Source organism: Kosakonia sp. MUSA4 (assembly GCF_013085925.1).
Taxonomy (GTDB): Bacteria; Pseudomonadota; Gammaproteobacteria; order Enterobacterales; family Enterobacteriaceae; genus Kosakonia; species Kosakonia sacchari_B.
Window position 1 is genome coordinate 5,602,079 of record NZ_CP025697.1, and the last position, 57,671, is coordinate 5,659,749.

Below are 57,671 nucleotides of genomic sequence, written 5' to 3' on the forward strand. Positions count from 1 at the left end.
TACAGATTAGACCGGTGTGCCCTTGGGGCATGGCGGTAAACAGAATTTGCCTGGCGGCACTAGCGCGGTGGTCCCACCTGACCCCATGCCGAACTCAGAAGTGAAACGCCGTAGCGCCGATGGTAGTGTGGGGTCTCCCCATGCGAGAGTAGGGAACTGCCAGGCATCAAATTAGCAAGTCAAACCGGGGCAACAAACCGGTGGTTGTAAAGAAATTCGGTGGAGCGGTAGTTCAGTCGGTTAGAATACCTGCCTGTCACGCAGGGGGTCGCGGGTTCGAGTCCCGTCCGTTCCGCCACCCTAATTAGGGGCGTAGTTCAATTGGTAGAGCACCGGTCTCCAAAACCGGGTGTTGGGGGTTCGAGTCCCTCCGCCCCTGCCAGAAACAATCCTTAGCGTTTGCTAAGGATTTTTTTTGCTTTTTTTTCAGCGGTTTTCATACAGAAGATGCCAGACTGGCATCTTTGCCTCATATTTCAATCAATCACTTTGATCTTTAAAAGATCTTTGATCTGGTTCTGTTTGTCGCTGTTCTGCAGCCAAATAGCGTAAAGCGGACGAGAAAGGGTCGTTGTATCCGCTACAAGATGTAATCCCTCTTTTTGTTCTGCCCACAACACCGGTAGCCAGGTGCAACCATTTAGCTGTGGCAACTGTTGATACGCGACTTCCGCAGAGCTGGTCGTTAATGTGGGTACATCGTCACTGGCGATCAACCCCGCTTCATGCTGCTGAAAATCAGCCCCCCACTCCAGTCGCAAGTAATGCAGTTCCGCTTTACTTTTACCTGGCTCAGCAGAATAAAGTGCGAGCGTAAAATGCCCCAATAGTTGGCTGCTGAATTCATCCATTTTCGGTGTTTCGGTGGTGATCAGCAGATCCAGTTGCCGCTCATGTAACTGTTTAACTAATGACTGACGTTGTGCAATGCGTGCTTCGAATTGCAGATTTCCCTGCAGATCATAGAGTCTGCTCAGCCAGTCACTAAGCATACATTCCCACAATGACGCACTGGCGCCGATAGAAAATTGGTGATGCCGCGAAGTATGTGCTACCTCTTTCCGCGCCGCCTGCCACGTACTCATAAGCGTCTCTGCATAAGGCAGAAGCTTCTCTCCAGCCGCCGTAAGACGGATATTATTACGGTGACGGGTAAAGAGATTAACCCCAAGCTGGTTCTCCAACTGGCGAATACGAAAACTCACTGCGGACTGTGTCAGATAGAGTGATTCAGCCGCCCGGCCGAAGTGACGAGTCCTGCTTACTTCCAGGAAAGTTTTTAGTAATTCCGTATCCACGGTTTTCTCCACAAAAATATTTGTCGTAATGATTTAAATGTTTTGTTTTACACTCTGTCAAGCGTAACTAATACTCCGCGCCATAAATAGCTCGGCCAAAGAATTAGGAGCGTGCAGGATGGCGGAAAGCTTTACGACGACGAATCGTTTTTTCGACAATAAAAATTATCCACGCGGGTTCTCGCGCCACGGTGATTTCACCATCAAAGAGGCTCAACTGCTTGAGCGTCACGGCTATGCGTTTAACGAGCTGGAGCTTGGAAAACGTGAACCAGTGACCGAAGAAGAAACGCAGTTTGTCGCAGTCTGCCGTGGAGAACGTGAACCCTACACGGAAGCAGAACGTGTCTGGCTCAAGTATATGGCCCGCATTAAGCGACCGAAGCGTTTTCACACCTTGTCGGGTGGAAAACCGCAGATGGAAGGCACGGAAGATTACACCGAGTCTGACGATTAAGAGAAAGGGGCTAAGGCCCCTTTTTTTACGTCAGCATATTTTGCAGATGAATGAGTAACCTGTCGATTGCGCGATAACTTAGTGCTTCTTGCAGGTGTGTTCGTTGTATCTCATCCTGCTGTTCCAGATCAGCAATGGTTCTTGCTACCTTCAGTAGACGTTGCCAGGCCCGTATGGAGAAACCCAGACGTGTTAACGTCTCTTCCAGCCACTCCCCATCCTCTTTTGCAAGCAAGCAGAACTGTTTTGTTTCGCTGCTTTCCAGTCGGGCGTTGAGCTTCTTCTGCCGTTGATGCTGACGAGCATGAGCCTGAATAACGCGTGAGCGTACGGCCTCACTGCATTCACCTTTCTGCTGGGGTTGACTCATTAACCCGGGAGCAGGCAGCGGTATTTCCAGCGAGAGATCAAACCGGTCGAGAAAAGGGCCTGATAACCTTCCCAGATATCGCAGTGTCTGTTCAGGCGTGCTGCGATTATGGTTACCCTGATAGTGCCCGGTTGGGCTGGGATTCATGGCCGCAATCAACTGAAAGCGCGCAGGATAAGTGATTTTTGCTCTTGTCCGTGAAATGTGAATCTGGCCTGACTCCAGCGGTTCGCGCAGGGCATCCAGTACACGTCGCTCAAACTCAGGTAGTTCATCCAGAAACAGCACACCGTTGTGTGCCAGCGAAATCTCACCGGGCCCTGGTAATGAACCGCCCCCAACCATTGCTGTCAGGGAAGCGCTGTGATGAGGCGTCCTGAATGGCCTTCGTCGCCAGTGGCGAATGAGGCTATTGCTGTTGAATACACTCATTACTGCTGCGCTTTCCAGCGCTTCCTGATTATTAAGCGGCGGCAATAATCCTCCCAGTCTACTGGCCAGCATGGTTTTTCCAGTTCCTGGCGGCCCTATCAACAATAAATTATGTCCACCTGCCGCAGTGATTTCTAAAGCGCGCTTCCCTTGTTGCTGTCCAATTACATCGCTCAGATCCTCGCTATGCCTCTCCTGGACACCCTCAAAAGGGGATGGAGGTGAGAGGGCATGTTTTCCCTCCAGAAAAGCGCATACCTCCTGCAAATGGGCGGCTATGCGGCAATCTTCTGTTTCAGCGAGGCTGGCCTCCGCTTCATTTTCCTGAGCAATGATGATGCGACGCCTGGCTTTCACTGCTTCCATGACACAAGAGATAGCGCCGGAGACTCCACGCAATGCGCCTGTAAGGGCAAGTTCACCTACGAACTCGTAGTCACTCAGCATTGGTGCTGTTAGTTGCTCTGAGGCCGCCAGAAGCGCAATCGCAATGGGTAAATCGTATCGTCCTCCTTCTTTTGGAAGATCGGCCGGTGCGAGATTGATCGTGATCCGCTTGGCCGGGAATTCATAACCACTATTGATGATCGCGCTGCGTACCCGATCGCGTGCCTCTTTGACGGTCGTCTCTGGTAATCCGACAATAGTCAGCCCAGGAAGTCCGTTGCTGATGTGCACTTCGACCGTCACCAATGGCGCAGTAACGCCAAGAGCCGCCCGGGTATAAATGACTGACAATGCCATAGTTCCTCCTTGCCATGGCCATTATCGGTTCGTTGCTTTTACCTTTCAGTATCGATATTGCGCATTTACGTGGCTGTTTCCGGTAATTTGCTGCAAGTTCATACCATTTTCATTGCGCTGGAAGAACGCTCGCAATATTGATTTCGCTGGGAAACCAGTGAAATATTTTCACTAGCGTTTTTTATTATATAAAACAATGAGTTTTTGCTGTCTTGCGAGCAAGAGCACAAAAGTGGTCATAAATTTTTCTTGTGTCTTGTCTGAAATCTGTGTTACCTCTTTAGGTATTCCTTCGAACATGAAGCAAGAACGAACAAACATGAAAGCCCTTCTACGAGTGATTAGCCTGGTCGTGATTAGCGTGGTGGTGATTATTATCCCACCGTGCGGGGCTGCACTTGGACGAGGAAAGGCTTAAAAAACAAGCCTTAACGAACTAAGACCCCCGCACCGAAAGGTCCGGGGGTTTTTTTATGACTTAAAAATATAAACGAGGAGCAAAGAATGAGTTGTAGCACAAAATTCTGTTTCTCCCGATATACGGCGGGGAACTGACTATGAATGGGGCACAGTGGGTAGTACATGCGTTGCGGGCACAGAAAGTGGATACGGTTTTTGGCTATCCGGGTGGCGCAATCATGCCGGTTTACGATGCATTGTATGACGGCGGCGTGGAACACCTATTGTGCCGGCACGAGCAGGGTGCTGCGATGGCCGCTATTGGCTATGCCCGCGCAACGGGTAAGACAGGCGTATGCATTGCGACATCCGGTCCGGGCGCTACCAATCTGATTACTGGCCTTGCCGATGCGTTGCTGGATTCCGTTCCGGTGGTGGCGATTACGGGCCAGGTTGCGGCTCCGCTGATGGGTACTGACGCTTTTCAGGAAGTGGATGTGTTGGGCTTGTCGCTGGCCTGTACCAAACACAGCTTTCTGGTTGAATCCCTGGAAGAGCTGCCGCGCGTAATGGCTGAAGCCTTCCATGTCGCCAGTTCTGGCCGTCCTGGCCCGGTTCTGGTTGATATCCCGAAAGATATCCAACTGGCGAGTGGCGATCTTGAGCCCTATTTCGCCACCGTTGATGACGTAATCTCCTTCCCACAGGAGCAGGTTGATCAGGCTCGCCAGATGCTGGCGCAGGCTAAAAAACCGATGCTGTATGTTGGCGGCGGCGTTGGCATGGCACAGGCGGTTCCTGCGCTGCGTGAGTTCCTGGCTGCAACACAGATGCCGGTAGTTTGTACGCTGAAAGGCCTGGGCGCAGTGGTACCTGAATATGCTTATTACCTCGGTATGCTGGGGATGCACGGTACTAAAGCGGCGAACTTTGCGGTTCAGGAGTGCGATTTGCTGGTTGCTGTTGGCGCGCGGTTCGACGATCGCGTGACCGGCAAGCTGAATACTTTTGCACCGCATGCAAAAGTAATACATATGGATATCGATCCGGCAGAAATGAGTAAGCTGCGTCAGGCGCATGTCGCGTTGCAGGGTGATTTGAATGCGTTGCTCCCGGCGTTGCAACAGGCGATGTCCATTGATGCATGGCGACAATACGCCGCAGACTTACGCCGCGAGCACGCCTGGCGTTATGACCATCCAGGCGAGGCGATTTATGCGCCGCTGCTGTTAAAGCAACTCTCCGAACGTAAACCGGCGAACAGCGTGGTGACAACCGATGTCGGGCAGCACCAGATGTGGGCTGCGCAACATCTTGAATTTGATCGTCCGGAAAATTTCATCACCTCCAGCGGTTTAGGTACGATGGGTTTTGGCCTGCCTGCGGCGGTTGGCGCGCAGGTCGCCCGCCCGGAGGATACGGTCATCTGTATCTCCGGTGACGGTTCCTTCATGATGAATGTGCAGGAACTGGGCACCGTAAAACGCAAACAGTTGCCGCTGAAGATGGTATTGCTGGACAACCAGCGTTTAGGAATGGTTCGACAATGGCAGCAGTTGTTCTTTAACGAGCGTTATAGCGAAACCACCCTGACTGATAACCCCGATTTCCTCACGCTGGCCAGCGCCTTTGGCATTCCGGGCCAGCACATCACCCGTAAAGACCAGGTTGAAGCGGCACTCGACACCATGCTTTCGAGCTCAGGGCCATACCTGCTTCATGTCTCAATCGACGAACTTGAGAATGTCTGGCCATTGGTGCCGCCCGGCGCCAGTAACTCACAAATGCTGGAGAAATTATCATGATGCAACATCAGGTCGCCGTTGAGGCTCGCTTCAATCCGGAAACGTTAGAGCGCGTGTTGCGCGTGGTGCGCCACCGGGGTTTTCAGGTATGCGCGATGAATATGGAAACCGCCAGCGATGCGCAGAACATAAATATTGAATTGACCGTTGCCAGCCCGCGGCCTGTCGAATTACTGTTTAGCCAACTGAGCAAACTTGTCGACGTTGCCCGGGTTGATATCCGACAACGCGCCACATCATCACAATCACAACAAATCCGCGCGTAAGCGCAAAAGGAAGAACAATGACGACGAAAAAAGCAGACTACATTTGGTTCAATGGCGAGATGGTTCGTTGGGAAGACGCGAAAGTTCACGTGATGTCCCACGCTCTGCACTACGGCACCTCTGTCTTCGAAGGCATCCGTTGCTACGACTCGCACAAAGGCCCGGTAGTCTTCCGCCATCGTGAGCATATGCAGCGTCTGCATGATTCCGCCAAAATCTACCGTTTCCCGGTTTCTCAGAGCATTGATGAACTGATGGAAGCCTGCCGCGAAGTGATCCGCAAAAACAACCTGACCAGCGCGTATATCCGTCCGCTGATCTTTGTTGGCGACGTTGGTATGGGCGTGAACCCACCTGCGGGCTACAGCACTGACGTGATTATCGCTGCGTTCCCGTGGGGCGCTTACCTTGGCGCAGAAGCGCTGGAGCAGGGGATCGATGCGATGGTTTCTTCGTGGAACCGTGCTGCGCCGAATACCATCCCGACAGCCGCAAAAGCGGGCGGCAACTACCTCTCCTCTCTGCTGGTCGGCAGCGAAGCGCGCCGTCACGGTTATCAGGAAGGTATCGCGCTGGATGTGAACGGTTATATCTCTGAAGGTGCGGGCGAAAACCTGTTTGAAGTGAAAGATGGCGTTCTGTTCACTCCGCCGTTCACCTCTTCTGCACTGCCGGGGATCACCCGCGATGCCATCATCAAGCTGGCGAAAGAGCTGAATATTGAAGTTCGCGAGCAGGTGCTGTCCCGCGAATCACTGTACCTGGCGGATGAAGTGTTCATGTCCGGTACCGCTGCTGAGATCACCCCGGTTCGTAGCGTTGATGGTATTCAGGTTGGCGAAGGTCGTTGCGGCCCGGTCACCAAACGTATTCAACAAGCATTCTTTGGCCTCTTCACCGGTGAAACGGAAGATAAGTGGGGCTGGTTGGATCAAGTTAATCCATAAATACCCGTCATACTTCAGGTTGTAGGTGTGTTGGCTGCACTCGTTCACCCCAGTCACTTACTTATGTAAGCTCCTGGGGATTCGCTCGCTTGCCGCCTTCCTACAACCCGAATTATTTAGGGTATAGCAAATAAATATGGGATGGCACGCACCACCCCATCGACAAGACAGACGGGAGTAAAAGAGCATGCCTAAGTACCGTTCCGCCACCACCACACACGGGCGCAATATGGCGGGTGCCCGCGCGCTGTGGCGCGCAACCGGGATGACCGACGCCGATTTCGGCAAGCCGATTATTGCTGTCGTGAACTCGTTTACCCAGTTCGTGCCCGGGCACGTTCATCTGCGCGATCTTGGTAAGCTGGTTGCAGAGCAAATCGAAGCCGCAGGCGGCGTGGCGAAAGAGTTCAACACTATTGCCGTCGATGACGGTATCGCCATGGGCCACGGCGGCATGCTGTATTCACTGCCCTCCCGCGAGCTGATTGCTGATTCTGTTGAATATATGGTGAATGCCCACTGCGCCGATGCGATGGTGTGTATTTCCAACTGCGACAAAATCACCCCGGGGATGTTGATGGCTTCCCTGCGCCTCAATATTCCGGTGATTTTCGTCTCCGGCGGCCCGATGGAAGCCGGGAAGACCAAACTCTCTAACCAGATCATCAAGCTGGATCTGGTTGATGCGATGATTCAGGGCGCAGACCCGAAAGTCTCTGATGACCAGAGTGACCAGGTGGAACGTTCCGCTTGCCCGACCTGCGGCTCCTGTTCCGGCATGTTCACCGCCAACTCGATGAACTGCCTGACTGAAGCGCTGGGGCTGTCGCAGCCGGGCAACGGTTCGTTGCTGGCTACTCACGCCGATCGCAAAGAGTTGTTTATCAACGCTGGCAAACGCATTGTTGAGCTGACTAAACGTTACTACGAGCAGGACGATGCTTCGGCGCTGCCGCGCGCTATCGCCAGCAAAGCGGCGTTCGAAAATGCCATGACGCTGGACATCGCAATGGGCGGTTCGACCAATACCGTTCTGCACCTGCTGGCGGCGGCGCAGGAAGCCGAAATTGATTTCACCATGAGTGACATCGATCAGCTTTCCCGCAAAGTTCCACAACTGTGTAAAGTCGCGCCGAGTACGCAGAAATACCATATGGAAGATGTTCACCGTGCGGGTGGCGTGCTGGGTATTCTGGGTGAACTGGATCGCGCAGGCCTGTTAAACCGTGATGTGAAAAACGTGCTCGGTCTGACGCTGCCGCAAACGCTTGAGCAGTATGATGTCATGCTGACCAAAGACGAAGCGGTGAAAGCCATGTTCCGCGCTGGCCCGGCAGGCATTCGCACCACACAGGCTTTCTCACAGAATTGCCGTTGGGACACGCTGGATGACGATCGCGCCGCAGGTTGTATTCGCTCGCTGGAACATGCATACAGCAAAGATGGCGGTCTGGCCGTACTGTACGGCAACTTTGCCGAAAACGGCTGCATCGTGAAAACCGCAGGCGTGGATGACAGCAACCTGAAATTTACCGGTCCGGCAAAAGTGTATGAAAGCCAGGATGCAGCCGTTGAGGCTATTCTCGGCGGCAAAGTTGTCGCAGGTGATGTGGTGGTGATCCGCTATGAAGGGCCGAAAGGCGGGCCGGGCATGCAGGAGATGCTGTATCCGACCAGCTTCCTGAAGTCGATGGGCCTGGGTAAAGCCTGTGCGCTGATCACCGACGGGCGTTTCTCTGGCGGGACATCCGGCCTTTCCATCGGCCACGTTTCCCCGGAAGCGGCCAGCGGTGGCAACATCGGGTTGATTGAAGATGGCGACATCATCGCTATCGATATCCCGAACCGTGGTATTCAGTTGCAGGTCAGCGACCAGCAACTGGCGGCGCGTCGTGAAGCACAGGAAGCCCGCGGTGATAAAGCCTGGACGCCGGTGGATCGCGAACGTCAGGTCTCCTTCGCGCTGCGCGCTTACGCCAGTCTTGCAACCAGTGCAGACAAAGGTGCGGTGCGCGATAAATCCAAACTTGGGGGTTAATGATGGCCGAATCCCAACCCCTCTCTGCCGCCCCCGAAGGGGCGGAATATTTGAGGGCAGTGCTGCGCGCGCCGGTTTATGAAGTGGCGCAGGTGACGCCGCTGCAAAAAATGGACAAGCTCTCTTCGCGCCTGGATAACGTCATTCTGGTAAAACGCGAAGATCGCCAGCCGGTGCACAGCTTCAAGCTGCGCGGTGCTTACGCGATGATTGCTGGGTTAACCGCCGAGCAGAAATCGCATGGCGTAATCACGGCATCCGCAGGCAATCACGCGCAGGGTGTGGCGATGTCCTCCACGCGCCTCGGCATCAAATCGCTGATTGTGATGCCAGTAGCGACAGCCGACATCAAAGTCGATGCAGTACGCGGTTTTGGCGGAGAAGTGCTGCTGCACGGTGCCAATTTCGATGAAGCGAAAGCCAAAGCCATTGAGCTGTCGCAGCAGCAAGGGTTCACGTTTGTCCCGCCGTTCGATCATCCGATGGTGATTGCCGGGCAGGGAACGCTGGCGCTGGAGTTGTTGCAGCAGGATGCGCATATCGACCGGATCTTTGTACCGGTCGGCGGCGGCGGCCTGGCTGCGGGTGTCGCGGTGCTGGTTAAGCAACTGATGCCGCAAATCAAAGTGATTGCTGTCGAAGCGGAAGATTCCGCCTGCCTGAAAGCCGCACTGGACGCCGGGCATCCGGTCGATCTGCCCCGCGTTGGGTTGTTTGCCGAAGGCGTTGCGGTTAAACGTATCGGTGACGAAACCTTCCGTCTGTGCCAGGAGTACCTCGACGATATCATTACCGTTGATAGCGATGCGATTTGCGCGGCGATGAAAGACCTGTTCGAAGATGTGCGGGCGGTTGCGGAACCGTCCGGCGCGCTGGCGCTGGCGGGGATGAAGAAATATATCGCCAAACACAACATTCACGGTGAACGGCTGGCGCATGTGCTCTCTGGCGCAAACGTCAATTTCCACGGCTTACGCTATGTTTCTGAACGCTGTGAACTGGGCGAGCAACGCGAAGCGCTGCTGGCGGTGACCATTCCGGAAGAGAAGGGCAGCTTCCTGAAGTTCTGCCAGTTGCTGGGCGGGCGTTCTGTTACCGAATTTAACTACCGTTTCGCCGATGCGAAAAATGCCTGCATTTTTGTCGGCGTGCGTTTGAGTCGCGGTCTGGAAGAGCGTCAGGAGATCCTTTCATTGCTGAACGACGGTGGTTACAGCGTGGTGGATCTCTCCGACGATGAGATGGCGAAACTGCACGTGCGCTATATGGTTGGCGGGCGGCCGTCGAAACCGTTGCAGGAGCGTTTGTACAGCTTCGAGTTTCCGGAATCACCGGGCGCGCTGCTGAAATTCCTGCATACGCTCGGCACGCACTGGAATATTTCGCTGTTCCACTATCGCAGCCATGGCACGGATTATGGCCGCGTGCTGGCGGCGTTTGAACTGGGCGATCACGAGCCGGATTTCGAAACCCGGCTCAATGAACTGGGTTATGACTGCCACGATGAAACGCATAACCCGGCATTCCGTTTCTTCCTGGCGGGTTAGTTGTTCGGCAGAATTTTCCAGAAGGCATCGATAAGCGGCTCATAGAGCCGCTTTTTTTGTACGCACACGCCAAGCTCGAACGGCGTTTTTTCATCGCTACGTTCGAGGATCATCACGCGATTACGCACCGGCTCCGGGCTATTCTCCAGCACCACTTCCGGGATCAGCGCCACGCCACACCCCAGCGCGACCATGGAGACCATTGCTTCGTGCCCGCCAACGGTCGCGTAAATGGCGGGATTGCTGATTTTGTGGCGGCGGAACCACAGTTCAATGCGCCGACGCACCGGCCCCTGATCGGCCATGATAAATGGCACTGTTGACCAGTCAGGCTCGGTTTGCGACACCTGGTTACGTACCGGACATGGCAGCGCCGGAGCAATCAGAACCACCGCCAGATTCTCCAGCATTGAAAACGCCACCGCGCCGGGGAGCGTTTCCGGCTTGCCGGCAATCGCCAGATCCGCTTCACCGGTGACCACTTTTTCCATGGCATCGGCAGCATCGCCGGTGGTGAGTTTGATCTCCACTGACGGATGTTCCGCGCGAAAGCGGTCGAGGATTGGCGGTAAATGGCTGTAGGCTGCGGTGACCGAACAGAACAGGTGCAGTTCGCCGGAGAGCGATGGGCCTTGCTGGTCTATCGAGTGGCGGAGTTGCTGATACTGTAATAACGTTTGTTGAGCAAAGGTGCGTAATTCTTCTCCCGCATCGGTCAGCGTGACGGTGCGGTTATCGCGTACAAACAGCGGTTGCCCAAGGTCTTCTTCCAGCCGCTGGATCTGGCGTGAAAGCGTGGAGGGACTGACATGCATGGCGCGCGCGCTACGGCCAAAATGACGGCTTTCCGCCAGATGCAGGAAGGTTTTCAGATCGCGTAAATCCATGAGACAGGCTCCACAAATTTACATTGCAAAAATTGCAATGTGACATTGTTAATATATCAATTTAAGCAACGCATTTCCTGTCATATAGTGGGTTCAATCTCGCGAATAAGCGAACTGAACAATAAGCACGACAACACAACATCATGAGGTCTTACCATGGCTAACTACTTTAATACACTGAACCTGCGCCAGCAGCTGGCGCAGCTGGGCAAATGTCGCTTTATGGCGCGTGAAGAATTTGCCGATGGCGCAAGCTACCTTCAGGGTAAAAAAGTGGTCATTGTCGGCTGCGGCGCTCAGGGTCTGAACCAGGGCCTGAACATGCGCGACTCCGGTCTGGATATCTCTTACGCTCTGCGTAAAGAAGCCATCGCGGAAAAACGCGCCTCCTGGCGTAAAGCGACCGAAAACGGTTTTAAAGTAGGCACCTACGAAGAGCTGATCCCGCAGGCGGATCTGGTTGTTAACCTGACGCCGGACAAACAGCACTCTGACGTTGTGCGCTCCGTACAGCCGCTGATGAAAGATGGCGCTGCGCTGGGTTACTCCCACGGTTTTAACATCGTCGAAGTGGGCGAGCAGATCCGTAAAGACATCACCGTCGTAATGGTAGCGCCGAAATGCCCGGGTACCGAAGTGCGTGAAGAGTACAAACGCGGCTTTGGCGTACCGACGCTTATCGCTGTTCACCCGGAAAACGATCCGAAAGGCGAAGGCATGGCGATTGCCAAAGCGTGGGCTGCGGCGACCGGTGGTCATCGCGCAGGCGTTCTGGAATCCTCTTTCGTAGCGGAAGTGAAATCTGACCTGATGGGCGAGCAGACCATTCTCTGCGGTATGTTACAGGCCGGTTCTCTGCTGTGCTTCGACAAGCTGGTGGCCGAAGGCACTGACCCGGCTTATGCCGAAAAACTGATCCAGTTTGGCTGGGAAACCGTGACCGAAGCCCTGAAGCAGGGCGGTATCACACTGATGATGGATCGTCTGTCTAACCCGGCGAAACTGCGTGCTTATGCGCTGTCCGAACAACTGAAAGGCATCATGGCGCCGCTGTTCCAGAAACATATGGATGACATCATTTCCGGCGAATTCTCTTCCGGCATGATGGCTGACTGGGCCAACGACGATAAAAAACTGCTGACCTGGCGTGAAGAGACCGGTAAAACCGCGTTTGAAACCGCACCGCAGTTTGAAGGCAAAATCAGCGAGCAAGAGTACTTCGACAAAGGCGTGCTGATGATTGCGATGGTGAAAGCGGGCGTTGAGCTGGCGTTCGAAACCATGGTGGCTTCCGGCATTATCGAAGAGTCTGCGTACTATGAGTCTCTGCACGAACTGCCGCTGATCGCTAACACCATCGCGCGTAAGCGTCTGTATGAGATGAACGTCGTGATCTCCGATACCGCTGAGTACGGCAACTATCTGTTCTCTTATGCCTGCGTGCCGCTGCTGAAAGAGTTTATGACCACGTTGCAAACCGGCGATCTGGGCAAAGCGATTGCGGAAGGCGCGGTTGATAACGCGCAGCTGCGCGATGTGAACGAAGCGATTCGCAACCATGCGATTGAGAAAGTGGGCCAGAAACTGCGTGGCTACATGACGGATATGAAACGTATCGCGGTAGCGGGTTAATACCCCGTCGTCTTTCGACCTGCGGATGCGTTGGCGGCGTTCGTACACCCCGGTTACTTCCGGGGATGTGCTTACTTGCCGTCTTCCCGTAATCCGAAATGGAAAGCAGTAACAAACGTAAGCCCGGTAAGCGTTAGCGCCACCGGGCTTTTTACTAGTTGCGGTACAGCACTTTTATGATGTGATAACCGAACTGAGTGCGCAGCGGGCCAGTTGGCTCCAGCACCGGGCAGGAGAACACCACTTTGTCGAACGCCGGTACCATCTGGCCCTGACGGAATTCGCCTAAGTGACCGCCTTTTTTACCTGACGGGCAGATAGAGTGTTTCTTCGCCAGTTTCTCGAAATCGCCGCCGTTTTTAATCTGCTCCAGAAGATCCTGTGCCAGTTTCTCTTCTTTAACAAGGATATGGAGTGCTGCTGCGGTTTTTGCCATGATCGTGCCTTGAGTGTGAGAGTTTACGCTGGCTATACTACCACGCTGTTATACACTTCGATCTCTTTGTTGGCTGCGCCTGTTCACCCCGGTGACTTACTTCTGTAAGCTCCTGAGGATTCAGCTTTGCTGCCTTGATGCAGTCTGAATGGCGTTGTGTACAATTTTCTCCCTCCCGTTTTTCATTGAGTGATCTTTTATGCGTTTGAACCCCGGACAACAACAAGCCGTCGAATTCGTCACCGGACCCTGCCTGGTGCTTGCGGGCGCGGGATCCGGTAAAACACGCGTGATCACCAACAAAATCGCTCATCTGATCCGCGGCTGCGGCTATCAGGCAAAACATATCGCGGCGGTGACTTTTACCAACAAAGCGGCGCGTGAAATGAAAGAGCGTGTGGCACAGACGCTGGGGCGCAAAGAGGCGCGCGGTTTGATGATCTCCACCTTTCACACGCTGGGGCTAACGATCATTAAGCGCGAGTTCGCCGCATTGGGGATGAAATCTAACTTTTCGCTGTTTGATGACACCGATCAGGTCGCGCTGCTGAAAGAGCTGACTGAAGGGCTGATCGACGATGACAAAGTGGTGTTGCAGCAGTTGATCTCTACGATCTCGAACTGGAAAAACGATCTGCTGACGCCGCCGCAGGCTGCCGCACAGGCAAAGGGCGAGCGCGATCGTATTTTTGCTCACTGCTATGGCCTGTACGATAGCCATATGAAATCGTGCAATGTGCTCGATTTCGACGATTTGATTTTGCTGCCGACACTGTTATTGCAACGCAATGAAGAGGTGCGCGAGCGCTGGCAGAACAAGATTCGCTATCTGCTGGTGGATGAATATCAGGATACCAATACCAGCCAGTACGAGCTGGTAAAATTGCTGGTGGGGCAGCGCGCGCGCTTTACCGTGGTGGGCGATGACGATCAGTCGATCTACTCCTGGCGCGGCGCGCGTCCGCAAAACCTGGTGCTGCTGAGTCAGGATTTTCCGGCGCTGCAGGTGATTAAGCTGGAGCAAAACTACCGCTCATCCGGGCGTATTCTGAAGGCGGCAAACATCCTGATCGCCAACAACCCGCACGTATTTGAAAAGCGTCTTTTTTCAGAGCTGGGCTACGGGCCGGAGCTGAAGATCCTTAGCGCTAATCACGAAGAACATGAAGCCGAACGTGTTACCGGGGAGCTGATCGCCCATCACTTCGTCAACAAAACCCAGTACAAAGATTATGCGATTCTTTATCGCGGTAACCATCAGTCGCGGGTGTTTGAAAAATTCCTGATGCAGAACCGCATCCCGTACAAGATTTCCGGCGGCACGTCGTTTTTCTCGCGGCCGGAAATCAAAGATCTGCTGGCTTACTTGCGTGTGCTGACCAATACGGAAGACGACAGCGCTTTTTTGCGGATTGTGAATACGCCGAAGCGTGAGATTGGCTCCGCTACCCTGCAAAAGCTGGGGGAGTGGGCGATGCTGCGTAACAAAAGCCTGTTTGCCGCCAGCTTTGATGTTGGCCTGAACCAGACGCTCACCGGACGTGGCTATGAATCATTGACGCGCTTTACGCAGTGGCTGGGTGATGTGCAGCAGTTGTCCGAGCGTGAGCCGATTGCCGCGGTGCGCGATTTGATCCACGGCATCGACTATGAATCCTGGCTGTTTGAAACCTCGCCCAGCCCGAAAGCCGCCGAGATGCGGATGAAAAACGTCAACACGCTGTTTGGCTGGATGACGGAAATGCTGGAAGGCAATGAACTGGATGAGCCGATGACGCTGGCGGAGGTGGTCACGCGTTTTACCCTGCGCGATATGATGGAGCGCGGTGAGAGTGATGACGAATCTGACCAGGTGCAGCTAATGACGTTGCACGCCTCCAAAGGGCTGGAATTTCCGTATGTCTTCCTGGTCGGTATGGAAGAGGGATTGCTGCCGCATCAAAGCAGCATCGATGAGGATAACGTCGATGAAGAGCGACGCCTTGCCTATGTGGGCATCACCCGGGCGCAGAAGGAACTGATTTTCACCCTCTGTAAGGAGCGCCGTCAGTATGGTGAACTGGTGCGTCCGGAGCCCAGCCGTTTCCTGCTGGAATTACCGCAGGATGACCTGATCTGGGAGCAGGAGCGCAAAGTGGTGAGCGCTGAAGAGCGGATGCACAAAGGCCAGGCCAACGTGGCAAATATTCGCGCCATGCTGGCGAAGGCGAAAGAGAAGTAAAAAGCCCGGCGAATACCGGGCTTCACACTTACTGGATTTCCAGCGGCCAGTGGACGTAGCTTTGCCACTGGCTTTCCTGCTCGATTAACTCGGCGCCCAGCGGGTGACTTTTCAGCCAGCCCTGCGGCAACGACAGCGTCAGTTTTTCTCCTTGCGCGCTGACGATAATTTCCGGCAACAAATCGTCGCGACGGCGGCTGGCAAAAATAATCGCCAGGCGCAGCAGGCGGCAGAGATGTTCCGCAACGCGCGGCGGGACGGCGTTTTGCTGATGCAGGGAAGAGAGATCGACGGCGTTGGTCTGATTCAGTAGCAGCGTGGCGAGCAGTTTTTTCTGCGCTGGCGTAAAGCCCGGCAGATCGAGATTGCGTACCAGCCATGCTGCATGCAGCGGTGCCTGTTTAAATTCAATACTCAGACCAATTTCATGCAGTTCGCAGGCAACTTGCAGTATTTCGATGCTGTAGGCATCAAGTTCCCACTCTTTTTCCACACCCAGCGCAAAGCGTTTTGCCAGCGCAGTCACGCGACGGGCTTGATCGGTATCGATAATAAAACGGCGCTGAATGTTGCGCAGCGTACGGCTGCGAATATCCTGATCGACCGTCAGATGCAGCATGCCGTAGACCAGTCCTTCACGCAGCGCACCGCCGGCCAGCGTCATGCTGGCAATATTCATCTCGGTGAAGATAGCGATCAGAATCGCCAGCCCGCTTGGAAAGACCAGCGCGCGCTCCAGCGTCAGGCCTTCGATCTCCAGCTCTTCAAGCCGCCCGCACTGAATAGCGCGCTGCTTAAGCTGCTGAAGTTTGGCGAGGGTAATGCGTTCATCCATGCCCTGCGCCATCATGATTTCTTGCAGGGCCTGCACGGTGCCGGATGCGCCAACGCACACTTTCCAACCGTGCAAACGAAGCTCATCGGCGACCGGGCGCAGCACTTCACGCGCAGCACGCTCTGCGGCGTCGAAATTTTCCTGCCCGAGATTGCGGTCGGTAAAAAAACGTTCAAGCCAGGTGACGCAGCCCATCGACAGACTGAATAGCGAAGTGGTTTGCGCGCCAGTGCCGGTCACCAGCTCGGTGCTGGCGCCGCCGATATCCACCACCAGGCGCTGATCCGCACCACCGGTAGTATGCGCAACACCCTGATAAATCAGGCGCGCTTCCTCTTCGCCGCTGATGACTTGCACCGGGCAACCGAGGATGGCTTGCGCTTTGTCGAGGAATTCCTGGGCATTGACCGCCAGGCGGAGCGTGGCCGTTGCCACAACGCGGATTTGCTGGGCTGGAATATCCTGAAGACGCTCTGAAAACAGACGCAGACATTGCCAGCCGCGTTCCATCGCTTCCTGGGAAAGCTGATTTTCGCTACTCAGGCCCGCCGCCAGGCGAACCTTGCGTTTGATGCGGGAAAGCGTCTGAATGCTTCCCGCCACCTCGCGCACAACCAGCATATGAAAACTGTTGGAGCCAAGATCAATGGCGGCATAGAGCGAGGCGGAACCAAGCATATTTTTTAACCTGAACGACGGCGATTACGTGGCGCACCACCACTGCGGCGCGGACCGTTACCTGAGCGCGGACGCGTCAGGCGTTTCGGCGGCGGCAATTCGCTGAGCAGCGCATCCGGATTATATTTGCTCACCGGAATTGAGTGCCCGATATACGTTTCAATCGCGGGCAGGTTCAGCGCGTACTCTTCACAAGCAAGGCTGATAGAGTTGCCGCTGGCACCCGCACGACCCGTACGACCGATGCGGTGCACGTAGTCTTCGCAGTCGTCTGGCAGATCGTAGTTAAAGACGTGGGTAACAGCAGGAATATGCAGACCACGTGCAGCAACGTCTGTAGCGACCAGAATATCGAGATCGCCGCGGGTAAATTCATCAAGGATACGCAGGCGTTTTTTCTGCGCTACGTCGCCAGTCAGCAGACCAACGCGATGACCATCGGCAGCCAGATGGCCCCAGATATCTTCACAGCGGTGCTTGGTGTTGGCGAAAATAATGGCGCGATCCGGCTACTCTTCTTCAATCAGCGTTTGCAGCAGACGCATTTTCTCTTCATTAGAAGGATAGAAAAGCTCTTCTTTAATGCGGTGGCCGGTTTTCTGTTCCGGTTCCACTTCGACGTATTCTGCGTTGTTCATCTGCTCGAATGCGAGTTCACGTACCCGATAAGAGAGGGTGGCGGAGAACAGCATGTTCAGACGCTGTGTGGCTACCGGCATGCGGCGGAACAGCCAACGGATATCTTTAATAAAGCCCAGATCGTACATACGATCGGCTTCGTCCAGCACCACGACCTGAACTGCGGCCAGGTTAATATGGTTCTGTTTGGTGTAATCGATCATACGACCGGTGGTGCCGATCAGAATATCGACGCCGCTTTCCAGCACTTTGAGCTGTTTGTCGTAACCATCACCGCCGTAAGCCAGACCCAGTTTCAGACCTGTTGACTGCGCAAGCGGTTCTGCATCGGCATGAATTTGTACCGCAAGTTCACGCGTCGGCGCCATAATAATTGCGCGCGGCTGGTTCACTTTACGGTCTTCGATCGCCGGGTGAGAGAGGAGATAATGAAACGTTGACGTTAAGAACGCCATCGTTTTACCGGTACCGGTTTGCGCCTGACCTGCAACATCACGGCCCGCCAGCGTTAGCGGAAGAGCCAGAGCCTGTATAGGCGTGCAATTATGAAACCCTTTATTTTCAAGGGCTTCGATCACCTTTGGGTGCAGGGCGAAGTCGGAAAACTTCTGTTCAGTTAAATGTGTTTTGCTCATAGTGTGGTAGAATATCAGCTTACTATTGCTTTACGAAAGCGTATCCGGTGAAATAAAGTCAACCTTTAGTTGGTTATTGTGGCATCAATACGTTGCTGTTTTATGCTACACCAACACACCAGGCTTATTCCTGTGGAGTTATATATGAGCGATAAAATTATTCACCTGACTGACGATAGTTTTGACACGGATGTACTCAAAGCGAACGGGCTTGTTCTCGTTGATTTCTGGGCAGAGTGGTGTGGACCGTGCAAAATGATCGCCCCGATTCTGGATGAAGTCGCTAATGAGTACGAAGGCAAACTGACCATTGCGAAACTGAATATCGACCAGAACCCAGGCACCGCGCCGAAGTACGGTATTCGTGGTATCCCAACCCTGCTGCTGTTTAAAAACGGCGAAGTGGCTGCGACCAAAGTGGGCGCCTTATCCAAAGGCCAATTGAAAGAGTTCCTGGACGCCAACCTGGCGTAATATCAGGTTCTGCCGGCGCGCCAGTCGTCCTAATTTTTTAGGATCGCTGGACGCCCGGCTTCTGCCGTGCTAATTTAGTTTTGACTTCGTTTTGAACATACCTTTAGTTGTTTGAACCTTGCATTACCCGATACTTCCCGCAGAGCAATATCGCCGCGACGGAAGTAAACAGATTCCGGGCTTATCACTCATTCCGTCTTGTCGTTTCAGTTCTGCGTACTTTCTTGTGACCAGGCACCGATCAGATATGAGTTGATGGCCGTTAACAGGCATGGATGACCCTGCCATACCATTCACAACATTAAGTTCGAGATTTACCCCGAGTTTAAGAACCCACACCATTATGAATCTTACCGAATTAAAGAATACGCCGGTTTCTGAGCTGATCACTCTCGGCGAAAATATGGGGCTGGAAAACCTGGCCCGTATGCGCAAACAGGACATCATTTTCGCCATCCTGAAGCAGCACGCGAAGAGTGGCGAAGATATCTTTGGCGACGGTGTGCTGGAGATTCTGCAGGATGGATTTGGTTTCCTCCGTTCCGCAGACAGCTCCTACCTCGCCGGCCCTGACGACATCTACGTATCCCCCAGCCAAATTCGCCGTTTCAACCTCCGCACCGGTGACACCATTTCAGGTAAGATTCGCCCGCCTAAAGAAGGTGAACGTTACTTTGCACTGCTGAAAGTTAACGAGGTGAATTTCGATAAGCCGGAAAACGCGCGTAATAAGATTCTGTTCGAAAACTTAACGCCGCTGCACGCAAACTCTCGTCTGCGTATGGAGCGTGGTAATGGTTCGACCGAAGACTTAACCGCTCGCGTACTGGATCTGGCATCGCCGATCGGCCGCGGCCAGCGTGGTCTGATTGTTGCGCCGCCGAAAGCGGGTAAAACCATGCTGCTGCAGAACATCGCGCAGAGCATTGCGTATAACCATCCGGATTGCGTACTGATGGTGCTGCTGATTGACGAACGTCCGGAAGAAGTGACGGAAATGCAGCGTCTGGTAAAAGGCGAAGTGGTTGCTTCTACCTTCGATGAACCGGCTTCCCGCCACGTGCAGGTTGCTGAAATGGTTATCGAAAAAGCCAAACGTCTGGTTGAGCACAAGAAAGACGTTATCATTCTGCTGGATTCCATCACCCGCCTGGCGCGAGCTTACAACACCGTCGTACCGGCTTCCGGTAAAGTGTTGACGGGTGGTGTGGATGCTAACGCCCTGCATCGTCCGAAGCGTTTCTTCGGTGCTGCGCGTAACGTGGAAGAGGGCGGCAGCCTGACCATTATCGCGACTGCGCTGATCGATACCGGTTCGAAGATGGATGAAGTGATTTACGAAGAGTTTAAAGGCACCGGTAACATGGAACTGCATCTCTCTCGTAAAATCGCAGAAAAACGCGTCTTCCCGGCGATCGATTACAACCGTTCCGGTACGCGTAAAGAAGAGCTGCTCACCACTCAGGAAGAGCTGCAGAAGATGTGGATCCTGCGCAAAATCATCCATCCAATGGGTGAAATTGATGCAATGGAGTTCCTCATCAACAAGCTGGCGATGACGAAGACAAATGATGAATTCTTCGACATGATGAAGCGCTCTTAATTCAAATAAACCTCAGAAACGCCACGTTTTTACGTGGCGTTTTTCATTTCTGGGCTATACGCTATATGCACCAGGACAGGTATCGTCCAACACTGGCGACGGCTGGATGGCGTTTCGAAGGTCAAAACCTTCCATTTGGCTGAAAAGCAAACAATAACGCCTGTGATTGACCTGCATTCTCCTTTTATGGAGCGTAGCAACGTCGTTATACTGCCAGGATCAACATTTGCTGAGAGCATGCATTGTGAGTTTATCCACTGCGATTACTGAATTATTCGGTATTTTCTTGTTTACAACGGTTTTCCTGTTTTTCGCCCGGAAAATGGCGAAGCACGTTGGCCTGGTAGACAAACCTAACTCCCGAAAACGACACCAGGGGCTAATCCCATTGGTTGGCGGTATTTCAGTTTACGCGGGGATTTGCTTCACTTTCAGCGTTACAGACTACTACATTCCCCACGTTGGTCTTTACCTTGCTTGCGCAGGCGTGCTGGCGTTTGTCGGGGCGCTGGACGATCGTTTCGATATCAGCGTCAAAACCCGCGCAGCTATTCAGACGGTAATTGCCGTTGTGATGATGTGGGCCGGTAATCTCTACCTGAGCAGCCTCGGCTATATCTTTGGATCGTGGGAGATGGTGCTGGGGCCGTTTGGCTATCTGCTTACGCTGTTTGCCGTCTGGGCGGCAATTAACGCGTTTAATATGGTAGACGGCATTGATGGTCTGCTCGGCGGCCTTTCCTGCGTCTCGTTTGCGGCGATTGGTATTATTTTATGGTTTGATGGCCAGACCAGCCTGGCGCTATGGTGCTTTGCCATGATCGCGGCAATTCTGCCTTATATTCTGCTCAACCTTGGCCTGCTGGGGCGGCGTTATAAAGTGTTTATGGGCGATGCCGGCAGCACGCTGATTGGTTTCACCATCATCTGGATTTTACTGGAAACGACTCAGGGTAAGACCCATCCGATAAGCCCGGTGACGGCGCTATGGATTATTGCTATCCCCTTGATGGACATGGTGGCGATTACCTACCGGCGTCTGCGTAAAGGCATGAGTCCGTTCTCACCCGATCGCCAGCATATTCATCACCTCATCATGCGGGCGGGTTTCAGTTCCCGTCAGGCATTTGTGCTCATTACGTTCGCTGCGGCAATCCTGGCCGGTATTGGCGTCGTGACAGAGTACCTTCATTTTATTCCTGAATGGGTAATGTTGGCATTGTTTTTGCTGGCATTCTTCTTATACGGTTACTGCATCAAACGCGCCTGGAAAGTCGCGCGCTTAATGAAACGAGTTAAACGCAGAATGCGCCGTCACAGCGCGTCTAAATCAACACTAACCAAGTAAATCCGGGAAAGCGATGACTCAACCATTGTCGGGAACACCTTCAGCGGGTACGGAAAATGAGCTGGATATTCGAGGACTGTTTCGTACTTTGTGGGCAGGAAAACTGTGGATTGGGGGGATGGCGCTGCTGTTTGCATTGATTGCGCTGGCCTGGACTTTCTTTGCGCGGCAGGAATGGAGTGCGACGGCCATTACGGATAGCCCCACGGTTAACATGCTTGGCGGATTTTACTCCCAGCAGCAGTTTTTACGTAATCTGGATGTGAAGGCGAATCTGGCGCCCGTTGAACAACCTTCGGTAATGGATGAATCCTATAAAGAGTTCGTTGTGCAACTGGCTTCATGGGACACGCGCCGTGATTTTTGGTTGCAGACGGACTACTACAAGCAGCGTCTGGTGGGTAACAGTAAAGCTGATGCAGCGACGCTGGATGAGTTAATCAACAATATCCAGTACACGCCGGGCGATGCGGCTCGCAATCTGAATGACAGTGTTAAGCTGATTGCTGAGACCGCGCCGGATGCGAACAATTTGTTGCGCCAGTATGTGGCTTTCGCCAGCCAGCGCGCCGCCAGCCATTTAAACGATGAGCTGAAAGGGGCATGGGCCGCGCGTACCATCCAGATGAAAGCCCAAGTTAAGCGTCAGGAAGAGGTAGCGAAAGCGATCTACAACCGTCGCCTGCATAATGTTGAGCAGGCGCTGAAAGTTGCTGAGCAGCATAATATTTCGCGCAATGAAACCGAGGTTCCACCCGACGAGTTACCCGATTCGGAACTGTTTATGCTAGGCCGCCCGATGTTGCAGGCGCGTCTTGAGAACTTACAGGCTGTAGGACCTCAGTTCGATCTGGACTATGATCAAAACCGGGCGATGCTGAATACCCTTAACGTCGGGCCTACACTGGATCCGCGTTTCCAGACTTATCGTTACTTGCGTACACCGGAGGAGCCGGTGAAGCGCGACAGCCCGCGCCGTGTTTTCCTGATGATCATCTGGGGTATCGTTGGGGTGTTAGTCGGCGCCGGGGTGGCATTAACACGTCGCCGTACATATTAAGCGACGCCTGAGATGAAGGCGCGGGGCCTTCATCCCTCTAAAACAAAGAGAATCGTTGTGAAAGTACTCACCGTATTCGGCACACGACCAGAAGCTATCAAAATGGCTCCGCTGGTACATGCGTTGGCAAAAGATCCTGACTTTGAGGCGAAAGTTTGCGTCACTGCACAGCATAGGGAAATGTTGGATCAGGTGTTGAGCCTTTTCTCGATTGTTCCGGATTATGACCTGAATATCATGCGGCCCGGACAGGGGCTGACGGAGATCACCTGCGGTATTCTTGAAGGGCTGAAGCCGATCCTTGAATCGTTCCGCCCGGATGTTGTGCTGGTGCACGGTGATACGACAACCACCATTGCAGCGAGCCTTGCTGCTTTTTACCAGCGAATTCCTGTTGGTCATGTGGAAGCCGGGCTGCGCACTGGCGATCTCTCTTCGCCCTGGCCTGAAGAAGCCAACCGTACTCTGACGGGCCATCTGGCAATGTATCATTTTGCGCCGACAGAAAATTCTCGCCGTAATTTGCTGCGCGAAAACGTGGCCGACAACCATATTTTTGTGACGGGCAATACGGTGATTGATGCCCTGTTCTGGGTGCGCGACAGCGTAATGAACACTTCCGGCCGCCATGAAGAACTGGCGGTGCGCTATCCATTCCTTGATGACAACAAGAAACTGATCCTTGTCACCGGGCATCGTCGCGAGAGTTTTGGTCGTGGGTTTGAACAGATTTGCCATGCGCTGGCGGATATCGCCGCGCAACATGATGATGTGCAGATTGTCTACCCGGTGCACCTGAACCCCAATGTCAGTGAGCCGGTAAACCGAATTCTGGGCCATGTGGAAAACGTGAGCCTGATTGAGCCGCAGGATTACCTGCCGTTTTTGTGGTTGATGAATCGCGCCTGGCTCATCCTCACCGATTCAGGCGGTATTCAGGAAGAAGCGCCTTCATTAGGTAAACCAGTGCTGGTGATGCGGGATACGACCGAGCGTCCGGAAGCCATCGAAGCGGGAACGGTAAAGCTGGTCGGTACGAATCGCCAGCGCATTGTGGAAGAGGTTACGCGCCTGCTTCGCGATAACGATGCGTGGCAAGCGATGAGCCATGCGCACAACCCCTATGGCGATGGACAGGCCTGCGGGCGCATTTTGCACGCACTTAAAAACAATCGGATAACACTATGAGCTTTACAACCATTTCCGTGATCGGCCTTGGCTACATTGGCCTGCCTACCGCTGCCGCTTTTGCCTCCCGGCACAAACAGGTCGTGGGAATCGACATCAACTCGCACGCTGTGGACACCATTAACCGTGGTGAAATCCATATTGTCGAGCCAGAGTTGAGTAGCGTGGTCAAAGCGGCGGTGGATGGCGGTTATCTGCGGGCCAGCACGACGCCAGTGGCGGCCGATGCTTACCTGATTGCCGTGCCGACGCCGTTTAAAGGCGAGCACGAACCCGATATGACTTATGTCGAAGCGGCAGCCAAATCCATTGCGCCAGTGCTGACGAAAGGCGCGCTGGTGATCCTCGAATCCACTTCTCCCGTCGGCGCAACCGAGCAGATGGCTGACTGGCTCGCCGCAGCGCGACCGGATCTCACTTTCCCGCAACAGGCGGGCGAAGCGGCCGATGTGAACATCGCTTACTGCCCGGAACGTGTGCTGCCGGGTCAGGTGATGGTAGAGCTGATCAAGAACGACCGCGTGATCGGTGGTATGACGCCGGTCTGCTCGGCGCGCGCCAGCGAGCTGTACAAGATTTTCCTTGAGGGCGAGTGTGTGGTGACCAACTCCCGCACCGCTGAAATGTGTAAACTCACCGAAAACAGTTTCCGCGATGTGAACATCGCCTTCGCTAACGAACTGTCGTTGATCTGCGCCGAACAGGGGATCAATGTCTGGGAACTGATTCGTCTGGCGAATCGCCATCCACGCGTAAACATTTTGCAACCGGGGCCGGGCGTTGGCGGGCACTGCATTGCTGTCGATCCCTGGTTTATCGTGGCGCAGAACCCGCAGCAGGCGCGGCTTATCCGTACGGCGCGCGAGGTGAACGATTATAAACCTCACTGGGTGCTGAACCAGGTTAAAGCCACTGTTGCCGATTGCCTGACAGCCAGCGGTAAACGCGCCAGCGAGATTAAAATCGCCTGCTTTGGGCTGGCGTTTAAACCGAATATTGACGATCTGCGCGAAAGTCCGGCGATGGAAATTGCCGGTGATATTGCGCAGTGGCACAGCGGGGAAACGCTGGTTGTCGAGCCGAACATCCATCAACTTCCCGCAGCGCTGAGTAGCCATGCGACGCTGGTGAATACCGCGGATGCGCTGGCGCAGGCTGATGTGCTGGTGCTGCTGGTCGATCACAACGCATTTAAAGCGGTAGAGAGCAGCCGCATCACGCAACGCTACATCGTGGATACCAAAGGCGTCTGGCGCTAAGGCGTAAAGGGGGCGAAATGGCAGTTCACGGAACGTTAGAAGAGCTGGCCTGGGAAAGCGCTTTTTTTGGCGTGCGCAGTGCGATTGTTCGCCTGCAACCTGCGGCTCCCGCGCTGAGCGTGACGGATTTTAGCGCCTGGGAACGCGTGCAGGTAAAGCTGGCGGCGTCGCAAACCGCGCAACTGGACGCCCTACAAGCGCTCGGTTTTCAACTGGTAGAGGGCGAGATCGACTTTTCGCTGACGGTATCGCCGCAGGGCGTTGATCCCGCTGCCGAAGTGGCCACCGCCGATGATATTCCTGAATTACGCCGTCTGGCTGCCGGGATCTTCGTGCAGAGCCGTTTTCGTGCGCCCTGGTATGCGCCTGATGCAAGCGGGCGCTTTTATGCGCAGTGGATAGAAAACGCAGTAAAAGGCGTATTTGACCATCAATGCCTGCTGTTTCGCGGTGAAAATGGCGAGATTGCAGGCTTTGTTTCTCTGCGTCAGCTTAACGGTCAGGAGGCGCGTATAGGCCTGCTGGCCGGGCGCGGCGTCGGAGAAAAATTAATGCAGGCTGCGTGTCACTGGGCGCGACAGCGGCAACTGACTCTTGTGCGTGTCGCTACCCAACTTGGGAATACGGCGGCACTTAAACGATATATTCAGAGCGGCGCGAACGTGGAAAGCACCGCTCTGTGGTTATACAGGTGACTCTATGATCCCCTTCAATGCACCACCGGTAGTAGGCACGGAAATCGACTACATGCAGTCGGCGATGGGTAGCGGTAAATTGTGCGGCGATGGCGGTTTTACCCGTCGCTGCCAGCAGTGGATGGAACAGCATTTCCATAGCGCGAAAGTACTGCTGACGCCCTCCTGTACCGCGTCGCTGGAAATGGCTGCGCTGCTGCTGGATATTCAGCCCGGTGATGAAGTGATCATGCCGAGCTATACCTTCGTCTCCACCGCCAATGCGTTTGTTCTGCGCGGTGCAAAAATAGTCTTTGTTGATATTCGCCCGGATACGATGAATATCGATGAAACCTGCATTGAAGCGGCCATTACCGATAAAACCCGGGCGATTGTACCTGTGCATTACGCGGGCGTAGCCTGCGAGATGGACACCATCATGGATATCGCCAAACGGCATAATCTGTTTGTGGTGGAAGATGCTGCGCAGGGCGTGATGTCCACCTACAAGGGACGTGCGCTTGGCACTATCGGTCATATTGGCTGCTTCAGCTTTCATGAAACCAAAAACTACACTGCTGGCGGCGAAGGCGGCGCGACGCTGATTAACGATCGCGCGCTGGTGGAGCGGGCGGAAATTATCCGCGAGAAAGGCACCAACCGCAGCCAGTTTTTCCGTGGGCAGGTAGATAAGTACACCTGGCGGGATATCGGTTCCAGCTACCTGATGGCGGATTTGCAGGCGGCTTATCTCTGGGCACAGCTGGAAGCGGCAGATCGCATTAATCAGCAGCGCCTGGCGCTGTGGCAAACCTACTATGATGCGCTGCTACCGCTGGCGCGTGCCGGGCGCATTACGCTGCCGACCATTCCGGCAGATTGCGGCCACAATGCGCACATGTTCTACATTAAGCTGCGTGATGAAGCCGATCGCCGTGCGCTGATCGCTTTCCTGAAAGAGGCGGAGATCCTGGCGGTGTTCCATTACATTCCGCTGCATGCGTCGCCTGCCGGGGAAAAATTTGGCGAATTCCACGGCGAAGATCGTTACACCACGGTGGAAAGTGAGCGTTTGCTTCGCCTGCCGCTGTTTTACAATCTGGCGCCGGTTAACCAGCGCACGGTTATCAGCACCCTTCTGAGCTATTTCCGCTGACATGTCGCTGGCAAAAGCATCGGTATGGACTGCGACAAGCACGCTGGTCAAAATTGGCGCGGGCTTGCTGGTGGTCAAACTTTTGGCGGTGGCTTTTGGGCCGTCAGGTGTCGGGCAGGCTGGGAACTTCCGCCAGTTGATTACCGTGCTGGGCGTGCTGGCTGGCGCCGGGATCTTCAATGGCGTGACTAAATTCGTCGCCCAGTATCACGATGATCCGGCGCGGCTACGTGCGGTTGTTGGCACGTCGTCAGCCATGGTGCTGGGCTTCTCAACGTTACTGGCGCTGGTTTTTTTGCTTGCCGCTGCGCCTGTCAGCCGGGGCTTATTTGGTCATCCTGATTTTCAGGGGCTGGTGCGGCTGGTGGCGCTGGTGCAGTTCGGTATTGCATGGGCGAACTTGTTGCTGGCGGTGATGAAAGGCTTCCGCGATGCCGCCAGTAATGCGCTGTCGCTGATTATCGGTAGCCTGGTTGGCGTGCTGGCCTGGTATCTCTGTTTCCGGCTTGGTGGTTACCAGGGCGCGCTGCTGGGAATGGCGCTGGTTCCGGCGCTGGTGTTAATTCCGGCCGTGCTGCTACTGATTCGGCGCGGTTCTGTGCCGCTGGCGTACTTCGCGCCGCGCTGGGACAACGGTTTAGCCGGTCAGCTCAGCAAATTTACGCTGATGGCGCTGATTACATCGGTAACGTTGCCGCTGGCCTATGTGATGATGCGAAACTTGCTGGCGGCGCATTACAGCTGGGAAGAGGTGGGGATCTGGCAAGGGGTGAGCAGCATTTCCGATGCTTATCTTCAGTTTATTACCGCTTCGTTTAGTGTCTATCTGTTACCTACTTTATCGAGGCTGGCGACAAAGCAGGAGATTTCGCGCGAAATCGTGAAATCGCTGCGCTTTGTGTTGCCAGCGGTGGCGGCGGTGAGCCTGACGGTCTGGCTGCTGCGCGATGTGGCGATCTGGCTGCTGTTTTCCGACAAGTTCACCGCCATGCGCGATCTCTTTGCCTGGCAACTGGTCGGGGATGTACTGAAAGTGGGCGCTTACGTCTTTGGTTATCTGGTGATTGCCAAAGCGTCGCTACGCTTCTACATTCTGGCGGAAATCAGCCAGTTCACTCTGCTGACGCTGTTCTCGCGCTGGCTTATTCCCGCGCACGGTGCTGCCGGTGCGGCACAGGCCTATATGGCAACTTACATTATTTATTTCGCCCTCTGTTGTGGCGCTTTTTTGATTTGGCGAAAGAAAGCATGACTGCACTGATTCACGTACTGGGATCGGATATCCCACACCATAACCAGACCGTATTGCGCTTCTTTAACGATCATCTTGCGGCGGCAGGCGCACATGCTCGCGAGTTTATGATTGCCGGCAGCGACACGAAAACAGGTGCGGAATACCCGGCGCTGACGCTGCACTTTTATGCGGACAAAAAGGCGCTGGCGGAAGCCGTCATTGCGCGTGCAAAAGCGGATCGGCAACAGCGCTTTTTCTTCCACGGCCAGTTCAATTTCAGCCTGTGGCTGGCGCTATTGCGCGGCGCTATCAAACGCGAGCAATTTTACTGGCATGTCTGGGGCGCCGATCTGTACGAAGTTTCGCACAGCCTCAAATTCCGTCTTTTTTATCCGTTGCGCAGGCTGGCGCAGCGCCGCGTAGGCTGCGTTTTTGCCACCCGCGGCGATCTGTCGTGGTACGGGCAACGTAATCCCACGGTGCGCGGGGAGTTGCTCTATTTCCCGACGCGTATGGATCCGGCGCTAAATACCATGGCGCATGAGTTGCAGCGGGAAGGTAAGTTGACGATTCTGGTGGGGAATTCCGGCGATCCGAGTAATGAACATATTGCCGCGCTGGAGGCTATTCACCGCCAGTTTGGCGATACGGTGAATATCATTGTGCCGATGGGCTACCCGGCCAATAATGACGGCTATATCGATGCGGTAAATCGTGCTGGCCTGGCATTATTCAGCGCCGAAAACCTGCGTATTCTGCGTGAGAAAATGGCCTTTGATGACTATCTGTCGCTGCTTGGGCAGTGTGATTTGGGGTATTTTATTTTTGCCCGCCAGCAGGGGATCGGTACGCTCTGTTTGCTGATTCAGGCTGGAGTGCCGTGCGTGCTTAACCGGGAAAACCCGTTCTGGCGCGATATGGTGGCCGAAGATATTCCGGTACTGTTTACCGGTGATGCGTTGAATGAGACGGTGATTCGCGAAGCCCGGCGGCAATTGATCGCGGTGGATAAAAACGCCATCACCTTCTTCAGTCCAAACTATATTGCGCTCTGGCATAAAGCGCTGCGCAATGCTGCGGGGATCGCTGGATGAGTCCACTTGAGTTTTGCGGTCTGTTGATCCTCTGGCTGGTGGCAACGCTGTTTATCGCCACGCTGACCTGGTTTGAGTTTCGCCGGGTACGGTTCAATTTTAACGTCTTCTTTTCTCTGCTCTTTTTGTTGACGTTTTTCTTTGGCTTCCCGCTCACCAGCATCCTGGTGTTCCGCTTTAACGTCGGCGTAGCGCCGCCGGGCGTGATGATGCAGTCGCTGCTGGCCGCGGCCTGTTTCTACGCGATTTATTATGTGACGTACAAAACCCGGCTGCGGGCGAACAGCGAGCAGGTATCGCGCCGCCCGCTGTTTACCATTAATCGGGTCGAGGCGCATCTGACGTGGATCATGCTGATGGTTATCGCGCTGGTCAGCGTAGGTATCTTCTTCATGCACAATGGGTTTTTGCTGTTCCGTCTGCAATCCTATAGCCAGATCTTCTCCAGCGAAGTTTCCGGTGTCGCATTGAAACGCTTCTTTTACTTCTTTATTCCGGCCATGCTGGTGGTCTATTTCCTGCGGCAGAGCGCGCAGGCATGGCTGTTTTTCCTCGTCAGCACAGTCGCATTTGGTTTGTTGACGTACATGATCGTCGGCGGTACGCGCGCCAATATTATTATCGCTTTTGCTATCTTCTTGTTTATCGGCATTATTCGCGGCTGGATTTCGCTGTGGATGCTGGCAGCGGCGGGCGTGCTGGGTATTGTCGGGATGTTCTGGCTGGCGCTGAAGCGCTACGGGCTTAATGTCAGCGGTGATGAAGCCTTTTATACCTTCTTATATCTGACGCGCGATACCTTTTCTCCCTGGGAAAATCTGTCTCTGCTGCTGCAAAACTACGACAAGATCGATTTTCAGGGGCTGGCGCCGATTGTGCGCGATTTCTACGTTTTCATCCCTTCCTGGCTGTGGCATGGCCGCCCGAGTATCGTGCTGAACTCAGCGAATTACTTTACCTGGGAAGTGCTGAATAACCACTCCGGGCTGGCTATTTCTCCGACGCTGATTGGATCGCTGATAGTGATGGGCGGTGTCTGGTTTATCCCGTTCGGTGCGGTGGTGGTGGGGCTTATTATTAAGTGGTTTGACTGGTTGTATAAACTTGGCAATCGGGAAACAAATCGCTATAAGGCCGCGATCCTGCACAGTTTCTGCTTTGGCGCTATCTTCAATATGATCGTGCTGGCGCGTGAGGGACTGGATGCTTTCGCTTCCCGCGTGGTGTTCTTCCTCGTCGTTTTTGGTTTCTGCTTGCTGGTGGCGAAACTGCTGTACTGGCTGTTCGACAGCGCTGGCCTGATACGTAATCGCCGTGCGCGCGCAGTGAACCCCCTTTCCCAGGTGTAAAAAGGAATAACATGACGGACAAGACGGCAGCGCCGCTGTATGACCTGCGCGGTCTGAAACTCATCGGCTGGCGCGATATGCAGCACGCGCTGGATTACCTCTGTGCTGACGGCGAAATCAAACGCGGCACGCTGGTAGCGATGAACGCCGAAAAACTGCTGACTGTGGAAGACGATCCCGTAGTGCGTGTGCTGATCGAGGCGGCAGAGTTTAAATATGCTGACGGCATCAGCGTGGTTCGCTCTCTGCGCAAGAAATTTCCGCAGGCGCAGGTCTCACGCGTTGCCGGTGCCGATCTCTGGGAACATTTGATGATGCGTGCCGGGCAGTCAGGTACGCCTGTGTTTCTTGTGGGGGGAAAACCGGAGGTGCTGGCGCAAACCGAACAGAAACTGCGCATGCAGTGGCAGGTTAATATCGTGGGTAGCCAGGATGGTTATTTTACGGCGGATCAGCGTGAGGCGCTGTTTGCACGTATCCGGGACAGCGGTGCGAAAATTGTCACCGTCGCAATGGGATCGCCACGGCAGGAGATTTTTATGCGTGACTGCCGCGCTGTTTACGCCGATGCCTTGTTTATGGGCGTTGGCGGGACGTATGACGTCTTTACCGGACATGTAAAGCGTGCACCGAAGTTCTGGCAGCAACTGGGGCTGGAGTGGCTCTATCGGTTGCTTTCACAGCCGACGCGGCTCAAACGCCAGCTCCGCTTACTGCGTTATTTACGCTGGCATTACAGCGGAAAACTCTGAGCTCATCAGGCAGCGTTTCACGCTGCCGCTTTCCTTCCATCTGCTGTTTTATTGTGCATCGGGTCGATTTTTCTTATACATCGTTTGCCATTTCCCGCAATTTAAGAAACCATTCGCTCACTCATTTGCAGTGCCACGGCGTTTTTGCGCCAGCCATTTCCGGGCCGGTGCAGCATGGCCTGTTATGAGCTGAGGAAAACTCATAACAATAACCCGCGGAGCGGGTAAGAAAAGAAGCAAACACAACAGAGGATTTATGGCTGAAAATAAACCGGAGCTTCAGCGCGGTCTGGAGTCTCGTCACATCGAATTAATCGCCCTGGGCGGCACCATTGGCGTGGGGCTGTTTATGGGGGCCGCCAGTACGCTGAAGTGGGCGGGCCCATCGGTATTGCTGGCGTATATCATCGCGGGTCTTTTCGTCTTTTTTATCATGCGCTCAATGGGCGAGATGCTGTTTCTTGAGCCGGTAGCCGGTTCCTTTGCCGTCTACGCGCATCGTTATATGAGCCCCTTCTTTGGCTATCTGACGGCCTGGTCCTACTGGTTTATGTGGATGGCCGTGGGGATCTCGGAAATCACCGCCATTGGCGTTTATGTCCAGTTCTGGTTCCCCGACCTTGCTCAATGGATCCCCGCGCTGATTGCGGTTGCGCTGGTGGCGCTGGCCAACCTTGCGGCCGTGCGCCTTTATGGTGAAATTGAATTCTGGTTTGCCATGATTAAAGTCACCACCATCATCGTGATGATTATTGTTGGCCTGGGCGTGATTTTCTTTGGCTTTGGCAACGGCGGTCATTCGATTGGCTTTGGCAATCTGACCGAACATGGCGGCTTCTTTGCCGGTGGCTGGAAAGGCTTCTTAACCGCGCTCTGTATCGTGGTCGCCTCTTATCAGGGCGTTGAGCTTATCGGTATTACTGCCGGTGAAGCCAAAAACCCGCAGGTAACGCTGCGTAGCGCGGTCAGCAAGGTGCTGTGGCGTATCCTGATTTTCTATGTGGGCGCCATCTTTGTTATCGTCACCATCTTCCCGTGGAATGAAATCGGCACCAACGGCAGCCCGTTTGTGCTGACGTTTGCCAAAATCGGTATTGCCGCAGCGGCAGGTATCATCAACTTTGTGGTACTGACGGCTGCGCTCTCGGGTTGTAACAGCGGCATGTACAGTTGCGGTCGTATGCTTTACGCGCTGGCGAAGAACCGCCAGTTACCGTCTGCGGTGGCGAAAGTGTCGAAAAGCGGCGTTCCGGCAGCGGGCGTGACCATCTCTATTATTATTCTGCTGATCGGTTCGTGCCTGAACTACATTATTCCTAACCCGCAACGCGTGTTTGTGTATGTCTATAGCGCCAGCGTATTGCCGGGTATGGTGCCGTGGTTCGTGATTCTGATTAGCCAGATGCGTTTCCGTAAAGCGCACAAAGCGGCGATTGCCACGCACCCGTTCCGCTCGATGCTCTTCCCGTGGGCGAACTGGCTGACCATGGCGTTCCTGGTGTGCGTGTTGATCGGCATGGGATTCAATGACGATACCCGTATGTCGCTGTTTGTCGGCATTATCTTCATTGCCGCCGTAACCCTGGCGTATAAGGTATTTGGCCTCAATAGACATGCAGTTACGCATCAGGTGAGTGAATAAGAGGCAAAATGCGCAAAGCATAACCAAACGCGCATTTTCTTAAAAAAAGCACTAGACAGCCGCGCCCGAAGTCCGTACTATCCACCCCCGCAACGGCGCTACGCGCCCGTAGCTCAGCTGGATAGAGCGCTGCCCTCCGGAGGCAGAGGTCTCAGGTTCGAATCCTGTCGGGCGCGCCATTTAAACCCGGCGCTTGAGCTGCGGTGGTTCGTGATTCGTCACGATACCGCGTGAAAAGATTTACAGTGGTGGCTATAGCTCAGTTGGTAGAGCCCTGGATTGTGATTCCAGTTGTCGTGGGTTCGAGTCCCATTAGCCACCCCATTATTTAGCAGTACAAGTTTCGTGGAATGCGAAGGTGGCGGAATTGGTAGACGCGCTAGCTTCAGGTGTTAGTGTCCTTACGGACGTGGGGGTTCAAGTCCCCCCCCTCGCACCACAACTTAAATTGAACAAAAAATTCAAAAAGCAGTAAAAACGGCGAGTAGCGCAGCTTGGTAGCGCAACTGGTTTGGGACCAGTGGGTCGGAGGTTCGAATCCTCTCTCGCCGACCAATTTTGAACCCCGCGAAAGCGGGGTTTTTTGTTTTCTGCTCTCCCTGAATCCCCGCTTTTTCTGCCTGTTGTTCATCAACGACAACCCCTTTTCGTACTGTCGCCTGCGGGAGACATCTAATCTATTGAATTCAAATGAATAATATAATTCACCCGGTAAATGTCGTTCTGCGGCGACAAATTGTGACGACGATCGCGGTGAAGAGGCGGCAGGATGCCCGGAGAGGGTTGAATTTATTGGGTTATTAAAAGTTTGCGCTGCGTTCCATTTGGGAGTGCAAACCTGGCATGATACGTGCAATAATATTCATGTAGATGCTCATTCCATCTCTTATGCTCGCCTTCTGGCTTCATAAACTCAGGAATGATGCAGAGCCGTTTACGGTGCTTATCGTCCACTGACAGATGTCGCTTCGGCCTCATCAAACACCATGGACATAACGTTGAGTGAAGCACCCATTAGTTGTCAAAGACCTGTTTTAACGCCTGCCTGAGCTTTCCGGCAGGCGTTTTTTTTGGCTGGCCGTCAGGCCGGAGGGTTATTTTGCAGCGTCAGCAGCAGGCCATCACGGCGCATGAGTGCGGCCTCTTCCGGCTGATGCATGCGATCGAGACAATCTGCCAGCCAGGCGTAGTCGAACGCATCCGGACGCTGTTTCAGCGCTGCGCGGAAGGCCACGCTTGCTTCCTGCCATTCGCCATGTTTCAGCAGCGATTGACCCAGCGTACTCCACAGCAGCGGGCGATCGCCCTGCGTTTTAATTTGCTGGCGCAGAATTTTTTCGATCTGCTCCGGATTGTTGGTTTTCAGCCGCGGGATCACCATCACCAGACGATCGTCATACTGGCGTTTCAGGCCATCAAGAATAATGTCCTGTGCAGTATCGTGATCGTCGCACTCAATCAAGTGCTCGGCGATAGCCACCTGTAGCGTTACCTGCTGACGGGTTTTACGGCTCTGGTTTTTCCACCAGCTTTTCAGACCATCGCTGCCCTGATCCGCGCGCGCCTGATCCATCATGCCAATCCACGCCTGCTGTTGCAGCGCATCGCGATGATCGTCGTCGCCGACATCAGCTTTCGCCATCGAAGGGATGATATCCAGCAGGGAAGTCCATGCGCCGGTGCGAATATAGGCCTGTTCAGCCAGGCGCAACACTTCCGGATGACGCGGAGTGATCTCCAGCAATTTATCCACGCCATGACGGGCTGCATGATTCTCGTTGCGCGCCAGTTGCAGACGTACCCGGGTGATTTCCACCGGGATGGGATCGTTTTCCGCCAGCTCTGCCGCGCGCTCCAGATGCTGGTTGGCACGGGCTTCATCACCGCGTTGCTGCGCCGCTTCGGCCGCCAGCAGGTAATTCACCACGGGCTGCTCGGCGTGATCGGCATTTTTTGTCATCAACTTTTCAACTTGCTGATAGTCGCCTTCCGCCAGCTTGAGCAGCGCTTGCTCCGTTTGTTTGCGCGCGCGACGACGCTTGCGGCCCACAAACCAGCCACGGGTATGCGCGCCAGTACGGAAAATGCGACGCAGCACCCATTCGAGGGCAAAGATCACCACCAACGCCAGCACCATAATGATCACTAACCCGGTGACGCTGGTTTCAATGTTGTAATTATCGGTCTGGATCAGCACATAACCCTGATGCCCGGCGAGCATGGGGCCGAGCACGATCCCGGCGATCAACAGCGCAAAGAGCAATAATACTTTCAGCATGCTTATTCTCCCTGCGCTGCGGCCGCATTGGCCGGCGCCTGTTCAGACGTCACGGCAGGCTGCGCCAGAAGATTGCGTACGCGGGTTTGCATTAATTTTTCCAGGATCGGTTGGCTTTGCAGTGATTCCGGTAAATTCATGGCGATCGTTTGTTGGCTCAGCTTATCCACTTCCTCGAGGAAGGATTTGGTGGCCGCATCGTCAGTGTCGTAGTACGCGCGTACCCAGGTAGAAACATTATCCAGCGCCTGTTTGTAGGTCTCTTCCTGATGGCGCGGAACGGCTTGCGCGGCGACGAGCAGACGTGAACGGATGTTTTCACGCAGATAGATATCCTGATTCGGCGCGAGCAGCGGTACTGCCGTTTCATCGCGACGGCGGATAGTGATAAAGCTGTCCATAAAGTTCTGCCAGCTTTTTTGCAGATTGACGCGCCATTCGCTGATCGAGCCGGAGAGCTCGCTACTGTCGTCGTCCATCGGTGAATCGTCATCGTTATTATCCGCAAGACGCAGATTATCGATTTGATTCGAAAGCTGGTTCAGATTGAGGATAATGCCGTCGTAATCCACCTGCGTGATTGCCGACAGGCTGCCGATATCGTCAGTGATGGCGCGACGCGCGGTAATCAGGCTTGGATCGTTCATATCCGCCAGGCTGGCGTCGGCGCTCTTTAACAGCGCGGCAGCGGTGGTAACATCCTGATCGCTCCACAGCTTGCGGCCCGCCAGTTTCACCAGGAAATCGGCCTGCGCCAGTTGCCAGGTTTTGGCATCAGAACCAGAGATAGTTGCCACTTTCTGCTGCACTTCATCAAGCTGCTTCGCCAGTACATCGTTCTGACGTTTGGCGGCATCAAGCTGGTCTGCCTGTTGTTTAATCACACCTTCCAGCTCTGCGCGCTGCTTATCCTGCGATTGTTGTAAGGCGATAACCTGGTTGGCGATTTCGCCATTATTGCTATGCAGTGTCGCCACTTGCTGTTTTACCCAGCCATAAAGCCCGGCACCCGACGCCAGCGCAATGGCGATGGCGATCGCGCTGAGCGCAAGGCTGGTCCTGTTAGCGCGTTTATTCTTCTCTGTTTTCTCCGGCGGCGGCGTTGCGCCGTCAGCCGCTTTGGTCTCTTCGACCACGGCGGAGGAGTTTTCTTGTTCCGTCATTATGGCTTCCCATTATGAGAGTTATTGTAATGCGCGAAGCAGCGCATCGTTGTCGGCATTGTCAGCGACCCGAATGTCCTGCCAGCCCAGTTCCCGGGCGAGGTGCGCCAGACGCTCGCTCGCCACAACCAGGCGACAGCGAAGTAGCCAGTTTTCCCGATACCAGGGAGGAATAAGTGAAAACAGTTGCTGCATCATTTCGCCGCTGGTGATCACCAGTGTCGTCACGCCACGCGTATGCCAGCGCATCGCTTCTTCAGCACCGTCATAAAATATTGCACAGCGTTGATAACATTCGCAAAATTCAACTTCAGCACCGCGCGCCGCCAGCGTTTCCGCCAGCACTTCGCGCCCGCCGTTACCCCGTAAGATTAGCGCATGCTTACCCTGAACACTTTGTAATTCAGGTAATTGTAACAACACTTCACTGATTTCCCGATCGTGCGGATAGCGCACCTCAATGCCGCTGACGGTATGTAACGCCAGCGCCGTGGTGCGGCCGATAGCGAAATAGTGAGGCTGAGGGGGAAAGTGCAAACCAAGCTGCTGCAAGTGGGCGTGAGCGAATGTCACCGCATGCTGCGACAGGGCAAAAACCATATCGTCTGCAGTTAGAGCAGCGAGACGCTCGGGTAATGAAGCGAGCTCGCGGCCTGGCGTAAATTCGATTAACGGAAAGCTCCAGGCCACCAGCCCCAGTGTGCGCAACCGGCTGACTAATTCTTCTCCGGCTGGAGATGGGCGAGTGACCAGAATGCTCATGCAGGTGCGTCTCCGTTATAAACCTCATCCAGAATGGCGCGGGCGCCATTCGCCAGTAGCTCTTCCGCCAGCGAGATCCCCAGTTGTTCCGCATCTTCCGGTTTGCCGCGGCGTTCACCGCGTACCTGGATGGAACCGTCTGGCGAACCCACCAGCCCGCGCAGCCAGATCTCGCCGTTGATAAGTTCAGCATAGCTGCCAATTGGCACCTGGCATCCACCTTCAAGACGGGTATTCATCGCCCGCTCGGCTTTAACGCGCACGGCGGTGTCCTGGTGATTCAGCGGTTCGAGCAGCGCGCGCGTACGTGCGTCATCGAGGCGGCATTCCACACCGACCGCGCCCTGGCCGACTGCCGGTAACGAGGTTTCCGGCGGCAGCGCCATGCGTACGCGTGAAGCCAGTCCGAGGCGGTTAAGGCCTGCGACAGCGAGGATAATGGCGTCATATTCACCGTTATCCAGCTTGCTCAGACGGGTACCGACGTTCCCGCGCAGTGAACGGATCACCAGATCCGGACGCCGTTCCGCCAGTTGGCACTGGCGGCGTAAACTGGAAGTGCCAACAATGCTGCCGTGCGGCAGTTCGTCCAGCGAGGCATAACGGTTCGACACAAACGCATCGCGCGGATCGTCGCGCTCGCAAATGGTCACCAGTCCAAGCCCTTCAGGGAAATCCACCGGCACATCTTTCATTGAATGCACAGCGATATCGGCGCGATTTTCAAGCAGTGCCAGCTCAAGTTCTTTCACAAACAACCCTTTGCCGCCCACTTTCGCCAGTGGCGTATCAAGGATCACATCGCCGCGGGTTACCATTGGCACCAGTTCTACAGTCAGCCCCGGGTGGCTCGCTTCAAGGCGTTCCTTAACGTATTGTGCTTGCCAGAGCGCAAGGGGGCTTTGCCGTGTGGCAATTCTTAAAACATTGTCTAACATGCTTGTTACCGTCATTATCGTCCGTTGACCATCCTAACATTGTTGCATTAGGGTGTCAGTGTTCGCGGTGGATTGCCGGGGTAAGAGAAGGCTTCATCCCGCAATACAGGCGCAGGGCGGGCCGTAATAAAGAATTTACAGAGTGTATTTAATGCTACACTGGTTTGTAGCGCATCTTTCTTTACGGTCAATGAGCAAGGTGTTAAATTGATCACGTTTTAGACCATTTTTTCGTCGGTACCCCTATAAAGATAAGGGCGAAAAATGGCAACGGCGACTTTGAATTTTCTGTAAACATCAGGCGATATGTCTTGTACCTCTATATTGAGACTCTGAAACAGAGACTGGATGCCATCAATCAACTGCGTGTGGAACGCGCGCTTGCTGCCATGGGGCCTGCTTTTCAGCAGGTCTACAGTCTGCTGCCGACATTACTGCACTACCATCATCCGCTGATGCCGGGTTACCTTGAGGGTAACGTTCCCCAAGGCATTTGCCTTTACACGCCTGATGAAAACCAACTTCACTATCTGAACGAACTCGAACTGCACCGTGGTTTGCCGCCGCAGGAGTCGCCAAAAGGCGAATTACCGATCACCGGCGTTTACTCTATGGGTAGCACGTCATCCGTTGGGCAAAGTTGCTCTTCGGATCTGGACATCTGGGTATGTCATCAATCCTGGCTCGATAACGAAGAGCGGCAACTGTTGCAGCGTAAATGCAGCCTGCTGGAAAGCTGGGCCGCGTCGCTGGGCGTGGAAGTGAGCTTCTTCCTGATTGATGAAAACCGTTTCCGCCATAACGAAAGCGGCAGTCTGGGCGGCGAGGATTGCGGTTCGACGCAACATATACTGTTGCTTGACGAATTTTATCGCACCGCCGTGCGTCTCGCCGGGAAACGTATTCTTTGGAATATGGTGCCGGGCGATGAAGAAGAGCATTACGACGACTACGTAATGACGCTTTACGCGCAGGGCGTGCTGACGCCAAATGAGTGGCTGGATCTCGGCGGCTTAAGTTCCCTTTCGGCGGAAGAGTACTTTGGCGCCAGCCTTTGGCAGCTCTATAAAAGTATCGATTCCCCGTACAAAGCCGTGTTGAAAACCCTGCTACTGGAAGCTTATTCCTGGGAATATCCCAACACGCGCCTGCTGGCGAAAGACATTAAACAGCGTCTGCATGATGGCGAGATCGTCTCCTTCGGTCTTGATCACTACTGCATGATGCTGGAACGCGTAACGCAATATCTGGTTGCCATCGAAGACACCGCCCGTCTCGATCTGGCGCGTCGATGTTTCTACTTAAAAGTGTGTGAGAAGCTCAGCCGTGAACGCGCCTGCGTTGGCTGGCGTCGAGAAGTGATCGCGCAGTTGGTAAAAGAGTGGGGCTGGGACGATGCGCGCGTGGTCATGCTGGACAACCGCGCCAACTGGAAAATCGATCAGGTACGCGAAGCGCACAATGAGCTGCTCGACGCGATGATGCAGAGCTACCGCAATCTGATCCGTTTCGCCCGCCGTAATAATCTGAGCGTTTCCGCCAGCCCGCAGGATATCGGGGTGTTGACCCGTAAACTGTATGCCGCCTTTGAGGCGTTGCCGGGCAAAGTAACGCTGGTAAACCCGCAGATTTCACCGGATCTCTCCGAACCCAATTTAACCTTTATTCATGTTCCGCCAGGCCGCGCCAACCGCACTGGCTGGTATCTGTACAATCGCGCGCCGAACATGGATTCCATCGTCAGCCATCAGCCGCTGGAATATAACCGCTATCTGAATAAACTGGTGGCCTGGGCCTGGTTTAACGGGCTGCTGACCTCGCGCACGCATCTGTTTATTAAAGGCAACGATGTGGTCGATCTGGCGAAGTTGCAGGAGATGGTGGCGGATGTATCGCATCACTTCCCGCTGCGCCTGCCTGCGCCGACCCCGAAAGCGCTCTATAGCCCGTGCGAAATCCGTCATCTGGCGATTATCGTCAACCTGGAGTACGACCCGACTGCGGCGTTTCGTAACCAGGTGGTGCATTTCGACTTCCGTAAGCTTGATGTCTTCAGCTTCGGCGAGCAGCAAAACTGCCTCGTCGGTAGCGTGGATCTGCTCTACCGCAATTCGTGGAATGAGGTGCGTACTCTGCATTTCAACGGCGAGCAGGCGATGATCGAAGCGCTGAAAACGATTCTCGGCAAAATGCATCAGGATGCGGCACCGCCGGATAGTGTTGAAGTGTTCTGCTACAGCCAGCATCTGCGCGGCCTGATTCGAACCCGCGTCCAGCAGCTGGTTTCTGAGTGTATTGAGCTGCGTCTTTCCAGTACGCGCCAGGAAACCGGGCGCTTTAAAGCGTTGCGCGTGGCGGGCCAGACCTGGGGGCTGTTCTTTGAACGCCTGAATGTGTCGGTACAGAAGCTGGAAAACGCGATCGAGTTTTACGGTGCGATTTCGCATAACAAACTGCATGGCCTTTCCGTGCAGGTTGAAACCAATCACGTCGAATTACCAGCGGTGGTGGATGGCTTTGCCAGCGAAGGGATTATTCAGTTCTTCTTTGAAGAGACCGGTGAAGAAGGCTTTAACATCTATATCCTGGATGAGAGCAACCGCGCGGAAGTCTATCACCACTGTGAAGGCAGCAAAGAGGAGCTGGTGCGGGATGTAAGCCGTTTCTACTCGTCATCGCATGACCGCTTCACTTACGGTTCCAGCTTTATTAACTTCAACTTGCCGCAGTTCTATCAGATTGTGAATACGGAAGGGCGTGCGCAGGTGATCCCGTTCCGCAATCAGACAATCAGCACCGCAACACCGGCGAATCAGGACAACGACGCGCCGCTGTTGCAGCAATATTTCTCGTAATGCGTGCCGGATAAATCATTAACACCTTATCCGGCTAATATTAACGAAAAGTCACCGTTTCGCCCGCTTGCTGCGAGGCGGCCTGTTCCAGCAGATCCCAGAAGGTTTCGCCGCTGCGATCGCAAACCCAGTCGTCACCCTTCAGATCGAAATGGTAGCCGCCCTGTTTGGTCGCCAGCCACACCTGGTGCAGCGGCTCCTGGCGGTTAATGATAATTTTGCTGCTGTTTTCAAAGCTAATGGTTAAGACGCCGCCGTTGATTTCGCAGTCGATGTCGCTGTCGCCATCCCAGTCATCAAGGCGTTCTTCGATGGTGAGCCACAGGCTGTCGGCGAGGCGATGAAATTCACTGTCGTTCATTCTGCTTTCCTGTTTTTTATGATGGCAGCAGTATAACGCGAAACATTTCCCGATGCCCTAAACCAGCAAACTCTTGCTTTTGTGTCTTCTCCTGCGATGATAGAAAGCAGAAAGAATGAACTTACAGGCAACTCATAATGAAAGATGTGTTTCGCGCGATGGCCGTACTGCTGACTCTGTTCAGCCTGACGGGTTGTGGTCTGAAGGGGCCGCTCTATTTTCCTCCTGCGGATAAAAACGCGCCGCCGCCAACCAAAACGCAAACCAGCACGATCCAGCCGAGCACGCCGGATAGCAACGATCGTGGTGACGACGGCTCTCCGAGCCAGGTGAATTACTGACGCTACCGTTCTGTATCCGCGCAACTGGAGTAGATGATGCAGTTCTCAAAAATGCATGGCCTTGGCAACGATTTTATGGTCGTCGACGCGGTAACGCAGAATGTCTTTTTCTCACCAGAGCTGATCCGTCGTCTGGCGGATCGTCACCTTGGCGTTGGGTTTGATCAACTGCTGGTGGTTGAGCCTCCCTACGATCCCGAACTCGATTTTCACTACCGTATTTTCAATGCCGACGGCAGTGAAGTGTCGCAGTGTGGTAACGGCGCGCGCTGTTTCGCCCGCTTTGTTCGCCTGAAAGGATTAACCAATAAACGTGATATCCGCGTCAGTACGGCGAACGGTCGTATGGTATTGAGCGTAACGGAAGACGAACTGGTTCGCGTCAATATGGGCGAGCCAAACTTCGAACCGTCGCAGGTGCCGTTCCGCGCCAACAAAGCGGAAAAGACCTATATTATGCGGGCGGCGGAGCAAACCATACTGTGCGGCGTTGTTTCGATGGGTAATCCGCACTGCGTTATTCAGGTTGATGACGTGGACACCGCGCCGGTAGAAACACTGGGGCCAGTGATGGAGAGCCACGAACGTTTTCCTGAGCGCGCCAATATCGGTTTTATGCAGGTTGTCTCACGGGATCACATTCGTCTGCGCGTCTTTGAACGTGGTGCAGGTGAAACCCAGGCCTGCGGCAGCGGCGCTTGTGCGGCCGTTGCGGTCGGCATTCAGCAGGATTTACTGGCCGAAAATGTTCGCGTTGAATTACCGGGCGGTCGGCTTGATATCGCGTGGAAAGGACCGGGTCAACCGTTGTTTATGACTGGCCCGGCGGCACATGTCTATGACGGGTTTATTCATCTATGAAGCATATAGGAGAAGAGCAGCAGGAGCCGTTGGCCGAACTGGATGACCAGGCGGTGGCGGAATATTTGCTGCACCATCCTGAATTCTTTATCCGTAATGCGCGGCTGGTAGAGCAAATGCGCGTGCCGCACCCGGTGCGCGGTACGGTTTCTCTGGTTGAATGGCACATGGCGCGCTCGCGCAATCACATCAATGTGCTGGAAGAGAACATGACCTTGCTGATGGAGCAGGCGAGCGCAAACGAAGGATTATTCTATCGTCTGCTGCGCCTGCAAAGTCGGCTGGCATCCGCCAGCAGCCTCGAAGAGATGCTTAACCGTTTTCATCGCTGGGCGCGCGATCTGGGGCTGGCAGGCGCGACTATCCGCCTGTTTCCCGATCGCTGGCGTCTGGGCGCGCCTTCCCGCTACACCCATCTTGCGCTCTCCCGTCAGGCGTTTGAATCGTTGCGTATTCAACGCTTAGGCCAGCAGTACCACTATCTCGGCTCATTAAACGGGCCGGAGCTGTTGCTGCTGTTGCCGGAAGCGAAAGCAATCGGCTCCGTGGCCTTGTCATTAATGGGGCCGGACGGCTCCCTTGGCGTGGTGCTGTTCAGCAGTCGTGATGTTCACCATTACCAGCCAGGTCAGGGCACCCAGCTTTTAGATGAGATAGCGCAGATGCTGCCGGATCTTCTGGAACGCTGGATCGAGCGCGTATGAGCGATTCGCCGCTGTTACCTGCCGTCAGCAAATTCCTGCGCTACCTTGGCGTTGAACGTCAGCTCAGCCCCATTACGCTGCTTAATTATCAGCGTCAGCTTGATGCCATCATTGCTTTGACCGGTGAAACCGGCCTGAAAAGCTGGCAACAATGTGATGCTGCGATGGTGCGCGCAATTGCCGTACGCAGCCGACGAAAAGGGCTCGGCCCGGCAAGCCTGGCGCTGCGGCTTTCGGCGCTGCGCAGTTTCTTTGACTGGATGGTCAGCCAGGGTGAGCTGCCGGCAAACCCGGCGAAGGGCATTTCGGCACCGAAAGCGCCGCGCCATTTACCGAAGAATATTGATGTTGATGATATGAACCGGCTGCTGGATATCGATCTTAACGATCCGCTGGCAGTGCGCGATCGGGCCATGCTGGAAGTGATGTACGGCGCCGGTCTGCGTCTTTCGGAACTGGTGAATCTGGATATCAAACATCTGAATCTGGAAAGCGGTGAAGTGTGGGTAATGGGCAAGGGCAGCAAAGAGCGCCGCTTGCCTATTGGTCGCAGTGCGGTGACCTGGATCGAGCACTGGCTCGATCTGCGTGGGCTGTTTGGCGCAGAAGAGGATGCGCTGTTTTTATCGAAGCTGGGGAAACGAATTTCGGCGCGTAATGTGCAAAAACGTTTTGCCGAGTGGGGCATCCGCCAGGGGCTTCACAGTCACGTGAATCCGCATAAACTGCGGCACTCATTCGCTACACATATGCTTGAATCGAGCGGCGATCTGCGCGGGGTGCAGGAGTTGCTTGGTCACGCCAATCTTTCAACGACACAAATCTATACCCATCTCGATTTTCAACACCTTGCATCGGTGTACGACGCCGCGCACCCGCGCGCCAAACGGGGGAAATAATGCGTTTTTACCGCCCATTGGGTCAGATCTCCGCGATCACTTTTGACCTGGACGATACACTTTACGATAACCGGCTGGTGATCCAGCGTACCGAACAGGAAGCGCTGGCGTTTGTGCAACGCTATCATCCGGCGCTGAACGACCTGGAAAATGAAGAATTCAAGCGTCTGCGCCAGTCGCTGCGGGAAACCGAGCCGGAGATCTATCACGACGTTACCGAATGGCGGCGACGCGCCGTTGAACAGGCGATGCTAAACGCCGGGCTGACAGTCGAGGAAGCCGCCGTCGGCGCACAGGCCTCGATGGTTAACTTTGCCAAATGGCGCAGCCGCATTGATGTACCGCAGGAAACCCACGACACGCTGAAGAGACTGGCAACGAAGTGGCCGCTGGTGGCGATCACCAACGGTAACGCGCAGCCGGAACTGTTCGGGTTGGGCGATTACTTTGAATTCGTGCTGCGCGCCGGGCCGGACGGGCGTTCAAAACCGTTCAGCGACATGTACCATCTGGCCGCAGATCGCCTTGGTGTGGCGGTTGAGGATATTCTGCATGTTGGCGACGATTTGACTACGGATGTTGCGGGCGCGATCCGTTGCGGCATGCAGGCATGCTGGATCAAGCCGGAAGGCACCGATCTGTTACAGGCAACCGACAGCCGTTTGTTACCGCATATGGAAATTTCGCGGTTGGCATCCCTCACGACGCTGATATAATCACCAACAGTTCTGTATAAAATACCAGGGTTTTTTGGCGGATGGCGCTACGCTTATCCGTCCTGCGGTAACGTAGACCCGGTAAGCGAGGCGCCATCGGGCGCTTCGTTCAATTCCTGACGACGACACGACGGTACCTATGGACGTTTCTTATCTGCTCGACAGCCTCAATGACAAACAGCGCGACGCCGTAGCCGCAGAGCGCAGCAATATGCTGGTGCTGGCCGGGGCGGGGAGCGGTAAGACGCGCGTGCTGGTACACCGTATCGCCTGGCTGATGACCGTGGAGAACTGCTCGCCATACTCGATCATGGCGGTCACTTTTACCAATAAAGCGGCGGCGGAAATGCGTCACCGTATCGGTCAGTTGATGGGCACCTCGCAGGGCGGAATGTGGGTGGGCACGTTCCACGGCCTGGCGCACCGCTTGCTGCGCGCGCACCACATGGATGCCGGGCTGCCGCAGGATTTCCAGATTCTCGACAGTGAAGATCAGCTCCGGCTGCTGAAACGTCTGATCAAAGCGATGAATCTGGATGAGAAGCAGTGGCCGCCGCGTCAGGCAATGTGGTACATCAACGGCCAGAAAGATGAGGGCATTCGTCCGCATCATATTCAAAGTTTCGGTAACCCGGTTGAGCAGACCTGGCAGAAAGTTTATCAGGCCTACCAGGAAGCCTGCGATCGCGCCGGGCTGGTGGATTTTGCCGAGCTGCTGCTGCGCGCCCATGAGCTGTGGCTGAACAAGCCGCATATTTTGCAGCACTATCGTGAACGTTTTACCAATATCCTGGTGGACGAATTCCAGGATACCAACAACATTCAGTACGCATGGATCCGCCTGCTGGCGGGCGACACCGGCAAGGTGATGATCGTCGGCGACGATGATCAGTCTATTTACGGCTGGCGCGGCGCGCAGGTGGAAAACATCCAGCGCTTCCTGAAAGATTTCCCCGGCGCGCAGACCATTCGCCTGGAGCAGAACTACCGCTCCACCAGTAATATCCTTAGCGCCGCTAACGCCCTGATTGAAAACAACAATGGGCGGCTGGGGAAAAATCTGTGGACCGACGGCGTCGATGGCGAGCCGATTTCACTCTATTGCGCGTTCAACGAGCTGGATGAAGCGCGATTTGTCGTTAACCGTATCAAAGCCTGGCAGGACAACGGCGGGCAACTGACGCAGTGCGCCATTCTCTATCGCAGCAACGCCCAGTCGCGCGTGCTGGAAGAGGCGCTGTTGCAGGCCAGTATGCCGTACCGCATTTATGGCGGTATGCGATTCTTCGAACGCCAGGAGATCAAAGATGCGCTCTCCTATCTGCGTTTGATCGCCAACCGCAATGATGATGCCGCGTTTGAGCGCGTAGTGAATACGCCGACGCGCGGCATTGGCGATCGCACGCTGGATGTCGTGCGCCAGACGTCCCGCGATCGCCAGTTGACGCTGTGGCAGGCGACGCGTGAATTGCTACAGGAAAAAGCGCTGGCGGGCCGTGCAGCAAGCGCCCTGCAACGCTTCCTGGAACTGATTGACGCGCTGGCGCAGGAAACGGCCGATATGCCGCTGCATGTGCAAACCGACCGGGTAGTGAACGACTCCGGTCTGCGCATGATGTACGAGCAGGAGAAGGGCGAGAAAGGCCAGACGCGTATTGAGAACTTAGAGGAGCTGGTCACCGCCACGCGGCAGTTCAGCTACAACGAAGAAGATGAAGATTTGATGCCGTTGCAGGCGTTTCTTTCCCACGCCGCGCTGGAAGCGGGCGAAGGGCAGGCGGACACCTGGCAGGATGCGGTGCAGCTTATGACGCTGCACTCGGCAAAAGGTCTGGAATTCCCGCAGGTCTTTATCGTTGGCATGGAAGAGGGCATGTTCCCGAGCCAGATGTCGCTGGATGAGGGCGGCCGTCTGGAAGAGGAGCGCCGCCTGGCGTATGTCGGCGTGACGCGCGCGATGCAGAAACTGACTTTAACCTATGCCGAAACGCGTCGTTTGTACGGAAAAGAGGTTTATCACCGTCCTTCACGCTTTATCGGCGAACTGCCGGAAGAGTGTGTGGAAGAGGTGCGTTTACGCGCCAGCATCAGCCGCCCGGTCAGCCATCAGCGCATGGGAACGCCAGCCGCGCAGAGCGACACCGGCTATAAACTTGGCCAGCGCGTGCGCCATGCGAAGTTTGGCGAAGGTACGGTAGTGAACATGGAAGGCAGCGGCGAACACAGCCGTTTGCAGGTGGCTTTCCAGGGGCAGGGTATTAAATGGCTGGTGGCCGCCTATGCGAAGCTGGAAACCGTCTAACATTCAGAAAAATATCATAATTTTGTAATAATCTGCTAGCCTTATACGCTGAAGGGCAAATATTGCTCTTTAGCGTTTCGTTGCGTGTTGACGCCTTCTGAGTGCTGGCGTAACATGCGCGCACGATCACGCTAAGAGGACATTCGCCTTGGACACACCCAGTAGATACTGGCTCAATCTCCTGTTCCACAGGAACAACTCCTAAGGCTATTTTCTCATGCTGATAGCCTCAGAGGTTGTCAGCGACCTGCATGTTTCCCGTCGCGCTGAGTCAGGCTGTTTAATGGTCTGAAACCCAATTCGTTTCTTGTGTGCCCACCGAACTGTCCGATATTTTTTGCATTGGGAGTCCCGGCCATGCTGAGCGCATTTCAACTGGAAAACAATCGTTTAACCCGTCTTGAGGCTGACGAAATCAAACACCTCGCCAGCTCGGTTTGGGTTGATTTGGTCGAGCCGGACGAAGACGAACGAACCCGCGTGCAAACGGAATTGGGTCAGAACCTGGCCACCCGACCTGAACTGGAAGACATCGAAGCCTCCGCGCGTTTTTTCGAGGACGAAGACGGGCTACACATCCACTCCTTCTTCTTTTTTGAAGACGCGGAAGATCACGCCGGTAACTCAACGGTGGCATTCACCATTCGCGAAGGCCGCCTGTTCACGTTGCGTGAGCGCGAATTACCCGCGTTTCGCCTCTATCGTATGCGCGCCCGCAGCCAGGAGATGGTTGATGGCAACGCCTATGAACTGCTGCTGGATCTGTTCGAAACCAAAATCGAACAGCTGGCGGATGAAATCGAAAACATCTACAGCGACCTGGAAAAACTGAGCCGCGTCATTATGGAAGGCCAGCAGGGCGATGAATATGACGACGCGCTTTCAACGCTGGCGGAGCAGGAAGATATCGGCTGGAAGGTACGTCTGTGTCTGATGGATACCCAGCGCGCGCTGAACTTCCTGGTGCGCAAGGCGCGTTTACCGGCCGGTCAGCTGGAGCAGGCGCGCGAGATCCTGCGCGATATCGAATCTCTGCTGCCGCACAATGAATCCCTGTTCCAGAAGGTGAACTTTCTGATGCAGGCGGCGATGGGTTTCATCAATATCGAGCAGAACCGCATCATCAAGATCTTCTCGGTTGTTTCCGTGGTGTTCCTGCCGCCGACGCTGGTGGCATCCAGCTACGGGATGAACTTTGAATTTATGCCCGAGCTGCACTGGAGCTTCGGCTACCCTGGCGCGATTGTCTTTATGATCCTCGCCGGGCTGGCGCCGTATCTCTACTTCAAGCGCCGCAACTGGCTGTAAGACAACGGGCGGCGCTGCCGCCCTTTTTACTGCGTGAGGAAAACGGGGGGCTCATCGGCCTGACGTACCGTTGCCACGTAGCGGATGCTAATTCACTTTCCTCCCCTGATGACTGCTGGTTTCGACGATCTTCCGTCGTTAACTTGCCCGTCCGCATGAGTCAAGGTATTAACTGGCAGCAAACTGATAGCCGCGGCAGAATAATCAGGAATTATCACGTTTGCGGTTTTCTCTTCAGAAATTAAAATTATTGTGTATTTTAATTCACGTCTTATCCGGGAGAGATAGTTATGAAAGTTTTTACCGCTGCTTTATTTTTGTTCGGTTTTTTTGTATCAACGGCACATGCCGACAGAAATATATTATGGGATAAGGTTCATAATCAATGCGAAGTCAATTATACAACTAACAGTTTATATGCCCCCTGTGCTCTGGTAGATGAAAACAACGGTTATGTCTATTATAAAGTCGATAATGATAATTATCAGTATCTGCTGCTGCCGCTGGCGAAAATTACCGGTGTTGAGGACCCGCAATTACTGGCAGATAATCTGCCACCCTATTTATATATGGCATGGTGGGGACGCGATCTGGTGTCGGAAAAAGCTGGCATGAAAGTCAAAGAGAAGAATATTGCAATCGCTATTAACGCCTTAAACTCACGTACGCAAGACCAACTGCACTTACATATCTCCTGCCTTGCCCCGGCAGTACGCACTGCACTGGATAGCGTCACAAATTACAGTACCACCTGGACTCAATTCCCGTTGCAGTTGCAGGGTAATACTTATAATTACCGGAAAGTGACGCTCGATGAATTAAAACAAAAGAATCTGTTTAAAGAAATCAATGACAAAGTTGTTGCTGATGGCAAAGAGATGAAATATACCACCATTGCGCTTATTAATCTTGATAGTTCCGACTTCCTGTTGCTGGAAACTTCAGGTAATGACACGACCGCTATTGCCGCAGAAACATTACAGGATCATACCTGTGCCATTGCCGGCAGCTAATATCTGTGAAGACGTTTTCGCCACTGAAAGTAGAATCAGTTAAGTAATGAATACGCGACCATGAATATATTTTATGGGCGGCGGGAACATTATTTCCTGAAACCTGATGGCCCTACATTGATTGATCAGAAGAAAGAACAGGGAGCGCGTTTTTATTTCGTTGAGTATCGGGAGCCAGCCTTAACAATCGCGCTTTATGCTCAATAAGCCTAAAAATGCTCTCCTGTTCATTGTATTGTGCCGCCGCTTCAGCATGCAGGAAAGAAGCGGCGGCACAAACTCTTCATCACACGTTTTTGCGTAAACCACGCTGTGTGTATACCGCATCCATGACAAAAATCGCCAGCGCCAGCCAGATAAAACCAAAGGTCACCATCTTATCCGGCCCCGGATGTTCGCCATAGAAAGCAACAGCCAGCAGGAACATCAGCGTCGGACCGATATACTGGAAAAACCCCAACGTCGATAAACGCAGACGCATTGCCGCGCCGGTAAAGCACAGCAGAGGAATCGTCGTAACCACACCGGCGGCCATCAACAGCAAGTTCAGCGACAGGCTGTTTTGCCCCATGTGGCTGGTCGGGCTATCCGTGATGCCAAATAGCCACACCGCCGCAACCGGCAGTAACCACAGCGTTTCTACCAGCATGCCGGTTTGCGCATCGACAGCAATTTTTTTACGCAGCAGGCCGTAAAAAGCAAAACTAAATGCCAGACCGAGCGCAATGATCGGCAGCGAGCCAAACGTCCACAGTTGCACCAGCACACCAACGGCAGCCAGCAGTACCGCCAGCCACTGCATACGGCGGAAACGCTCGCCCAAAAACAGCATCCCCAGCAGAATATTCACCAGTGGGTTAATAAAGTAACCCAGGCTGGCTTCCAGCATATGGTTGTGGTTCACCGCCCAGATAAACAGCAGCCAGTTGCCGCCAACCAGTACGGCGGAGATGGCCAGCAGCAGGATTTTTTTCGGCGTTTGCAGCAGCGCTTTTACGTTGCTCCACTGACGGCTGACGCTGATCAACGCCAGCATAAAGAAGAAGGACCAGATGACGCGGTGAGTGAGAATTTCGTCAGCCGGTACGTACCAAATCACTTTGAAATAGGCCGGGGCAACCCCCCAAATGAAATAAGCGGCCAGGGCGAGTAACACGCCCAGCCGCGTCTGTTTTGCATCCATCGGGAAAACTCTTTGCTGAAAAGTAACCGTATGTTACCCGATTTTCACAACAGCCTCACCCCACCATATAGGTGGCCGTCGCGCTGGCGATATGCAGTTGATCCTCGTTATGCAGCTCAACGCGGGCGACGGCGACTTTATTGCCCGCACGCAGCAAACTGCTGCTGGCGGTAAAGCGCGTACCGCGCCCTGGTCGCAGATAATCGACGCGTAAATCAATGGTACCCATGCGCGACAAACGCTGGCGCAGCTCCTCTTCGCTGATAGTGTCATGGCGCGTTAACGTGCTGCCCACGCAAACCAGACCTGCGGCAACATCCAGCGCCGAGGCGATGACGCCGCCATGTAAAATGCTTTGCGCCCAGTTGCCCACCATCATTGGCTGATTAGTAAATTTCAACTCCGCATACTCTTTTTCATAACGTTCCAGCTCAAGACCTAATGCACGGTTGAACGGCATGTGATAGACAAAAATCTCGCCCACCAGCTTAAGGGTTTGATCGGCTGTGAGAACGGCTGACATAGCAATCTGATCCGATGTGTTAATGGAATGTTGATTTTATGCCTGTTATTTGTTGATTTCCAGTTTAAGAACCGATACCTGAGCAGTGACCCAATAAATATGTAGAATACTTGCGGGGAAATTCTTCAATTCAACAATATGATTCGGGAGCATAAAACCGATGCGGACCTCTCTGGGTTGGTTTTTCGCAGTGCTTGCACTGCCTTTTATGGCATACGCACAGGAAGCTACGGTAAAGGAAGTTCATGATGCCCCCGCCGTGCGCGGCAGCATCATCGCCAATTTATTGCAGGATCACGATAATCCTTTCACGCTTTATCCTTATGAAACCAACTACGTGCTCTATACCGACACCAGCGATCTGAACAAGGAAGCGATCAGTTCCTATAACTGGTCTGATAATGCGCGTAAGGACGAAGTGAAGTTTCAGCTCAGCCTTGCGTTTCCGCTGTGGCGCGGGATTCTGGGGCCTAATTCTGTTTTTGGCGCTTCCTATACGCAGAAGTCCTGGTGGCAGCTCTCCAATAGCGCCGAGTCATCGCCGTTCCGCGAAACCAACTACGAGCCGCAGCTTTTCCTCGGTTTCGCCACCGATTATGAGTTTGCTGGCTGGACGTTACGCGATGTGGAGATGGGTTTTAACCACGATTCAAACGGCCGTTCAGACCCGACATCGCGTAGCTGGAACCGCGTCTATACCCGCCTGATGGCGCAGAATGGCAACTGGATGGTTGAAGTGAAGCCCTGGTATGTGGTGGGTTCCACCGACGATAACCCGGACATCACCAAATACATGGGCTATTACCAGTTGAAGATTGGTTATCAACTGGGCGAGGCAATCCTCAGCGCCAAAGGGCAGTACAACTGGAATACCGGCTACGGCGGTGCGGAAATCGGCATCAGCTATCCGATAACCCGACACGTCCGGTTCTACACCCAGGTTTACAGCGGCTACGGCGAATCATTGATTGACTATAATTTCAATCAAACCCGTATCGGTGTGGGCGTGATGCTTAACGATCTGTTTTAAGCATTGCAGTTTCTGGCGCAGGCGCTGAAAATAGCGCCTGTTTTTATTTCAGGCGAATGGGGTCATTGTGGCGCAGGCGGAAGTATTGAATCAGGAATCGCTGGCTAAACAGGTCTTGCAGGAGACCTTCGGCTACCAGCAATTCCGCCCGGGCCAGCAGGATATTATCGACACCGTACTGCGCGGCCGCGACTGTCTGGTGGTGATGCCGACCGGCGGCGGAAAATCCCTGTGCTATCAAATTCCGGCGCTGGTGTTGCAGGGGCTGACGGTGGTGGTTTCGCCGTTGATCTCACTGATGAAAGATCAGGTCGATCAGCTACTTGCCAACGGCGTTGCGGCGGCGTGCCTGAACTCAACCCAAAGCCGTGAGCAGCAGTTTGAGGTGATCAACGGCTGTCGCAACGGGCAGATCCGTCTGCTTTATATCGCGCCCGAGCGCCTGATGCTCGACAACTTCCTTGATCAGTTGCGCCAGTGGAACCCGGTGCTGTTGGCCGTTGACGAAGCGCACTGCATTTCCCAGTGGGGTCACGATTTCCGCCCGGAATACGCCGCACTTGGCCACCTGCGCCAGATGCTGCCGTCCGTGCCTTTTATGGCGCTGACCGCGACGGCTGATGACACCACGCGACGCGATATCGAACGCCTGCTGGGCTTAAACGATCCGCTGATCCAGGTCAGCAGCTTCGACCGTCCGAACATCCGCTATATGCTGATGGAAAAATTTAAACCGCTCGATCAGTTGCTGCGTTACGTACAGGAGCAGCGCGGTAAATCCGGCATTATTTATTGCAACAGCCGCGCCAAGGTGGAAGACACCGCTGCGCGTCTGCAAAGCCGTGGTTTCAGCGCGGCGGCGTATCATGCCGGGCTGGATAACGAGCTGCGCGCGCGGGTGCAGGAGCAGTTCCAGCGCGACGATTTACAAATCGTGGTGGCAACCGTGGCGTTCGGCATGGGCATTAACAAGCCCAACGTCCGTTTCGTGGTGCATTTCGACATCCCACGTAATATCGAATCCTATTATCAGGAGACTGGCCGCGCCGGGCGTGACGGCCTGCCTGCGGAAGCGATGCTGTTTTACGATCCGGCGGATATGGCGTGGTTGCGCCGTTGTCTGGAAGAGAAACCGGCCGGGCCATTGCAGGATATTGAGCGGCACAAGCTCAATGCGATGGGGGCATTTGCTGAAGCGCAAACCTGTCGTCGTCTGGTACTGCTCAACTATTTCGGCGAAGGGCGGCAGGAGCCCTGCGGCAACTGCGACATTTGCCTCGATCCGCCGCGCCAGTACGATGGTTTACAGGACGCGCAAAAAGCGCTGTCGGCCATCTATCGCGTCAATCAGCGTTTCGGTATGGGGTATGTGGTGGAAGTGCTGCGCGGCGCGAACAATCAACGTATCCGCGAGTTCGGCCACGATAAATTACCGGTGTACGGCATTGGCCGCGAGCAGAGCCATGAACACTGGGTGAGCGTGATCCGCCAGCTTATCCATATGGGATTTGCCACCCAGAATATTGCCCAGCATTCTGCGCTTCAGCTAACGGAAGCGGCGCGTCCGTTGCTGCGTGGTGAAGTACCGCTGATGCTGGCGGTGCCGCGAATGGTGGCGCTGAAACCAAAAGTGATGCAAAAAGCCGCCGTCGGCAATTACGATCGCAAGCTGTTCGCCAAGCTGCGTAAATTACGAAAAGCGATTGCCGACGAAGAGAATATCCCGCCTTATGTGGTGTTCAACGATGCGACGCTGATCGAGATGGCCGAGCAAATGCCGCTTTCGCCGGGGGAAATGCTCAGCGTGAACGGCGTGGGAACACGCAAACTTGAGCGTTTCGGCCAGGAATTTATGGCGCTTATCCGCGCGCATGTCGACGGCGACGAAGAGTAGTTTTAGCGGCCGAAAAGTGCCAGGATAGCCACTCACTGAATTATCTTCCCGCAGGTTATCTATGTTGATGTTATTTCTTACCGTGGCGCTGGTGCATATCGTTGCCCTGATGAGCCCCGGCCCGGATTTCTTCTTCGTTTCGCAAACCGCCGTTAGCCGCTCGCGCAAAGAGGCGATGATGGGCGTGTTCGGCATCACTTGTGGCGTAATGGTGTGGGCTGGCGTAGCGCTGCTCGGCCTGAACTTGATCCTCGAAAAAATGGCGTGGTTGCACAGCATTATTATGGTCGGCGGCGGTCTTTATCTGTGCTGGATGGGCTACCAGATGCTGCGCGGCGCGCTGAAGAAAGATCAGAAACCGGCTGATGCGCCGAAAGTTGAACTGGCGACCAGCAGCGGCCGCAGCTTTCTGAAAGGGTTACTGACCAATCTGGCGAACCCGAAAGCAATTATCTACTTCGGCTCGGTGTTTTCACTGTTTGTCGGCGATAGCGTCGGCGCCAGTGCGCGCTGGGGTATTTTCGTGCTGATTGCGCTGGAAACGCTGGCCTGGTTTACCGTCGTCGCCAGCCTGTTCGCACTGCCGGCAATGCGCCGCGGTTATCAGCGTCTGGCGAAATGGATTGACGGTTTTGCTGGCGCGCTGTTTACCGGCTTCGGCATCCACCTGATTATTTCCCGTTAACTCATCTGCCGGTTGGCGCTTCGTTATCCGGCCTGCGGATTTTCCAGGCCCGGTAAGCGTAGCGCCACCGGGCACCTGCCTCAGGCGTGGCGGGCAGAAGCCAGCAACGCGCCGACCAGCACGAACAGCGAACCAAATACCTTATTCAGCGCCTTCATCTGGTGCGGGCCTTTGATCCAGCCAGCAATGCGCTGCGCCAGCGTCGCGTAGCCAATCATGACAATGATGTCGACGACAATCGTTGTCACCCCCAGCACCACATACTGCATCACCTGCGGCTGATGCGGCACGATAAATTGCGGGAACAGGGCAGCAAGAAACACGATGCTTTTCGGGTTGGTCAGGTTAACGAATACCGCCCGCTTAAACAGCCGACCGCGCGACTGGGTTTTCGCCAGCGTATTGAGATCGATAGCGCCTGCGGCGCGCCACTGCTGAATACCCAGCCAAATCAGGTAGGCTGCGCCCGCCCATTTCAGCACTTCAAACGCCAGCACGGAGCGAGAAAACAGCGTGCCCAGCCCGACGCCGACCAGCACGATATGAATGCCAAGCCCGGTCTGCAAACCGGCAATGGAAGCCGCCGCGCCGCGATAGCCGTAGCCGATGGATGTGGTCATGGTGTTAATCGCACCGGAACCGGGCGAGAGGCTTAAAATGATTGAAGTCAGCAGGTAGGCGAACCACCATTCGAAGGTCATGAGAAATTCCTGGTTGTCTGTTTTTATGCCACAATACGCTATTGTCAGTGGATTTTGCTATTGGTCACAAAAAAACGATTTTACATGGCTAACAGGGGCGAAATTCCGATGTTTCGGCAAAAAACGGCCTGGGAAACCAGAGAAAAAGCGTTCGCGGCATTTACCACCGGGCCGCTAATGGATTTCTGGCGCTCGCGTGAAGAAGCCGTGTTTACCGGTGTTGATAATGTACCCGTCAGTTTTGTCCGCTTTCACGATCGCCGCCACGATCGGGTGATTGTGGTGTGTCCGGGCCGTATTGAAAGCTACGTCAAATACGCCGAACTGGCGTATGACCTGTTCTACCTTGGTTACGATGTGTTGATTATCGATCACCGCGGGCAGGGGCGTTCCGGGCGGATGTTGGCGGATACGCACCGGGGCCATGTGGTCAACTTTAGCGATTATGTCGATGATTTGGCGGCATTCTGGCAGCAGGAAGTCGCCGATGGACCCTGGCGCAAACGTTATATCCTGGCGCATTCGATGGGCGGCGCGATCTCCACGCTCTTCTTACAGCGTTATCCGCATGCCTGTGATGCTATTGCCCTGTGCGCGCCGATGTTCGGCATTATCATTCGCCTGCCGGAGTGGATGGTACGTCCGTTGCTTAACTGGGCGGAAAGCTATCCGCGTCTTCGTGAAAATTACGCCATCGGCACCGGAAGCTGGCGCGCGCTGCCGTTCGCGATTAACGTGCTGACCCACAGCCGCGAGCGTTACCGGCGTAATCTGCGTTTTTATGCCGACGAACCGACGCTGCGCGTGGGCGGGCCGACATGGCACTGGGTGCGTGAAGGCATTCTGGCCGGAGAACACGCGCTGGCAGGGGCGGCAAATGATGACACCCCAACATTGATTATTCAGGCAGAAGAGGAGCACGTGGTGGATAACCGCATGCAACAACGCTTCTGCGAAATTCGCGCTGCGGCGGGCCACCCTTGCGAAGGGGGAAAACCGTTTGTTATACCTGGCGCGTACCATGAGATCCTTTTCGAAAAGGACGCTATGCGCTCGGTCGCGCTCAACGCCATCGTCGACTTCTTCGACCGGCATAACTAATTATTTATTGAGGTAAAATTTTCCTATGTACCAGGTTGTTGCGTCTGATTTAGATGGCACGTTGCTCTCCCCTGACCACACACTGTCTCCGTTCGCGAAAGAAACGTTAAAACTGCTGACCGGCCACGGCGTCAATTTTGTCTTTGCTACCGGCCGCCACCATGTTGATGTCGGGCAAATCCGCGATAATCTCGGCATCAAGGCGTATATGATCACTTCCAACGGCGCGCGCGTGCACGATACCGACGGAAATCTGGTCTTTAGCCACAATCTGGATCGCGATATCGCCAGCGATCTGTTCGGTGTGATGCACAACGAGAAAGATATCATTACCAATGTCTATCGTAACGACGAATGGTTTATGAATCGCCATCGTCCTGACGAGATGCGTTTTTTCAAAGAAGCGGTGTTCCAGTATTCGCTGTATGAGCCGGGCTTACTGGAGCCGAAAGGCATCAGCAAAGTCTTTTTCACCTGCGACAGCCATGAAAAACTGCTGCCGCTGGAGCAGGCGATCAATGCGCGCTGGGGCGACCGTGTCAACGTCAGCTTCTCGACGCTAACCTGTCTGGAAGTGATGGCGGGCGGCGTATCGAAAGGGCATGCGTTGGAAGCCGTTGCCGGTGCGCTGGGCTATGGTCTGAAGGATTGCATCGCCTTTGGCGATGGCATGAACGATGCTGAAATGCTGTCGATGGCCGGTAAAGGCTGCATTATGGGCAATGCCCATCAGCGCCTGAAAGACCTGCATCCGGAGCTGGAAGTGATTGGCACCAATGCGGATAACGCCGTGCCACATTACCTGCGTAAATTGTTCCTGCAATAAGATTGACACCTGGTTATTAAGTAATCATATGTCAACCAAATACTCAAACTTTGCGCAACTGAGTTCGCTACAATGAAGCCTCACTATTTTGAGAGAGCTTCATTGTGGCGTTACTGATCATCACCACG

The 57,671-nt window shown here is 54.4% G+C and carries 53 protein-coding genes, 6 tRNA genes, 1 rRNA gene and 1 pseudogene (1 of these 61 cut by a window edge); 47 read left to right on the forward strand and 14 right to left on the reverse strand.

What is annotated here, in order from left to right:
• Positions 1-49 precede the first annotated feature (49 nt).
• The 3 genes from rrf (at position 50) to C0557_RS26660 (ending at position 382) form a co-directional block, all read left to right on the forward strand.
• Positions 50-165: ribosomal RNA gene (rrf, locus tag C0557_RS26650) — 5S ribosomal RNA — on the forward strand.
• A gap of 56 nt (positions 166-221) precedes the next feature.
• Positions 222-298: transfer RNA gene (locus C0557_RS26655), tRNA-Asp, on the forward strand.
• 8 nt (positions 299-306) lie between these two features.
• Positions 307-382, forward strand: a tRNA-Trp gene (locus tag C0557_RS26660).
• 94 nt (positions 383-476) lie between these two features.
• Here C0557_RS26660 and hdfR read toward each other — a convergent pair.
• Positions 477-1,310, reverse strand: coding sequence for an HTH-type transcriptional regulator HdfR (hdfR, locus tag C0557_RS26665; protein WP_208662619.1), 834 nt, complete (start codon positions 1,308-1,310; stop codon positions 477-479).
• 106 nt (positions 1,311-1,416) lie between these two features.
• Here hdfR and C0557_RS26670 point away from each other — a divergent pair, with 106 nt between their 5' ends.
• Positions 1,417-1,755: a DUF413 domain-containing protein gene (locus C0557_RS26670; RefSeq protein WP_074779900.1), complete on the forward strand. Its 339-nt coding sequence runs from the start codon at positions 1,417-1,419 to the stop codon at positions 1,753-1,755.
• A gap of 25 nt (positions 1,756-1,780) precedes the next feature.
• On the opposite strand, the gene C0557_RS26675 is transcribed toward C0557_RS26670, so the two are convergent.
• Positions 1,781-3,301 carry a YifB family Mg chelatase-like AAA ATPase gene (locus C0557_RS26675; protein ID WP_074779902.1) on the reverse strand — a complete coding sequence of 507 codons (1,521 nt, stop codon included), beginning with the start codon at positions 3,299-3,301 and terminating at the stop codon, positions 1,781-1,783.
• 319 nt (positions 3,302-3,620) lie between these two features.
• Here C0557_RS26675 and ilvL point away from each other — a divergent pair, with 319 nt between their 5' ends.
• The 7 genes from ilvL to ilvA all read left to right on the forward strand — a co-directional run bounded on the left by ilvL (position 3,621) and on the right by ilvA (position 10,303).
• The gene (gene ilvL / locus C0557_RS26680) at positions 3,621-3,719 is read left to right on the forward strand and encodes an ilv operon leader peptide (RefSeq protein WP_015966468.1); all 99 of its coding nucleotides are present in this window, start codon (positions 3,621-3,623) and stop codon (positions 3,717-3,719) included.
• 86 nt (positions 3,720-3,805) lie between these two features.
• Positions 3,806-3,856 carry a peptide IlvX gene (gene ilvX / locus C0557_RS27715; RefSeq protein WP_202626166.1) on the forward strand — a complete coding sequence of 17 codons (51 nt, stop codon included), beginning with the start codon at positions 3,806-3,808 and terminating at the stop codon, positions 3,854-3,856.
• A gap of 2 nt (positions 3,857-3,858) precedes the next feature.
• Positions 3,859-5,505, forward strand: a complete 1,647-nt coding sequence (gene ilvG, locus C0557_RS26685) for an acetolactate synthase 2 catalytic subunit (RefSeq protein WP_208662621.1) — start codon at positions 3,859-3,861, stop codon at positions 5,503-5,505.
• Complete coding sequence (ilvM, locus tag C0557_RS26690; protein WP_007369196.1) at positions 5,502-5,771, forward strand: acetolactate synthase 2 small subunit; 270 nt, start codon at positions 5,502-5,504, stop codon at positions 5,769-5,771. Before ilvG ends, ilvM begins: the two co-directional genes overlap by 4 nt.
• Before the next feature lie 17 nt (positions 5,772-5,788).
• Positions 5,789-6,718 (forward strand): branched-chain-amino-acid transaminase, encoded by a 930-nt coding sequence (gene ilvE / locus C0557_RS26695; RefSeq protein WP_208662623.1) that lies wholly within the window; start codon positions 5,789-5,791, stop codon positions 6,716-6,718.
• 187 nt (positions 6,719-6,905) lie between these two features.
• The gene (gene ilvD, locus C0557_RS26700) at positions 6,906-8,756 is read left to right on the forward strand and encodes a dihydroxy-acid dehydratase (protein ID WP_208662625.1); all 1,851 of its coding nucleotides are present in this window, start codon (positions 6,906-6,908) and stop codon (positions 8,754-8,756) included.
• 2 nt (positions 8,757-8,758) lie between these two features.
• Complete coding sequence (gene ilvA, locus C0557_RS26705) at positions 8,759-10,303, forward strand: threonine ammonia-lyase, biosynthetic (protein ID WP_090398681.1); 1,545 nt, start codon at positions 8,759-8,761, stop codon at positions 10,301-10,303.
• Here the strand turns inward: ilvA and ilvY are convergent.
• A complete protein-coding gene (gene ilvY / locus C0557_RS26710; protein WP_007369192.1) occupies positions 10,300-11,190 on the reverse strand; it encodes an HTH-type transcriptional activator IlvY in 891 nt (296 codons plus the stop codon). The genes ilvA and ilvY overlap by 4 nt on opposite strands.
• 156 nt (positions 11,191-11,346) lie before the next feature.
• On the opposite strand from ilvY, the gene ilvC reads away from it, so the two are divergent.
• Entirely contained in the window at positions 11,347-12,822 is a 1,476-nt protein-coding gene (ilvC, locus tag C0557_RS26715; RefSeq protein WP_007369191.1) for a ketol-acid reductoisomerase, read from the forward strand.
• Positions 12,823-12,976: 154 nt separating this feature from the next.
• On the opposite strand, the gene ppiC is transcribed toward ilvC, so the two are convergent.
• Complete coding sequence (gene ppiC, locus C0557_RS26720; protein ID WP_074779911.1) at positions 12,977-13,258, reverse strand: peptidylprolyl isomerase PpiC; 282 nt, start codon at positions 13,256-13,258, stop codon at positions 12,977-12,979.
• Between the two features lie 199 nt (positions 13,259-13,457).
• Between ppiC and rep the strand changes: the two genes are divergently transcribed.
• The gene (rep, locus tag C0557_RS26725; RefSeq protein ID WP_074779913.1) at positions 13,458-15,479 is read left to right on the forward strand and encodes a DNA helicase Rep; all 2,022 of its coding nucleotides are present in this window, start codon (positions 13,458-13,460) and stop codon (positions 15,477-15,479) included.
• A gap of 28 nt (positions 15,480-15,507) precedes the next feature.
• Here the strand turns inward: rep and gppA are convergent, their stop codons facing one another.
• Together gppA and rhlB are read right to left on the reverse strand one after the other, a co-directional pair.
• Positions 15,508-16,992, reverse strand: a complete 1,485-nt coding sequence (gppA, locus tag C0557_RS26730; RefSeq protein WP_074779915.1) for a guanosine-5'-triphosphate,3'-diphosphate diphosphatase — start codon at positions 16,990-16,992, stop codon at positions 15,508-15,510.
• Positions 16,993-16,997: 5 nt separating this feature from the next.
• Positions 16,998-18,266 (reverse strand): annotated as a pseudogene (gene rhlB / locus C0557_RS26735) (ATP-dependent RNA helicase RhlB).
• Positions 18,267-18,410: 144 nt separating this feature from the next.
• On the opposite strand from rhlB, the gene trxA reads away from it, so the two are divergent.
• The 18 genes from trxA (at position 18,411) to C0557_RS26820 (ending at position 33,654) form a co-directional block, all read left to right on the forward strand.
• The gene (gene trxA, locus C0557_RS26740) at positions 18,411-18,740 is read left to right on the forward strand and encodes a thioredoxin TrxA (protein WP_074779918.1); all 330 of its coding nucleotides are present in this window, start codon (positions 18,411-18,413) and stop codon (positions 18,738-18,740) included.
• Positions 18,741-18,912: 172 nt separating this feature from the next.
• Complete coding sequence (locus C0557_RS27720; protein WP_318257782.1) at positions 18,913-18,996, forward strand: rho operon leader peptide; 84 nt, start codon at positions 18,913-18,915, stop codon at positions 18,994-18,996.
• Between the two features lie 87 nt (positions 18,997-19,083).
• Entirely contained in the window at positions 19,084-20,343 is a 1,260-nt protein-coding gene (gene rho / locus C0557_RS26745) for a transcription termination factor Rho (protein ID WP_004386383.1), read from the forward strand.
• A 244-nt stretch (positions 20,344-20,587) separates the two neighbouring features.
• Positions 20,588-21,691 (forward strand): UDP-N-acetylglucosamine--undecaprenyl-phosphate N-acetylglucosaminephosphotransferase, encoded by a 1,104-nt coding sequence (gene wecA / locus C0557_RS26750; protein ID WP_208662627.1) that lies wholly within the window; start codon positions 20,588-20,590, stop codon positions 21,689-21,691.
• 13 nt (positions 21,692-21,704) lie between these two features.
• Positions 21,705-22,751 (forward strand): ECA polysaccharide chain length modulation protein, encoded by a 1,047-nt coding sequence (gene wzzE / locus C0557_RS26755; protein ID WP_208662629.1) that lies wholly within the window; start codon positions 21,705-21,707, stop codon positions 22,749-22,751.
• Between the two features lie 57 nt (positions 22,752-22,808).
• A complete protein-coding gene (wecB, locus tag C0557_RS26760; RefSeq protein WP_208662631.1) occupies positions 22,809-23,939 on the forward strand; it encodes a non-hydrolyzing UDP-N-acetylglucosamine 2-epimerase in 1,131 nt (376 codons plus the stop codon).
• Positions 23,936-25,198, forward strand: a complete 1,263-nt coding sequence (gene wecC, locus C0557_RS26765) for a UDP-N-acetyl-D-mannosamine dehydrogenase (protein ID WP_208662633.1) — start codon at positions 23,936-23,938, stop codon at positions 25,196-25,198. The genes wecB and wecC overlap by 4 nt, the downstream gene beginning before the upstream one ends.
• A 17-nt stretch (positions 25,199-25,215) precedes the next feature.
• Positions 25,216-25,893, forward strand: coding sequence for a dTDP-4-amino-4,6-dideoxy-D-galactose acyltransferase (rffC, locus tag C0557_RS26770; protein ID WP_208662635.1), 678 nt, complete (start codon positions 25,216-25,218; stop codon positions 25,891-25,893).
• Positions 25,894-25,897: 4 nt separating this feature from the next.
• Entirely contained in the window at positions 25,898-27,028 is a 1,131-nt protein-coding gene (rffA, locus tag C0557_RS26775) for a dTDP-4-amino-4,6-dideoxygalactose transaminase (protein ID WP_007369180.1), read from the forward strand.
• A 1-nt stretch (position 27,029) separates the two neighbouring features.
• Positions 27,030-28,280, forward strand: coding sequence for a lipid III flippase WzxE (gene wzxE, locus C0557_RS26780; protein ID WP_074779930.1), 1,251 nt, complete (start codon positions 27,030-27,032; stop codon positions 28,278-28,280).
• Complete coding sequence (locus tag C0557_RS26785) at positions 28,277-29,356, forward strand: TDP-N-acetylfucosamine:lipid II N-acetylfucosaminyltransferase (RefSeq protein WP_208662637.1); 1,080 nt, start codon at positions 28,277-28,279, stop codon at positions 29,354-29,356. The genes wzxE and C0557_RS26785 overlap by 4 nt, the downstream gene beginning before the upstream one ends.
• On the forward strand, positions 29,353-30,705 hold the full coding sequence (gene wzyE / locus C0557_RS26790; protein ID WP_074779934.1) for an ECA oligosaccharide polymerase: 1,353 nt from the start codon (positions 29,353-29,355) through the stop codon (positions 30,703-30,705). Before C0557_RS26785 ends, wzyE begins: the two co-directional genes overlap by 4 nt.
• Positions 30,706-30,716: 11 nt before the next feature.
• The gene (gene wecG / locus C0557_RS26795; RefSeq protein ID WP_208662639.1) at positions 30,717-31,457 is read left to right on the forward strand and encodes a lipopolysaccharide N-acetylmannosaminouronosyltransferase; all 741 of its coding nucleotides are present in this window, start codon (positions 30,717-30,719) and stop codon (positions 31,455-31,457) included.
• Positions 31,458-31,713: 256 nt separating this feature from the next.
• Positions 31,714-33,099: an amino acid permease gene (locus tag C0557_RS26800; RefSeq protein ID WP_208662641.1), complete on the forward strand. Its 1,386-nt coding sequence runs from the start codon at positions 31,714-31,716 to the stop codon at positions 33,097-33,099.
• Positions 33,100-33,201: 102 nt separating this feature from the next.
• Positions 33,202-33,278 (forward strand) — tRNA-Arg (locus tag C0557_RS26805).
• A gap of 69 nt (positions 33,279-33,347) precedes the next feature.
• Positions 33,348-33,423, forward strand: a tRNA-His gene (locus tag C0557_RS26810).
• Positions 33,424-33,451: 28 nt separating this feature from the next.
• A tRNA-Leu gene (locus tag C0557_RS26815) sits at positions 33,452-33,538 on the forward strand.
• Positions 33,539-33,577: 39 nt separating this feature from the next.
• A tRNA-Pro gene (locus C0557_RS26820) sits at positions 33,578-33,654 on the forward strand.
• A 526-nt stretch (positions 33,655-34,180) separates the two neighbouring features.
• Here C0557_RS26820 and hemY read toward each other — a convergent pair.
• Genes hemY through hemC form a run of 4 tightly spaced genes read right to left on the reverse strand, consistent with a single transcriptional unit; the run spans position 34,181 to position 38,240 of the window.
• A complete protein-coding gene (hemY, locus tag C0557_RS26825; protein WP_208662643.1) occupies positions 34,181-35,377 on the reverse strand; it encodes a protoheme IX biogenesis protein HemY in 1,197 nt (398 codons plus the stop codon).
• Between the two features lie 2 nt (positions 35,378-35,379).
• Positions 35,380-36,540, reverse strand: coding sequence for a uroporphyrinogen-III C-methyltransferase (hemX, locus tag C0557_RS26830; RefSeq protein ID WP_208662646.1), 1,161 nt, complete (start codon positions 36,538-36,540; stop codon positions 35,380-35,382).
• 21 nt (positions 36,541-36,561) lie between these two features.
• Positions 36,562-37,302 carry a uroporphyrinogen-III synthase gene (gene hemD, locus C0557_RS26835; protein ID WP_208662648.1) on the reverse strand — a complete coding sequence of 247 codons (741 nt, stop codon included), beginning with the start codon at positions 37,300-37,302 and terminating at the stop codon, positions 36,562-36,564.
• The gene (gene hemC, locus C0557_RS26840; protein WP_043955860.1) at positions 37,299-38,240 is read right to left on the reverse strand and encodes a hydroxymethylbilane synthase; all 942 of its coding nucleotides are present in this window, start codon (positions 38,238-38,240) and stop codon (positions 37,299-37,301) included. The genes hemD and hemC overlap by 4 nt, the downstream gene beginning before the upstream one ends.
• Positions 38,241-38,551: 311 nt before the next feature.
• Between hemC and cyaA the strand changes: the two genes are divergently transcribed.
• Positions 38,552-41,095, forward strand: a complete 2,544-nt coding sequence (gene cyaA, locus C0557_RS26845; RefSeq protein ID WP_074779944.1) for a class I adenylate cyclase — start codon at positions 38,552-38,554, stop codon at positions 41,093-41,095.
• Positions 41,096-41,135: 40 nt separating this feature from the next.
• On the opposite strand, the gene cyaY is transcribed toward cyaA, so the two are convergent.
• Complete coding sequence (gene cyaY, locus C0557_RS26850; protein ID WP_208662651.1) at positions 41,136-41,456, reverse strand: iron donor protein CyaY; 321 nt, start codon at positions 41,454-41,456, stop codon at positions 41,136-41,138.
• Between the two features lie 137 nt (positions 41,457-41,593).
• On the opposite strand from cyaY, the gene C0557_RS26855 reads away from it, so the two are divergent.
• The 9 genes from C0557_RS26855 to C0557_RS26890 all read left to right on the forward strand — a co-directional run bounded on the left by C0557_RS26855 (position 41,594) and on the right by C0557_RS26890 (position 49,600).
• Complete coding sequence (locus tag C0557_RS26855) at positions 41,594-41,797, forward strand: lipoprotein (protein ID WP_007369167.1); 204 nt, start codon at positions 41,594-41,596, stop codon at positions 41,795-41,797.
• Between the two features lie 36 nt (positions 41,798-41,833).
• On the forward strand, positions 41,834-42,658 hold the full coding sequence (gene dapF, locus C0557_RS26860; RefSeq protein WP_007369166.1) for a diaminopimelate epimerase: 825 nt from the start codon (positions 41,834-41,836) through the stop codon (positions 42,656-42,658).
• Positions 42,655-43,362 carry a DUF484 domain-containing protein gene (locus C0557_RS26865; RefSeq protein ID WP_208662653.1) on the forward strand — a complete coding sequence of 236 codons (708 nt, stop codon included), beginning with the start codon at positions 42,655-42,657 and terminating at the stop codon, positions 43,360-43,362. The genes dapF and C0557_RS26865 overlap by 4 nt, the downstream gene beginning before the upstream one ends.
• A complete protein-coding gene (gene xerC, locus C0557_RS26870; protein WP_074779948.1) occupies positions 43,359-44,261 on the forward strand; it encodes a tyrosine recombinase XerC in 903 nt (300 codons plus the stop codon). The genes C0557_RS26865 and xerC overlap by 4 nt, the downstream gene beginning before the upstream one ends.
• Positions 44,261-44,977 carry a 5-amino-6-(5-phospho-D-ribitylamino)uracil phosphatase YigB gene (gene yigB, locus C0557_RS26875; RefSeq protein ID WP_074779950.1) on the forward strand — a complete coding sequence of 239 codons (717 nt, stop codon included), beginning with the start codon at positions 44,261-44,263 and terminating at the stop codon, positions 44,975-44,977. Before xerC ends, yigB begins: the two co-directional genes overlap by 1 nt.
• A gap of 139 nt (positions 44,978-45,116) precedes the next feature.
• Entirely contained in the window at positions 45,117-47,279 is a 2,163-nt protein-coding gene (gene uvrD, locus C0557_RS26880; protein WP_208662655.1) for a DNA helicase II, read from the forward strand.
• Between the two features lie 148 nt (positions 47,280-47,427).
• Positions 47,428-47,484 (forward strand): YsgD/CorL family protein, encoded by a 57-nt coding sequence (gene ysgD / locus C0557_RS27725; RefSeq protein WP_367888890.1) that lies wholly within the window; start codon positions 47,428-47,430, stop codon positions 47,482-47,484.
• A gap of 152 nt (positions 47,485-47,636) precedes the next feature.
• Positions 47,637-48,587 (forward strand): magnesium/cobalt transporter CorA, encoded by a 951-nt coding sequence (gene corA / locus C0557_RS26885; RefSeq protein ID WP_007369161.1) that lies wholly within the window; start codon positions 47,637-47,639, stop codon positions 48,585-48,587.
• 290 nt (positions 48,588-48,877) lie between these two features.
• Positions 48,878-49,600, forward strand: a complete 723-nt coding sequence (locus C0557_RS26890) for a CDP-diacylglycerol diphosphatase (protein ID WP_208662656.1) — start codon at positions 48,878-48,880, stop codon at positions 49,598-49,600.
• A 286-nt stretch (positions 49,601-49,886) separates the two neighbouring features.
• On the opposite strand, the gene rarD is transcribed toward C0557_RS26890, so the two are convergent.
• Both rarD and yigI read right to left on the reverse strand, forming a co-directional pair.
• Positions 49,887-50,783, reverse strand: coding sequence for an EamA family transporter RarD (gene rarD, locus C0557_RS26895; RefSeq protein WP_074779956.1), 897 nt, complete (start codon positions 50,781-50,783; stop codon positions 49,887-49,889).
• A gap of 55 nt (positions 50,784-50,838) precedes the next feature.
• On the reverse strand, positions 50,839-51,306 hold the full coding sequence (gene yigI, locus C0557_RS26900; protein ID WP_007369159.1) for an acyl-CoA thioesterase YigI: 468 nt from the start codon (positions 51,304-51,306) through the stop codon (positions 50,839-50,841).
• A 160-nt stretch (positions 51,307-51,466) separates the two neighbouring features.
• Here yigI and pldA point away from each other — a divergent pair, with 160 nt between their 5' ends.
• The 3 genes from pldA (at position 51,467) to rhtC (ending at position 54,915) form a co-directional block, all read left to right on the forward strand.
• Positions 51,467-52,336 (forward strand): phospholipase A, encoded by an 870-nt coding sequence (pldA, locus tag C0557_RS26905; protein WP_208662658.1) that lies wholly within the window; start codon positions 51,467-51,469, stop codon positions 52,334-52,336.
• A gap of 67 nt (positions 52,337-52,403) precedes the next feature.
• Positions 52,404-54,230, forward strand: coding sequence for an ATP-dependent DNA helicase RecQ (recQ, locus tag C0557_RS26910; protein ID WP_074779959.1), 1,827 nt, complete (start codon positions 52,404-52,406; stop codon positions 54,228-54,230).
• Positions 54,231-54,291: 61 nt separating this feature from the next.
• Positions 54,292-54,915 (forward strand): threonine export protein RhtC, encoded by a 624-nt coding sequence (gene rhtC, locus C0557_RS26915; RefSeq protein WP_208662660.1) that lies wholly within the window; start codon positions 54,292-54,294, stop codon positions 54,913-54,915.
• Between the two features lie 80 nt (positions 54,916-54,995).
• Here the strand turns inward: rhtC and rhtB are convergent, their stop codons facing one another.
• On the reverse strand, positions 54,996-55,616 hold the full coding sequence (rhtB, locus tag C0557_RS26920) for a homoserine/homoserine lactone efflux protein (protein ID WP_007369155.1): 621 nt from the start codon (positions 55,614-55,616) through the stop codon (positions 54,996-54,998).
• A 108-nt stretch (positions 55,617-55,724) separates the two neighbouring features.
• On the opposite strand from rhtB, the gene pldB reads away from it, so the two are divergent.
• The 3 genes from pldB to C0557_RS26935 all read left to right on the forward strand — a co-directional run.
• The gene (gene pldB, locus C0557_RS26925) at positions 55,725-56,717 is read left to right on the forward strand and encodes a lysophospholipase L2 (protein ID WP_074779963.1); all 993 of its coding nucleotides are present in this window, start codon (positions 55,725-55,727) and stop codon (positions 56,715-56,717) included.
• Between the two features lie 25 nt (positions 56,718-56,742).
• A complete protein-coding gene (yigL, locus tag C0557_RS26930; protein WP_208662662.1) occupies positions 56,743-57,543 on the forward strand; it encodes a sugar/pyridoxal phosphate phosphatase YigL in 801 nt (266 codons plus the stop codon).
• Positions 57,544-57,647: 104 nt separating this feature from the next.
• Positions 57,648-57,671 carry the start of a carboxylate/amino acid/amine transporter gene (locus C0557_RS26935; RefSeq protein ID WP_208662664.1) on the forward strand. Its footprint extends 876 nt past the window's final position, so only the first 24 of its 900 coding nucleotides appear in the window; the start codon lies at positions 57,648-57,650; its stop codon lies beyond the right edge, outside the window.

Bases quoted from the DNA above. Each gene is read 5' to 3' on its own strand.
- C0557_RS26670 (WP_074779900.1), top strand. From the start codon at position 1,417: ATGGCGGAAAGCTTTACGACGACGAATCGTTTTTTCGACAATAAAAAT.
- C0557_RS26675 (WP_074779902.1), bottom strand. From the start codon at position 3,301: ATGGCATTGTCAGTCATTTATACCCGGGCGGCTCTTGGCGTTACTGCG.
- ilvL (WP_015966468.1), top strand. From the start codon at position 3,621: ATGAAAGCCCTTCTACGAGTGATTAGCCTGGTCGTGATTAGCGTGGTG.
- ilvG (WP_208662621.1), top strand. From the start codon at position 3,859: ATGAATGGGGCACAGTGGGTAGTACATGCGTTGCGGGCACAGAAAGTG.
- ilvM (WP_007369196.1), top strand. From the start codon at position 5,502: ATGATGCAACATCAGGTCGCCGTTGAGGCTCGCTTCAATCCGGAAACG.
- ilvE (WP_208662623.1), top strand. From the start codon at position 5,789: ATGACGACGAAAAAAGCAGACTACATTTGGTTCAATGGCGAGATGGTT.
- ilvD (WP_208662625.1), top strand. From the start codon at position 6,906: ATGCCTAAGTACCGTTCCGCCACCACCACACACGGGCGCAATATGGCG.
- ilvA (WP_090398681.1), top strand. From the start codon at position 8,759: ATGGCCGAATCCCAACCCCTCTCTGCCGCCCCCGAAGGGGCGGAATAT.
- ilvY (WP_007369192.1), bottom strand. From the start codon at position 11,190: ATGGATTTACGCGATCTGAAAACCTTCCTGCATCTGGCGGAAAGCCGT.
- ilvC (WP_007369191.1), top strand. From the start codon at position 11,347: ATGGCTAACTACTTTAATACACTGAACCTGCGCCAGCAGCTGGCGCAG.
- ppiC (WP_074779911.1), bottom strand. From the start codon at position 13,258: ATGGCAAAAACCGCAGCAGCACTCCATATCCTTGTTAAAGAAGAGAAA.
- rep (WP_074779913.1), top strand. From the start codon at position 13,458: ATGCGTTTGAACCCCGGACAACAACAAGCCGTCGAATTCGTCACCGGA.
- gppA (WP_074779915.1), bottom strand. From the start codon at position 16,992: ATGCTTGGTTCCGCCTCGCTCTATGCCGCCATTGATCTTGGCTCCAAC.
- trxA (WP_074779918.1), top strand. From the start codon at position 18,411: ATGAGCGATAAAATTATTCACCTGACTGACGATAGTTTTGACACGGAT.
- rho (WP_004386383.1), top strand. From the start codon at position 19,084: ATGAATCTTACCGAATTAAAGAATACGCCGGTTTCTGAGCTGATCACT.
- wzzE (WP_208662629.1), top strand. From the start codon at position 21,705: ATGACTCAACCATTGTCGGGAACACCTTCAGCGGGTACGGAAAATGAG.
- wecC (WP_208662633.1), top strand. From the start codon at position 23,936: ATGAGCTTTACAACCATTTCCGTGATCGGCCTTGGCTACATTGGCCTG.
- rffC (WP_208662635.1), top strand. From the start codon at position 25,216: ATGGCAGTTCACGGAACGTTAGAAGAGCTGGCCTGGGAAAGCGCTTTT.
- rffA (WP_007369180.1), top strand. From the start codon at position 25,898: ATGATCCCCTTCAATGCACCACCGGTAGTAGGCACGGAAATCGACTAC.
- wzxE (WP_074779930.1), top strand. From the start codon at position 27,030: ATGTCGCTGGCAAAAGCATCGGTATGGACTGCGACAAGCACGCTGGTC.
- C0557_RS26785 (WP_208662637.1), top strand. From the start codon at position 28,277: ATGACTGCACTGATTCACGTACTGGGATCGGATATCCCACACCATAAC.
- wzyE (WP_074779934.1), top strand. From the start codon at position 29,353: ATGAGTCCACTTGAGTTTTGCGGTCTGTTGATCCTCTGGCTGGTGGCA.
- wecG (WP_208662639.1), top strand. From the start codon at position 30,717: ATGACGGACAAGACGGCAGCGCCGCTGTATGACCTGCGCGGTCTGAAA.
- C0557_RS26800 (WP_208662641.1), top strand. From the start codon at position 31,714: ATGGCTGAAAATAAACCGGAGCTTCAGCGCGGTCTGGAGTCTCGTCAC.
- hemY (WP_208662643.1), bottom strand. From the start codon at position 35,377: ATGCTGAAAGTATTATTGCTCTTTGCGCTGTTGATCGCCGGGATCGTG.
- hemX (WP_208662646.1), bottom strand. From the start codon at position 36,540: ATGACGGAACAAGAAAACTCCTCCGCCGTGGTCGAAGAGACCAAAGCG.
- hemD (WP_208662648.1), bottom strand. From the start codon at position 37,302: ATGAGCATTCTGGTCACTCGCCCATCTCCAGCCGGAGAAGAATTAGTC.
- hemC (WP_043955860.1), bottom strand. From the start codon at position 38,240: ATGTTAGACAATGTTTTAAGAATTGCCACACGGCAAAGCCCCCTTGCG.
- cyaY (WP_208662651.1), bottom strand. From the start codon at position 41,456: ATGAACGACAGTGAATTTCATCGCCTCGCCGACAGCCTGTGGCTCACC.
- C0557_RS26855 (WP_007369167.1), top strand. From the start codon at position 41,594: ATGAAAGATGTGTTTCGCGCGATGGCCGTACTGCTGACTCTGTTCAGC.
- dapF (WP_007369166.1), top strand. From the start codon at position 41,834: ATGCAGTTCTCAAAAATGCATGGCCTTGGCAACGATTTTATGGTCGTC.
- C0557_RS26865 (WP_208662653.1), top strand. From the start codon at position 42,655: ATGAAGCATATAGGAGAAGAGCAGCAGGAGCCGTTGGCCGAACTGGAT.
- xerC (WP_074779948.1), top strand. From the start codon at position 43,359: ATGAGCGATTCGCCGCTGTTACCTGCCGTCAGCAAATTCCTGCGCTAC.
- yigB (WP_074779950.1), top strand. From the start codon at position 44,261: ATGCGTTTTTACCGCCCATTGGGTCAGATCTCCGCGATCACTTTTGAC.
- uvrD (WP_208662655.1), top strand. From the start codon at position 45,117: ATGGACGTTTCTTATCTGCTCGACAGCCTCAATGACAAACAGCGCGAC.
- corA (WP_007369161.1), top strand. From the start codon at position 47,637: ATGCTGAGCGCATTTCAACTGGAAAACAATCGTTTAACCCGTCTTGAG.
- C0557_RS26890 (WP_208662656.1), top strand. From the start codon at position 48,878: ATGAAAGTTTTTACCGCTGCTTTATTTTTGTTCGGTTTTTTTGTATCA.
- rarD (WP_074779956.1), bottom strand. From the start codon at position 50,783: ATGGATGCAAAACAGACGCGGCTGGGCGTGTTACTCGCCCTGGCCGCT.
- yigI (WP_007369159.1), bottom strand. From the start codon at position 51,306: ATGTCAGCCGTTCTCACAGCCGATCAAACCCTTAAGCTGGTGGGCGAG.
- pldA (WP_208662658.1), top strand. From the start codon at position 51,467: ATGCGGACCTCTCTGGGTTGGTTTTTCGCAGTGCTTGCACTGCCTTTT.
- rhtC (WP_208662660.1), top strand. From the start codon at position 54,292: ATGTTGATGTTATTTCTTACCGTGGCGCTGGTGCATATCGTTGCCCTG.
- rhtB (WP_007369155.1), bottom strand. From the start codon at position 55,616: ATGACCTTCGAATGGTGGTTCGCCTACCTGCTGACTTCAATCATTTTA.
- pldB (WP_074779963.1), top strand. From the start codon at position 55,725: ATGTTTCGGCAAAAAACGGCCTGGGAAACCAGAGAAAAAGCGTTCGCG.
- yigL (WP_208662662.1), top strand. From the start codon at position 56,743: ATGTACCAGGTTGTTGCGTCTGATTTAGATGGCACGTTGCTCTCCCCT.